The sequence below is a fragment of the Gracilimonas mengyeensis genome (assembly GCF_900182705.1).
Taxonomy (GTDB): domain Bacteria; phylum Bacteroidota; class Rhodothermia; order Balneolales; family Balneolaceae; genus Gracilimonas; species Gracilimonas mengyeensis.
Window position 1 is genome coordinate 402,681 of sequence record NZ_FXTP01000001.1, and the last position, 57,671, is coordinate 460,351.

Sequence of the window (57,671 nt, forward strand, 5' to 3'; positions counted from 1 at the left end):
TTTGCTGTTCTTGTATCGCTGGCTGCGGTGCCGTTCATCTTGCTGAGTTCAAAAAAACCGAACCTCCGCGAGTTCTGGACCATCCTGGCTGGAGTGATCAAATTCTTGCTGGTACTCACTTTGTTACCCTCGGCCCTGCAGGGTAATGTCATCGAATTGCAACTGCTTGAAATTGCCCCGGATCTGCCATTGGTACTTCGGGCTGATACCTTTGGCGTCTTCTTTGCACTGATTGCCTCAAGCTTGTGGATCTTCACCTCTTTCTATAGCATTGGCTATATGCGCGGGCATCATGAGAAAAAGCAAACCCGCTACTTTGCCAGTTTTGCCGTCTGTTTGAGTTCCACCATCGGTATCGCCTTTTCCGGTAACCTGATTACCTTCATCATCTTTTATGAGATGTTGACGCTTGCTACCTACCCGCTGGTAATTCACAGTGAAAACAAAAAAGCCATTGCAGCCGGTCGCAAGTATTTGACGTACACCCTGACCGCCGGTCTGCTCCTGATTGCTGCTGCTGGTATCACTTATTACCTCACCGGAACGCTTGAATTCCGTCCCGGTGGTATCTTCGGCGATGTAGAGCTGTCACAGCCGATGGCTATTACTATTTTCTTGTTATTCTTAGGTGGTGTGGGCGTAAAAGCAGGCATCATGCCACTGCACAGCTGGCTGCCTTCAGCTATGGCCGCACCCACCCCGGTTAGTGCCTTGTTGCACGCCGTAGCCGTAGTAAAATCCGGTGTATTTGGGGTGATAAGAGTGGTAGGCTTTATTCTTGGCCCTGACGTGATGGCTGAATTTGGGCTCAATGATATTTTGATGGTCATGGCCGGTATAACCATTATCGTGGCATCATTACTGGCTTTTGCCCAAGACAATCTAAAACGGCGACTCGCTTATTCTACCGTTGGACATCTCTCCTACATCGTACTGGGTGCCGCGTTGCTGACCGAAACCGGCCTGATTGGAAGTATCATGCATATTTCCACGCATGCTACCATGAAGATTACCCTGTTCTTCTGTGCGGGTGCTATCATGGTAAACTTGCACAAGTCGAACATCAGCAGTTTAAATGGAATTGCCAAAGTGATGCCCTGGACTATGGCGGCTTTCACCATTGGTTCTATGGGACTGGCCGGATTGCCCCCTGTAAACGGATTTGTAAGTAAGTGGTTCCTGGCTACAGGCGCGCTGGAAGGCGGCATGTTCATCCCGGTAACCGTGTATGTAATTAGTGGATTATTGAACGTAGGTTACTTCTTCCCCATCATTCACCGCGCATATTTCAAGAAAGGCGGAGAAGAGCTGGAAGGACATACTGAGGCCTCACCCTTTATGGTGGTGCCACTGTTTACCACGGCGATACTGTCGATCCTGTTCGGCGTTTATCCCGATTTATTTTTCAATTTCTTTGATATGGCTACCACTGTAGCATCAAGCATTTTTAACCCAATGTAACTATGAAAACCTGGCACTGGATAGCACTTGGCGTTGTATTCCTCATCAGTTTGGTTCTGGAATTCGGATTTATGGAAATCAAGAGTCCGCACTGGTGGAATCATATCCCGGCGTTTTACGCCATCTGGGGATTCATCGGCTGTGTGGCTATTATTTACATTTCAAAATGGTTAGGAAAACTTTTCATCTTAAGCGACGAAGATTACTATGATCGTTGAGCTGCTCACTGTACCCGCAATTATTCTGATTTTAGGAGCCCTGCTGCTCCCCCTTATACCTGAGCGTATTCGCAGCTCAGCTTTTCTACTATTTCCACTGGCAGCACTGGGCGTGCTATGGAGTTTGCCCGAAGGCAGTCTGCTGCAATTACCTTTTGCCAGTTATGAACTGCATCTGCTGCAGGTAGATCGCCTCAGCCGTATCTTCGGTACCATTTTCGTGATGATCACTTTTATTGGCGGTGTGTATGCGTTCCATATTAAGGATGTGGGCCAGCAAAGTGCCGCTATGGCTTATGCTGCCGGTGCATTGGGTGTTACTTTTGCCGGTGACTTCTTTACCCTATTTTTCTTCTGGGAGATCATGGCTGCCACTTCCACCTATTTAATCTGGGCTCGCAAGACCGAAGCTTCCGACAAAGCTGGAATGCGCTATATCCTTGTTCACGCTTTTGGCGGCGGACTCTTACTCACCGGTATTTTGCTCCATCTTTCCAGTGGTGGTTCCTTCCTTATTGAAAATATTGAAGAGACCTATACTATGGCCAGCATCTTTATGCTGACCGGTGTGGCCCTGAACTCTGCCATTCCACCACTACACGCATGGCTGGCTGACGCTTATCCCAAAGCAACTATTACGGGTGCCGTGTTTATGAGTGCTTTCACCACCAAATCCGCAGTATATGTTTTGATTCGATTGTTCCCCGGCTGGGATATCCTGGTATACTGGGGCGTGGCGATGGCCCTTTACGGTGTAGTATATGCGGTATTGGTTAATGATATCCGTGAGATTCTGGCGTATCACATTGTAAGTCAGGTTGGTTACATGGTAGCCGGTGTTGGTATTGGTACCGAAATGGCCATCAACGGAACTACCGCTCATGCCTTCAGTCACATTTTGTACAAATCTTTGCTATTCATGGGAGCCGGAGCGGTTATCCATGCTACAGGTAAAAGCAAGCTTACGGAGCTGGGAGGCTTTGCCAAGAAGATGCCAGTGATAGTCGGCTTGTATATGATTGGAGCTTTCTCCATTTCAGGATTCCCGTTTTTCAACGGTTTTATTAGTAAGTCCATGGTGGTAAGTGCAGCGGGTTATGCCCACTTTGAAACCGTGATGCTGCTACTTATTCTGGCATCCATCGGTACCTTTTTACACACCGGACTCAAGCTTCCTTACTTCACCTGGTTTGGAGAAAAGAAAAGTGAGTTTGATGTAGGCAAGGTACCCATCAACATGAAAATAGCGATGGGCTTTGGCGCTTTCTTCTGTACGCTCTTTGGTGTATATCCTGCCCTGCTCTACAATTATCTTCCATATGCGGTAGATTATCATCCATACACCATCTACCACTTTGTAGAGATGATGCAAATCCTGGTGTTCACTTTTATCGGTTTCTGGCTGCTGCGCAAAAAGCTGGAAGGTACCCCAACCATTGCCATCGATACCGACTGGTTTTACCGCAAGCCTGCAGCTGCCGTGCGTTACCTGTTGGTAGAAGTACCCAACAACCTATTTGGAGTAGCAGAAAAAGTGGCACTAAGTGCTGCAGATAAACTCTCCGGACTTTCTAAAAATCCAATGCAGTATTTGCTTCCCTCCTTTGTTCACGAAGGACGAACCGTGAAATCCGACGGATTCAGTGCCCCGATGGGTGCGGCTTTGGCTTTTATCCTGTTTGGCTTCCTGGTAGCTAGTTTGGTTGTCCTTCTGTAAGGAAACGATGTTAAGAGAAGAGGTAGCAAAAGAAATACTTGCTACCTCTTCTCTTTATTTTGCCCTCTTGTCTCTTGGGTACAACATTCTTGTCTATGTCTATATCCAATTTAAAATGAAGATTACACCCCGCCTGCGTTATTGGCAATTTACTATTGATAGTTGACTTATACCTTCGGTTACTTATGAGGAAATTACCCTTTGATTCATTATAATCAATGCGGGAAAAAATCTACGGTATTACACAGGCTTTTAAATGATAAAGAATATAGATCATTGCAAAAATTGCGGGAGCAAAAAGGTGATCAATTATTGCCCCAGGTGTGGATAAAAGGCGATCAGTAGAAGTCATTTCACTATCAAAGCTTTGGCCTTAGATTTTTTTCACCAGTTTTTTGGAGAGAATTCCCGATTAACCCGCACTTTCAAGGACTTCATCAATGCCGGGGTATATCCCAGGAACTGGCTTTCTTTAAAACATCAGCGCTATATCTCTCCTGTCAGGTTCTTTTTGATTATTAACCTGTTGTATTTTTTGTTGTTGCCACTGGGCGGTTTTGACGGTTTTACGACTCCTTTTTATTCGCAACTCAACGCTCAATACTACAGCGGTTCCATTGAAGAAATCGTCTTGAATCTTATTTCACAAAGTGGAATGAGTCAGGAGCAATTTATAGCCGCTTTCGACAGCCGGGTGACCGGCTTATCCAACTCATTGTTGATTTTAATGGCACCTATCGTGTCTTTTCTTCTGTTCGTCATCAACTTCAGGAAATCCCGAAAAGCCTATCACCATCTTGTAACTGGGCTTTCCTTTAGCAGTTACATCATATTTTTGGCGCTTGTTGTTAATTTGATACTGGTTATAACCATCCAAATGGACCAATGGTTAAATACTTCCATAGCGCATTATATTGTAGATTCTACCATTTTTCCTGCCCAGATTATTATCACCACCCTCTATGGGTATTACTTCTTTAAACGGCTTTACAATGATGGCTTTTGGATTACCCTTTCCAAGGCACTGTATGTCTCTTTTCTGATATTAATAACAGCCATATTAGCCTACCGCTTTTTGCTGCTTTGGATTACCCTGTACAGCGTAGTTTTGTTTCCCTGAGAGAATTAAAGCAAGAACTCAGAACTCAGAACTCAGAACTCAGGCTCACCAATAAATGGATTTATCTCAAATCCAACTTTGTACTTGTTCCACATGCCCTGCATGGAGAATAGCATCATTGATGAAATGAGTAGCCAATGCGCAGAACTAAGAACTAAAACCTACTCCACAAACTCACTCACCGGCGGACCCAAATAGCTGGGCTTCACTCCACCGGCATCAATCACAAATTTCTGAAAAACTACGCCCGGATCCACCATCCAAACTTTCAGGGTATGTGTTCCAGGAGGTACCGATTGATGTTGGGATTTTTTGATTTTTATATGATCAGTCACCGAGTTATTCCACCAAGCCGGGTATTCCCAGTCGGCTACTTCTTCACCTTCATGCATGTTAATGATCTGAGGTTCTTCTTCGTTAATGGCGATTCCGTATTTCAACCCTTCGTTTTTCTTGTAATTCAGGGTCGGTGATAAATAAGTATCGACTTTGATTTCCGTAGAATCAAATACAGTGAATTCATATTCCAAATAAGGAGCGTTTTCCCCCGGTATTTTTCTTTCGGCATTGGCGGGTTCAATAGTTACGGATGAGTTAGTTCTTCCCAAGTTAGGAACTGTAATCCACTCCACTCCATTCTTGCTTACGGCCTGCTGATAATCCGCCGCATTGATGGAAATCACCCCGTCATATTCCACAAAACCCTGCGGCTCTACATCCGGGTATTCAATCAGCACTTTTACCGTATGTTCTTTGATTGGACCGGAAATGACAATCTCTCCGCTGGTTTGCTCTTTGGGAGCCTTTTCCCAGTCAATGCTTACATAGACTTTTTCGTGATAGTCAATAGTTCCTTCTGTAGAGGATACTTCAATCCATTCTTGTTTTGAAGTGATGGAATAGCTTAGCGGCTCTTTGCCCCGGTTAAGAATATCGATATAATAATCTTGATCATTCACCGGGTTAAAGGCCGGCATTTCGAACTGAAACCACCAGTCTCCTTCCACGTCAATCCAGCCCCAGGGTGGCTGAGCTCCGTACTCGATCAGGAAACCCAACTCAGCTTCTTCCTGGGTTTGCACATAGGACACTGCCGGCATTTTATTCACAGGTGGATGATTCCAGTAGGTGTAGCCGATATGCGTTTGCGACATCATATGGTTCCATTTGCCGTCTTCCAGTTCTTCATGATAATACTCGGCGAGCTGAGCATCTTTCTCAAAAAGCTCTATCACCTGATCGGCGTAATAATTGGCTGCAGCAGCTCCCCGTTCTGCATAGTATTTGTTCTTGCCGGCCGCTACGTACATTTTATTGAGATTATAGGTCGACTCCACCGGAAACAAACCCAACTGATAAAAAGCAGATTGATGACTCTCGGGCAGTTTATCATAAATAGATTGTGCTTTTTCATACAGTTGCTTCCACTCTTCAAGCACCCGGTCTGCTTCCCGGTAATTTTCAATGGAGAAAGTTTCCGGGGTGATCATTTCATGGGTTCGGCGGGCGCTGTATTTGGAGTATAGTTTAACAACTTCTGCAATTTCTTCCGCATAGGTTGCTCCAAACTGCTTTTCTGCCCAATTCACGTAGTATTGGGGAAGATCAGCAGCATCGATGGCTTCAGGATTCCAGGCGAGATCCAGGAAAAAGCTGATGGGAAATTCCATCGGTTTGATGTCCCCCACATTCACAATCCAAAGATCGTCCACCTGCCATTGGTAAGTCAGGTTCATTTGCTCCCACACTTTTTCGATCTGCGTTACATTCTGCCAGCGGTAAGAAACCGGCCCACCTACATAATCAAAATGATAATACATGCCGTAGCCCCCCTTGTAGTCCCAGTCTTCTTTTTTGGGAAGATAGCGGACATTGCCCCAGTTGTCATCGCTAAAAAGGATCATAATGTCTTCATCCACACGCATGCCTTCGTCGTAATAATCCTGCACTTCTTTATACAGGGCCCAAACCTGTGGGGTCTCTACGGCCGGTTCGCCGGTTACCTCTTCAATAATTTCCCGCTGGTCGTCAATGATGGTTTGCAGCAAGTCAATGGCTGTTTCCTCAGACAAGGCTTCGTCACCATCGCCACGCATCCCTACGGTGACTACGCTCTCATACTCGCCCATGCGTTCGATGCCACCGCGCCAAAACTCCTGCAGCGTTTCTTTGTTGGTTTCGTAATTCCAGGCCCCTTCTCCATAGCGTGACCATTCGTCATGTGCCCTCATCATGGGCTCGTGGTGACTGGTAGACATCACCACTCCATACTCATCTGCCAGTTTCGGGTTCAAGGGATCATCATCGTTGAAAGCCGTGGGAATCCACATGGCGGGCCACAGGTAATTGCCCCGGTTACGTAAAATCAGCTCAAATACTTTTTCATAAAATTGATGGTTGAATCCTCCGAACTTCTCTTTCGCCCAGTTGGTTAAGGCCGGTGCTTCATCATTGATAAAAATTCCGCGGTATTTCACTTTGGGCTCACCGGAATAGTAAAAACCCGGTTCCACAAAAAGTTGATCTTTCTTATTTACCGGCACATCCATCCAATAATACCAGGGCGAAACACCAATTTGCTCCGAAAGCTCGTAGATTCCATAAATGGTTCCGCGCTTATCGCTACCGGCGATCACCAGTGCTTGCTCAACCCCATCCACAGGATTCTGAACTGCGGTAATGACAAAACTCTCCCACTTACCGGTTAGTTGGTCTGCATCCAGTTTTCCGTTGGAGATCAGCTCATCGAGTACGGCACTCTTCCCCACTGTACCAACAATAACGGCGTGCTTAACTTCAGGCTGATTGCCGGACATTTCCGGTCTGAGATCTGTTACCCGTTCAATATCAGTTTGAAGATCTCCAATGGCCCGGATGACTCCTTTATAATCTTGCTCATCATACCATAACACAGCAGCTCCTTCCTGAGAAACCAGCGGATAAGCATCTTCATTGGCGTTGGTTTCGGAAATAATAGAAGTGTTTAAACCCAGTTTTTGCTGGGCCAATACATCCACCTGCCCCATGATAAAAACCACCATTAAGCCTGCCATTATTAGCTGCCATAGTTTTGGTTTCTTGCTCGTTTTTAAGCTATTCATTTCACACTCCAACTATTGAGAATTCATTTTTTTTACAACACTAAAGAACTACATCATATCCTTACCAATAAACCACTTGAGTATTAGCGATGTAAGTATAGTAAATTTGAGAGGAGTTTGGTTAGTTTTAAGCTAGATTAATTAATCCAGAAAGCGATCTTTTTTATTCATGATCACCAATCATCAGAAAATAGAATTTGGCGAGGTCACGCTGATAGAAAAAGTTTCTATTAAGCCACCTTTTCGCTTGTCTTTTAATTTTCCGGATGAGGCTTGTTTCATTTACTTTGACAAGGGAAGCACTCAAATTAAAGCCCCATACGAACAAAAAGAAGTGCACAGCAAAGAGGCTGTTCTGTTGCGGTGCGGTACTTACTTTTCAGAGTTGTTACCAGGGCTTAATGAGGAAAGCTATACGATTCTTGTGTTCCATTTGCCCAAAAAGGTCATCCGGGAGATTTACCAGGAACACTTCCCGGTTTCAGCCCAGGCGGAGCAGGAGTCCTTTATTCGCAAAGTAGACCCCTCCAGTGTGCTGGAAGAATTCATCAATGGAATTCAATCGTATTTTCACAACCGGTCCATGCTAAGTGATGAGCTGCTGAAACTGAAAATACAGGAACTCATTTTGTTGCTCCAGAAAACGGGGAATACGACTTCACTTAGAAAATTATTCAATGAGACCTTTTCACCCGTGGAGGTAAACCTTAAGCAGGTGGTTCACAGTCATATATTTACCGATTGTACGGTGAGCGATCTCGCTGAATTATGCAATATGAGCCTGTCAACATTCAACCGGCAGTTTCGGAAGGTTTTTGATGACAGTCCTTCCAATTATCTGAAAAATAAACGACTGGATAAAGCCAAAGAGCTATTGCTTCACAGCAGCTTTTCCATCGGCGAAATAGCATTTAAGACCTGCTTCTACGATGCTGCCCATCTTTCTAATTCATTCAAAGATAAATTCGGATGCTCCCCTTCTGATTACCGAAAGAATTCCAACGAATGATATTTACAATGATTTGACGGGCTGATACAAAGGATTGCCCCTAAAATGAGCGATGTTTGTTTAAAGCAATTTGAAGAAAATTAAAACAGACATCATGGAAAAAACATACGGCCCCTGGGCACTTATAACCGGAGCTTCATCTGGAATTGGAAAAGAGTTTGCTTATCAACTGGCTTCTAAGGATATCAATTTGGTCCTTTCCTCCAGAAGAAAGCAGGTACTTGAAAAAATCGGTCGCGATGTACAGGAAAAATTTGGTATTCAATACCAGGCAATACGAGCTGATTTGTCAGAGGAAAATGCGGTGGATGAACTATTACAATCGGTTTCAGATTTGGACATTGGTCTGGTGGTATCCAATGCGGGCACGGGTAACCCGGGCGAATTCATTCATAAAAAAATGGATGACCTTTTGAGCATGATTCATACCAGCGTGCTCACTCACCTGAAAATATCCCATCACTTTGCCAATAAGTTCGTGGAACGTGGTCGAGGCGGGTTGATATTAGTCTCTGCCATGGGTGCAAAAAACGGACTTCCCTTTATGGCCAATGATGCCGGAACCAGAGCCTATATTCGCAGTTTGGGACTGGGACTTCACGAAGAATTAAGGAGATATAAGGTCAACGTAACCGTGCTGGAAACAACGCCAACCGATACCCCTATTGTGCCAGCCTTAGGCTTTGAAGCGGATAAAATGCCTCTTAACCCTATCAATACCAAACAGTGTGTGAAAGAAACACTCAGCGCTTTTCAAAAGAACCAACCGCTGGTGTTGCCGGGACGTAAATTCAGAATATTATCAGCATTAACACCTTCATCATTAATGAGAAAAATGAATGGAAAGATGTTGGCAAAAGGTAATGGTATAAACGGGTACTATTAATCAGGATGCAGATGCCAAAAACCACGGAATTTCGCTATCAATGAAAATTACGTCAGTCCGGGATAGAAATAGTCGTAGTGATACGTTTGTTGGCCTCAAAAACAATCAGCCCCCTTCCTTCGCAGGGATGGCGCAATAATAGTGAAGAGAATCAGCTGCGAATCAAATACTGCAGCTTCACAAAAAATTCCCGGTGGGTTTGATGATAGCCGCGGAAGCCATCATTGATGGTGTTTGAAAACTCGCGCTGATAGCTGGTCATGCCGATATAGAATTTGGTGAAGGCATTGGCTTTGTAATAAAACAGAGGATACACCTGTACCTCACTGTTAAAGGAATTGTACTCGGTGATGAGCCGCGCAAAAATACGCTTGCTGAAATTGTAACGGGTATTTACACGGTAAATATCACCTTTATAATAGGTTTCATTCCCTTTTTCTGCAGACAGTTTTGAGTAGTCATAATCAAACCCAAGCTGAAAACGTGGAGTGGGTTTTAAGGTGGCATTAGCAGAAATGTTGTAGCCAATTCCCAAGGTTGGATTACTACTGCTGCGGTTGATATTGCGGCCATATTCAAAACTGCCCCCAAAGGAAAAAGCATCCCAGGTATTAGAGCTAAAGCTGATGGTGCCACGATAAATATTCCGAAACATCTCTCCCCTGAAGCGCTCATCATTAACCGGTAGAAAGTTTAGGTTGATCTCATTCTGTCCTGTGAGTTTATTATTGAGTCGGACAAACATGAAGCGCTCCATAAACTGCCCATCAAAATCATATCGCCAGTTGCCGCTTACCCTGAGTGAGCCCTGTGATAACAAGTCGCCATCCGGGTAATAGGACAATCCCTGGCTGGCTTCAAATACCCGGCGATTCGTTCGATTGATGAACCCGGTTTGCGTTTGCAATGTGGGCGAATAGGCCGAATATCCCACCAAAAAATTGTAATACTTGGCCTCGCGGGCGAACTCGGTATTCACCAAGGTTCCGCCAAATTGCTGGCCATTGAAAGCTGCGTCATATTGGGTATCACCAAAACGCCGCGGATCGCTAAATACCCGCATATCATCCGGTTCCTTGGTGTTGGAGTATGCCAGCTGTCCCCTGAAATAGTAATTCGAAGCAACCAAAACATCCCAATCCACACTCCCCACATAGTTATGCCCTTCTGATTGATTTCGGGTTGTAAGCAGTCCGCCTACGTGAGATTCAGCTCTGATATTAAACTTTCCGCGTAGCACATTGTTGTAAGCCTCCATGCCGGTGCGTATAGAGCTGCTGCGATCGCGGCCCGGTATGATAAACGGCGCATTGCGATCATAGGCCGTTAAAAATGCGATGCTAAACCGATCGTTCTTTTGGGTGTACTTGGCTGCAGCCAGCGGATTATTGATGGTTCGCGAGTAATACAAATCTTCCCGGGTGTTAAACAGATCAGATCCCCTCACAAAAAAGGGTCGTTTTTCGGAGAAATACAGGGCAAAGGTTTCATTTACGCTGATTTGTGCGGCATCGGTTTCAACCTGGCTGAAATCGGGATTGATGACGGCCTCCAGCGAACTGTTGGTGGTGGGATTATAGGAGATACTCCCTCCGACTTTGGCTTCTACGGGATCGTTGTTAAAACCGGCATCCGGATCAGACAAATCATTCAGTGCTCCTCCCTGCGTAGCTGCCGCATAAGGAAGCAATTCTACTGTTTTCGCCCGCTCCATTCGCTGCATGTTGGCCAGGGTTCCGCTTTGGCATAGAAAGCAGGAATTGTCCATGCTCACGTCAGTCCAGGAAATTTGATACCGGTTATCCCGTGGATAATTGCGGATGAACTGAATGGCCCAGTCCTGTACCTCACTGTCGGGAAAATTGAAGCTTTTGAATGGAATCTTCATCACGGCGATGTAGCCCTCACCGTTTATGGAAGCTTCTGAATACCAAAGCGCATCAAAGTTGAAATCCTCGGAGGTAGCCGTGCGGGTGGCGTCCATTTGTATGCCCAGCGGGTTCACCACAAACTCATACGCTTGCTGGTTGTTGTTATAGGTGTCCAGAATGACGCCCACATAATCATCCCCATAATAACCATCCCTGTCCGTCACATTGGCCCTTATTTTGGAGGGATCAGGGTCATGACTCTCAAAACCGATGTAAAGATGATTTCGGCTGTATAATACTTTCACGTAGGTTTCAACCGGGGCGGCTTTCTCATCGTTGGGCTGACGCTGATGCTCAAGCGGTGTGGCTGCCGCCGCTTGCCAGAACGGATGACGCATGGTGCCGTCTATATCAAAATCGTTATCAATACTGAGGGGCTCGTATAGAAAAATATCTGCTCGCTGTGTGGGCTGGGCGAAGGCCTTACCAAATACCAATACCATGGGTACAATCAAGCTGAAACAAAGACTGTAAAGAGAAATCCGGCTCATAAAAACTAAAGTGACTCGCTGGGTTTAAGACTGGCAGAAAATAGCTGTTTGAGTCAGCGCCGTTTTATAAAAGTTGTATTTGTTGAGTCTGAATTGGAAATTTTGGATGTTGAATTTTGAATTGTTTTTGGGGTTGAGAGTCTCCCCTTTATTGTATCATAATGGCAGAACCAGGATTTGCAGGTGAATAGAAAATCCTGCTAATTCCTAAATCCTGAGCAATCCTGGTTCAAAAGAGAAAAGGAATCCCTAAACTGCCTGTCCCTTTCAATCGGTAGGACGGCTCTCTGCGGGATTAGATGTAAGCAAAGGTAAGTCAGCGTCAGACCGGGATACATTAAGCCCATCTCGAAACCCATCTGAGCGATAGCCGGGCTAATTGATGCTATGAAATCATTGTCTAACTCAAATCTTTCATGTATACGTTATCCGCGTTCCAGCGGAACGCCTGGTGGGCAGCATAATCTGGTGGGTAGCATAATAACGCCAGGCACAGAAAATTTTCGCCCTGATGGTTGATAGGTATGTGTGGGAAATCGAAAATTGGTCTGTAATTATTCCATTGGAAGTTATCGGTTGTAAGCTCTATCGTTATCCTCGTTACGAAGCTCTTGCTTCGTAATGCAGTCCCGGAAGCTCCAGCTTCCAGCCCACCGCAACTAAAATTTACTAAACCTTGAGTTAGGCTTGGTTGGATGTACTTCTCCAAGCTTAAATAATCATGTAGGGTAAACTTATATGCGATTAATCGATAGACCGATTTGCGATATGCGAAGCTTACCAGAGTGTAAGAGTAAGGATTAAAATAGAAAGAGAGGCTTCCCTAAAAGAAAAAACCACCAAACAAGGTATGTATGGTGGTTTGTCCTCGTTACGAAGCTCTTGCTTCGTAATGCATTCCCGGAAGCTCCAGCTTCCAGCCCACCGCAACGAAAATTTACTAAACCTTGAGTTCGGCTTGGTTGGATGTACTTCTCCAAACTTAAAAATTGATGTAGGGTAAACTGATATGCGATTAATCGATAGACCGATTTGCGATATGCGAACTTTTATCGGTTCCGTATTTTATGATTATTGTTGAAAAGGTGTAGAGATGCAGGTATTTCTCGCCGTTCCGATGCTTTCATGCATCAAATTGAAAGTGGGACAGGCTTCTCATCCGCTCCTTTTTAAATGTATGTGCATAAAAAAACCACAGAACATTGCTGAGCTGTGGTTTGAATATTAAATGGCGGAGAGGGAGGGATTCGAACCCTCGGTACCCCGTAGGGGGCACACTCGCTTTCCAGGCGAGCCCGTTCGACCGCTCTGGCACCTCTCCGTTTGTGTAAAAGTGAAGCGATTATCGAATCGAAGGGCGGCTAAGATAGAAGTTATTATAACCTATTTCAAAGTTTTTATAGCCCAATATTAAAACTATTTCTGACATAGGTTTTAACCGGCTCTCCATTATGCCGGGCCGGAGAAAAACGCCATTTGGAAGCGGCGGTCAATGTAGCCTCCATCAACCCATAGCCAATCTGGTTTACACGTTCAAAACTACCATTCTCATTCATTACCTCAATGCTTGAGATGGAGAGATCTTCTACCTTACCATCTTCACCAACTAAAAAGGTTACTTCTATGCGTGCCTTAACGTTAGCTCTTTTTGCCGCTTCCGGTACAGTGGGTTCTACAATACGAACTAAACCAGCCGGGCGGTCGGGACTGCCCACGATCTCCCCTTCTCCATCCACAGAAGAGGTACCGATTTCTCCCTGGGCATCTATATTGGTGAAGATCTCATCCATATCTGGAAAATCAATTTCTTCCTCGATAATCTCATCATTGGGAACAGGCACCGGAACTACCGGTTTAGGTGGAGACGCCGGGGCTGAACTTTGCCGGGTAATGATCGCCTCATCAATTAAAATCTCTTCGTTGCTGAAGGTATCAAATTCAGGCGGGGCTTCGGGAGCCTGGGCAGGCCAAAATGCAATCACCCCAATAACCATCAGTTCTGCACAAATCAGCGCCAGCATAAACCGGTGTTCATGCCGAAGGTCCTGATCATAAAAGGTCCAGAATGAGCGACTCAAGTAGATTGAATTTCTTTTAACTGCTGACCGATCAACTCCCGGGTATGTTCTTTCAGCTCTGTGAGCCCGTCAAAATCTGTGGGATCAATAGCGTCCAGAATCCGGAGTTTAAAATCAACATTGGGGTTAACGAGTTTGGAACCGGGCGGCATGGCTTTATAACCGCCGTCAATAGCCATAGGCTGTATCTTAAATCCGTATTCCATGGCCAATAGAAACGGACCGTTCTTAAACGGACGAAGCTTGCCATCAATTGTGCGGGTCCCTTCAGGAAAAATCATGACGGGCACCAAATCTTTTAACGGCTGTACCAGGTTAGATAATTTCTTAAGAGCCGTTTTACTGGAGCGATTGATAGTTAGATGTCCGGTGAGCCAAACCAGCCAGCCCATCACCGGAATATACGCCAAGCTTCGCTTTGACACCCATTTCATCTTCCAGGGCAAATGGTAGATCAACACCATATCCATAAAGCTCTGATGGTTTGATACAAAAATGGTAGGTTCGGAGGGATCAAACTTTTCGGTTCCTTCAAACTCCATGGTCCACTTGGGACTCGCCATCATCATGCATCGGGCCATAATTGAGAGCGTGAAATTAGGCGCTTTACGGTATTTATCGAAGGGAAAAGTAACCAGGAATACCAGCGATATAATGATAAAAAATACAAGAAAGAGAACGCAAAAGTACGTCCATAAAAAAATACTGAAGAGGGTTCGCATAACAAGAAATAAAATCTAAAACTTACTTAGAATCGATCTGTAGCAGGGCTTTTCGAACAAAACCGTTGTGTTCACTAAGAAGCTTTTTAGCATCAGAAGCGTTCAGGTTTTTTAGAGCCATAAGCAGGGCGGTTTTAACATGACCACCAGATGCCTCAAGCAACTGCCCGGCCCGCTCGTAATCGACATCCGCAAAGATAGTAATAATACGCTTGGCTCTCTCAACTAGTTTTTTGTTGGTGAGCATCAAATCCACCATCACGTTTTCATAAATCTTGCCCTGACGCACAAAAGCTCCCGTAGTAATCATATTCAGCACCATTTTTTGGGCTGTGGCACTTTTCATGCGCGTGCTGCCCATAATCACTTCCGGCCCGACAGGTACATCAATCAGGTAATCTACCTTAATATCAATTTGTTCGGCTGGAACTGTGGTTACAAAAACGGTTTTACAGCCACGTTTTTTAGCTTCATTCAGGGCGCCGTGCACGTAGGGTGTGCGTCCGCTGGCGGCCAGGCCACATACTACATCCGGTGGAGCCGTTTCAGCCTTATCTATTGCCTGTATGCCGTTTTCGGGATCATCCTCCGCTCCCTCCTGGGCCACAAACATAGCTTCTTTCCCGCCGGCGATAAATCCCTGTACCTGCTCAGGCGGTGAACCAAAAGTCGGGGGACATTCAGCAGCATCAAGAATTCCCAACCTTCCGCTGGTTCCTGCCCCGAAATACAACAAACGGCCTCCAAGTTGGAAGGCATCACTCACCAGCTCTATTACTTCTGCAATCACATCCAGGCGCTGCTCTACGCTTTCAGCCACCTTTTGATCTTCCCGGTTGATTATCTCTGCTATCTCGAGCGGCGAAGCCAAATCAATCCCCATACTTTGAGGATTTCTTTTCTCCGTAATGAGTTTCTCCAGCTTGTGATACAGTTTTTTGTTTACCTCTTGATCTGACAAAATTATCCTCTATGCCCTTCTCTTTTTCCACCACTGACTGGCTTCGCGATGATCATCCACCAACGCCTTCTGCTTTGTACCTGAAGACTCTCCACTTTGCGCATTTTTTAGCAAGGCCGCTGCGAGTGCTACATCACTTTCATCTTGCTTAGGTTGCATTTTCTCCGGCGTGAAATGATCGGGGACAAAATGGGTATCGTATTCGGCATTTATGAATGCGGGATGATTGAGGGTAAACTCACAAAATGGGATGGTGGTTTTGCATCCTGCAATTTCATATTCGTCCAATGCCCGGAGCATGCGTTTGCGGGCAATTTCCCGTGTGGGACCATGAACGCTCAACTTGGAAATCATGGGGTCGTAGTTGATGGTTATTTTTTGCCCCTCTTCCACCCCGGCATCAACCCGAACCCCGGAGCCTGTCGGAACGCGATGCTTCTTCAGCAATCCTGTGCTGGGCAGGAATTTGTCGGCAGGATCTTCCGCATAAATTCGGCATTCAATGGCGTGACCATCAATGGATAAATCGTCTTGTTCAAAAGGCAGCTCTTTGCCTTCTGCTACTAAAATTTGCAGGGCCACTAAATCTACTCCACTGATCATTTCCGTCACGGGATGCTCCACCTGCAGACGCGTATTCATTTCCAGGAAGTAGAAATCAAGGTTTTTGTCCACCATAAACTCAATGGTTCCCGCACCGATATAATCACAAGCCCGTGCCGCTTTGATGGCTGCTTCCGCCATTTTGGAACGCAGCTCAGGAGTAAGAATAGCGCAAGGTGCTTCTTCAATCACTTTTTGATGGCGTCGCTGCACCGAACATTCCCGGTCAAAAACATGGAGAATCTTGCCATGGGTATCGGCAATAATCTGGAATTCAACGTGTCGCGGTTGCTCGAGATATTTCTCTATATAGATGCGATCATCCCCAAAGGCATTGCGTGCTTCCGATTTTGCGGCTTTGATACTGGCCTCAAACTCTTCTTTCTTATGCACGATGCGCATCCCTTTTCCACCTCCACCCGCAGCAGCTTTCACCAAAATGGGATAGCCGATATCATCGGCCACACGGCGGGCTTCTTCAATATCCTTAAGCTCGCTTTTAAGTCCGGGGGGCGTGGGGATACCGGCTTGCGTAACCAACTCGCGGGCTTCGGTCTTGTCCCCCATCAAACTTATGGCTTTGGGTTTTGGCCCGATGAAGATGATGCCCTCTTTTTCACAACGCTCTGAGAAGCTGGCGTTTTCACTCAAAAATCCATAGCCGGGATGGATGGCATCGGCCCCGGTCTGTTTGGCGGCATCGATGATTTTATCAATCACCAGGTAACTTTCCGATGAAGCCGCTTCCCCAATAAAAACGGATTCATCCGCATGAAGTACGTGTGGGGAATCTGCATCGGGACGAGAGTACACCGCTACGGATTCAATGCCCAGTTCTTTACAGGTATGGATAACACGCAAGGCTATTTCGCCCCGGTTGGCCACAAGTATCTTCTTTATATCCGCCATAAAATCCCTATTTGATGATATGATATGTTCAGAAAAAAATGTACCAACCGGTATTTATGCAAGCGCTTTCAACAGGTGAGTACTTGCTCAATAATAGGGCTTTAACGATTGATTCTCCAAGTAGTTTAACAGCTTTTTAGTTAGCTGTTTTCATATCAATTAAAACACGGGGAAGAATAGAAAGCTTTTCGGTGTAATTGAGGTAGGCTCGGTTGTTAAATACACTGTAGCCATTCTCTTCAATCTTGTCCAGAATGCGGCTGTAATTATACCTGGCAAGATAAACGGGTAACTGGCTGTCGTTTGATAATAAAGGAATACCCATGTCAGCGCGATCGTAATAGTCCCGGGCACGCTGTATCTGAAATTTCATCAACTTGATGAAGTTGTCGTTTTTCTTTCGGGCAAAAAGCTCGTTTTCGGTGATATTAAATCGCTCCAGATCCTCCTGAGGTAAATAAATTCGTCCTCGTTGTAAATCTTCGCCCACATCCCGCAAAATATTGGTCAATTGCATAGCGATACCCAAATCAACGGCGTAATCCAGTGCTTCTTTATCAACATAGCCAAAAACCTCGCTGGTCATCAGCCCAACCACAGAAGCAACTTTATATGAATAGTCATAGACTTCCTCAAAAGTCTCGAACCTGTTTTTAAATAAATCCGTCTTCACCCCTTCCATCAATTCAAAGGGTAATTCCATAGAAATAGAGTATTTCTTCAGGGTATCAGCAAAGGCTTGCAGAATTGGATCATCAACTCTCCTGCCTTCATAGACATCAATCAATCTTTCCCCGAACTGAGCCAGCTTTTCATCAATTTCTTCTTCGGTGATGGCTCGGTTGTCTACAAGATCTTCCGCCTCGTCCACCAGATCATCGAGATATCGGCAGAGCCCGTATATAGCAAAAATACCGCGCTGCTTCTCATTCGGGAGAAAGCGGGTAGCCATATAAAAAGTTTTAGCGTGCTTTTTTGTGATGACCCGGCAATGGGTATAGGCCTCCTTCAAGCTGTCATCTTTCAAATCATCGATCACGGAACGATGAAAAGATGTACGCTCGTAGAGCGGTCTAAAAAGGTGATATGGAATTCGTAGAATATTTGTCATGGTAAACGCCTCTCACCTGCATAAGCCAAATGTTTAAGTAAAAAGTTCCCGCCACAAAGAGTTATTTCATTATTTTCACTATAACATTTTGAAAGGAAGATGTTTATACTTGGAGTATATCATAAATTAACATTGGATTGATATTTTCCTACAGAATATTAATTTCGGTTTTTGATTCACGCTAATTAATTGAGGCAAAATGAGTAAGAGTAAAAAAGTAACCATCTACGAAGTAGCCAAACGGGCCGAGGTTGCAATTTCCACCGTAAGTCGAGTGCTCAATGGTTCCGAAAATGTGTCTAAAGCAACGAAAGAAAAAGTTGAAAAAGCGATACAAGAGCTCAATTTCCGGCCACAGGTTAGTGCCAGAAAGTTAGCGAGTAAAGAACCCCAAATGCTCGCCATTGCGGTTCCTTCTTTTACTACTCCTTATTTTAATGAGGTGTTGAAAGGGGTGAAAGACGAAATCAAAAAGATGGATCTCGATATTATCATGTATAATACCGGTTCTAAAGATCCTGAAGAAGGCGTTCAAAACTTCTTTGACCGGGGCACGGCCGATGCTGTTATTCTTCTCTCTATCAACTTAAGCCCTAAAGTACATGAGTTGATTCAAGCTACACAGACCCCTGCGGTATTGGTGAACTCTTCCCATCCCTCCTACAATTACTTTATGCTTAATGATTACCAGGGTGGATACCTTGCCGGTGAGCATTTGGTGAAACAAGGATTTCAGCGTCTTGGAATGATCACCAGTATCCTGGAAACCAGCACGTCTAAAGAACGCATTCGTGGTTTCAAAGACGCTCTCAAAAACTATAAGATGGAAATCGACAAGGAGCTCTTTATGAGCGGCGATACCACCAAGCATGGCGGATATACCGAAGAAGCCGGCTTTGAAGCTATCTATAAGTATGAGAAGCAGGGTAAATTCCCCGATGCCATTTTCTGCTCTAACGATACCATGGCCGTGGGTGCCCTCTATGCCCTATCCAAATTAGGCATGGATGTACCGGAAGACATAGCCGTTATGGGATACGACAACATCAAACTGAGTAAATATTTGGAGCTGACCACCATTGATCAAAAGATGTACACTATTGGCGTTCAGGCTACCAAACGACTCGCAGAAATAATTACGAAACCAGACGATCAGCTGTATCAAACCACCATCAACCCGGTATTGGTACAACGCGGATCTACTGAAAACAAGAAATAAGCTCTTGGACACCGATATATCTACGCAGGAAGCCCTCTTTCATTGTATCACTGAAACACAGGTTGAAGGATTCCCCGACCCTTATAAAGGCAAAGTACGGGAAGTATACACACTGGATGGTAATACTCTCGGTATTGTAGTCAGTGACCGGATTTCGGCTTTCGATTATATCATGCGGCAGGCCATTCCTTTTAAAGGACAGATTCTGAATCAGCTTGCGGCTTTTTCTTTTGAGAAAGTGAAGGATATCGTTGCTACTCATGTCATTGATGTACCCCATCCCAATGTCACCATCGCCAAGAAATGTGAGCCTGTACCTATTGAAGTGGTTGTTCGCGGATACCTGACGGGCCACGCCTGGCGTGAATACAAAGCTGGAAAACGCAAACTTTGTGGGGTTGCTATGCCCAACGGCCTGAAAGAGCATGATCGTTTCCCTTCTCCCATTCTCACTCCGGCTACCAAAGCTGAAGAAGGCCATGATGAAGATATCTCGGAAGAAGAAATTTTGTCCCGTGGAATTGTGTCTGCAGGCCTTTGGAATGAAATCAAAGAAACAGCCTTCGCCCTATTTGAACGGGGAACGCAGGTAGCTGCTGAACAGGATTTAATCCTTGTGGATACCAAGTATGAATTTGGCACCTTTAACGGTGAGCTGACCTTAATTGATGAAGTCCATACCACGGATTCTTCCCGATATTTCTATAAGGATGGCTACGAAGAGCGTCAGGCTAAAGGAGAGCCTCAAAAACAGTTATCCAAGGAATTTCTGCGTGAATGGCTGATGGAGCATGACTTTCAAGGAAAAGAAAACCAAACCCTGCCCGATTTACCGGATGATTTTCGCATGGAGGTTTTTGAACGCTATGCAGAATTGTTTGAAATGCTAACTGGCAAAGCCTTTGAACCGTACCTGGAAAAGGATATCAATATAAAACTTAAAGATATTTTTGAAGCTGCTGTGTAATCAACAGCCCTTCCTATCACAAAGAACATCTCAGTTCATGACCGATAAAGCCAACCTGCTCGCTAAGTTCGAACAAATTCAGGAATATTGGACTCCTAAAATTATTGCCGAAACCAACGGTCAGCTGGTAAAACTCGCCAAGCTCAGAGGTGAATTTATCTGGCATAATCATGAAAATGAGGACGAACTATTTTATGTAGTAAAAGGCGAGCTTCTTTTGCGCTTCAAAGACCGGGAAATCCAACTTACTGAAGGTGATTTATATGTGGTTCCTGCCGGTGAAGATCATCTCCCCATAGCACCTGAAGAATGTTGGGTGATGCTGGTTGAGCCTGCTGCCACCAAACACACCGGTGATGTTAGCGACGAACGCACGGTTGATGTTGATGATCAAGAGTGGATTTAAGACGGGCTGCTTCCCTTCCCTGATCTTATTTCTATGAAACTACTTACTTCTTTATAGAGGCTTCATTTTTGGATGTTATAGTAAATATGCTACGCGCATTATTATTGTAACAATCATAAAATACGCCCAGCCGGATGTCACTTGCTTCTACTCTATCTCCTGCCAATGAATTACAAGAAGAACTCTCAAGGCTGAAAAAAGAATATCACCGGAACTGCATGTTCGCGAAATATCCGCCGGTGAAAACTCTCGACTTTTCCTTCAACGATGATGGGGCGTTGACAGGGAAGGCAACCTTTGGCAAAGAGCATCAAAGTTATGACCATAGGGTACATGGCGGGCTCATTGCTGCCATAGTGGATGCCGGGATGACCCAATGCCTTATGGGACATTCTATTATTGCTTATACCGTAGATTTGGCTGTTCGCTATTATGAACCGGTAGTACTCCACCGGGAAACACAATTTGAGATAAAATTAACGGACTGCAAGAGAGACCGTATTTTTTGGTTGGATTGTATCATCACACAAGATGGAATAACGAAAGCCAAAGCTACCTCACGTTTTTTTGGTCAGCCTGAGGAATTCATTTGATCACAGATTCAAGGATTACACTAATTTTTTTGCTTCAAAGAAATCTAAGCTCAACAATTTTAAAATCCTTAAACAAATTTAAGTTAATACTCCTAAGCGACTGTAAGTCAGTTGATTAAGATAATACTTAATTAGCTACTATTTCTTCTCACCCATCAATCGTTTGCGGAAAAACCAGACGAGGAACAGAGCCAGTCCCCACTGAACTATTACAGTCATAACTGAAAATGGACTCAAGGGGTTGTACCAGGTATCAGGTGCGTAGCTGGTTGCCGACAGATACATCCACCAGCCCAAGAGTGTCACCACTTCCACTGGTACTACGTATTTAATGATGATCTCCCACCATTTACCCAGCGTAGCAGATCTTTCCTCGGTATTGATAAGTTCACTGCGGAATTTTCCGATTCCGTATTTTATCACCGCATAGGAAATAAGTGCACCGGAAACCATCAACCCAACGCCCCAAACAAAATCCTGGTTGGCGAAGAAGGTGAGATTCAACGCAGATGGGATACCAAAACCAAAACCGGCCCCGCAAATTACCATGGTGGCACGCTTACGGTTAGCGCCCATATCAACAAACACTTTCACGGCCAGCTCAATCATGGAAATAAGCGAGCTGAAAGCGGCAAAGGTGAGTCCCAGGAAGAACAAAATGGCAAAGATATTACCACCGCCCATAGTTGCGAACAACTGAGGCATCCAGATAAAGGTCAGACCTGTTGAAGCAGGACCAGAGGTCTGCATAACATTCAGGATTTCAGCATTACTCATATCGGCACTTAGCGTACCAAACACTGTTGAGAAAATAATAACCGCCGCTAATAACGAGACCATATTATTACCAATACCCGTTTGAAAGGCACTGATGGTTATATCATCGGTTTTGCGCATATAGGCTGCATAGGTCAGGATTAATCCCCAGGCGGCCCCGGTATCCCAGGCATTCTGGGTAAGTGCCTCCAGCCATATTTCAGGGTTTTTGAGGGTATCCCAATCTGGGGTAAACAGATATTCGACACCAATGCCACTTCCCTCCAGCGAAAGGGCTTTAAATAACGAAATGATAAGCACAAGGAGCAACGAGGGAATCAAAACCTTGTTGACTCTTTCAATGGAAGAAATGCCTTTAATAACAATAAATCCGCCCACGCCCATCACAATGGCATGTCCAATCAGAGGCCAGTTTGATCCCTGGAACCCTTCCCAAATGGCATTGGCCTGGCTTAAATCAGCTGGTAACGCTGTTCCTATGGATGTTATCAGGTAATACAAACACCAGCTTGCCACTACACTATAATAGAACATGATGGCCGTTGCTACAAAACCGACGAAGCCTCCCAGCCATCCACTTTTCTTTCCAATCAATGCTACAAAAGAACCCACGACGCCCTTTCGACCGTTTCGTCCCATCCCATATTCGGCAATAATCAGCGGGATGGACCAAAGCAGTAAAAAACAAAGCCAGGCCACCAAGAAAGCTCCGGCACCCTCATCTCCCCCATTTTGAGCGGCTATACGGGGAAATCTCCAGATATTTCCGGTTCCGATGGCTATCCCTAAAACACTTAATATAAGTCCGAGTTTTGAGGAAAATCTTTCTTTCGTAGAATCTGGCATGCAAAAATTATTTAAAGTTTATAATAGCGTGCGGGCTTCTCCGTTTTCTTGCGGGAAGTTTCCCAATCTTATGTATCTTGCATTTTGAATAAAATCAGGCTGTGCTTATAATTGCGAGCCTATCTTAAAAGGTATTAGACGAATATCCAAGAACTTTTTTGAGCCGTTAAACAATATTACATGTTATCAGACCACAAAAAAACCAACCGGTACTTAGCACTATTTACGTTTTTTGTCTCATTAATAATCTATGCGCTTACGGTAGCCCCCACGGCCAGTTTTTGGGATGCCGGTGAGTTCATCGCCGTAGCCCATGGCTTGCAGGTGAATCACCCTCCTGGAGCCCCCTTCTACTCCCTGGTAGGACGTATTTTCTCGATGTTTATGCCCACCAGCTATGTGGCACTTAGCATCAACTTTATTAGTGTGTTAAGCTCGGCCCTAACCGTGATGTTTTTGTACCTGATTGTGGTGCGGCTGGTCCGCGAATGGAAAGGTCATCCTGATGAATTTCCTTTCGTTGAAAAGATTGGAGTATATGGTGGTGCCCTTGTCGGAGCTTTAACCTTTGCTGTCACCGATACCTTTTGGTTCAGTGCTGCTGAAGCTGAAGTTTATGCCATGTCTATGTTTTTCACTTCATTTGTGGTATGGCTGGCGCTGAAGTGGTCTGAAAATTACGATGAGCCGTACAGTGAACGCTGGCTGGTATTGATTGCCTACATGTTTGGATTGGCGATCGGTGTGCACTTGCTCAACGTGCTGGCACTTTTCTTTGTAGCCCTTATTATTTATTTCAAATTCCGTGAGTTTGAATGGAAGTCCTTCCTGTTGATGGGAGTCGGGGCTGTAATTGCCTTTCTGACTATCTATCCGTTTACCATTCAGATACTGCCATCAATCGCCAACGGTGCAGATGAAGCAACCTATGGGCTTATCAATCCGCTGGTTTTCATATTTTTCTTTATGGCTGCTGTGGCTTATGCGGTTTATTATACCCATAAAAAGAAAATGCGCCTGGCCAACATCATCGCTATTAGTTATGCCATGATTTTGATCGGTTTTTCTTCTTATTCGGTAATCATGATCCGCTCCATTGCCAATCCCCCCATTGATGAAAATGATCCAGAGACTGTTGAATCTTTCATTAGCTATCTAAAGCGCGAACAGTATGGTGCTACGCCTATCCTGAAAGGAAGCACCTACGACGACCAAACAGGTCGCATCAATCGTGACGAAGAAACCCTTTTTCCCCGGCGGTATTCACCGGATCCGCGTCATATGGATTATTATTCACGATATGAGTCTGACTGGCAGTTCTTCTGGGATTACCAAGTAAACCATATGTATGTACGCTACTTCAACTGGAACTTTATTGGACGGGAGGCTGATATACAGGATGCGGGTTGGCAATCCGGATTCACGGAAGAAGAGTACCCCAATAATTTTGCCAGTAACTATTATTTCTTTATCCCCTTCCTGCTTGGTTTATTTGGGATGATATTTCATTTCACCCAAGACTGGAAGCGGGCCTTTGCCATACTCACCTTATTCATCGTAACGGGGCTCGCTATTATCGTGTTCCTCAATCAAACCCCCTATCAGCCGCGGGAGCGGGATTATGCCTATGTAGGCTCGTTCTTCGCGTTTTCTATTTGGATAGGCTTGGGCGTGACGGCTCTGGTGGAACTTTTCAACAGCTACGTGAAGGATAATAAAGCCGTTGGTATAGCCACTGTATTACTATGTCTGGTAGCCTCACCGGTTTGGATGGGTTATCAAAACTGGGACGATCACGACCGAAGCAACCGGTACATCGCGCCTGATTATGCCCGTAACCTGCTGGAATCTACCGCTCCCAACTCCATCCTGTTTACTAATGGGGATAACGACACCTTCCCGCTTTGGTATCTGCAGGAAGTGGAAGGCGTTCGTACCGATGTACGTATTGTCTGTCTCAGCCTCTTGAATACCGATTGGTACATCAAGCAGCTTCGCGACCAATGGTCTCACGAATCTGCGCCATTGCCAATTTCTCTGTCTGATGAGGAAATAGAGCGCGTAACCTCCGGTATTTCACAATGGCAGCCTAAGAATATTGAAATCCCTGTGGACAAAGATATGCTGAAAGAGGCTTTTTCTGCCGATCCGCAGTACAAAGAAGCTATAGGGGTAAAACCTGATACTAACCTTTCCATCCTGCAACACGGTATTGATTTTGAAATGCCGGTTGATTCACTGGATGAAATGGTAAGCTGGCGCCTTAATGGCCGCCAGTACGGGCAAGACCGTCAGGGCAATATGGTGTATTACCTGCAGACTCAGGATCACCTGATTCTGGATATACTGCGCACCAACGACTGGCTGCGACCCGTTTATTTTGCCAACACGGTTTCAACACAGAGTCAGCTTAACCTGCATGATTACTTCCGCACAGAAGGTAAAGCCTACCGTGTAGTGCCCAAAAACTTTGGCGGTGGCCGTGACGGTTACATGGATCCCCAGATCTTTACCGACCGTCTGGAGAATTTCTACTTCCGTGAGTGGGGTGATCCCGATCTGTATCTGGATGAAAACATCCGTCGCATGCTCAGCAATTACCGTTTTAATTTCATGCAGCTAGCTTCGGTTTACAACGAGCAAGGGAAACCTGACAGCGCTGCTTACTGGTTGAAATGGGGCGAGGAACGGGTCCCCTTCCGTAAGGATGAAGAGAATCAATCCGTTCGTCTGCTGTATGCCGTGCGATATGCTCAAGTTGGTCTCGAGGAAGACGGAGCCCGCCTTGCAAACGATGCAATTGACGAGCTTTATGAAGAGCTTGAGTCCAGATCTACTCGATTTAGTGAGCTTCAGGAAGAATACATGCAGCTTGGGCAGGAATTCCAAAATGCACGAAATTCTGGTGATGTTCGCGCACAACGTAACATACGTACTGAGCTGAACACCCTATCCAGTCGTGCCCAAAATGCGGGTCGGAACGTAGCCAGTGCACGTCAAAATCTGGTACTGGTACAATATGTATATTATCAGGCCGGTGAAACAGAAAAAGCCGATTCAATCGCCACCAGAGTAAATGAGATCGTTTCTGCTGAGTTTCCTCCGATGCCATCATCCAAAGAAGCCAGCGAACAGGAAATCATGAGATACGGCATTAATTAATATTCGTTTAAAATGAATGTTGCTTGCCGTATATTCATCCAACACTAATTACGCATTATGATTCATCAGTTTACCAAAGAAAATATTGACGCCATAGGAAAGGTACTCGGAAGCACTCCAAAACCACTTGGAAACGATGTATTTCGTTTTGAAGTAAAAGGAGAAGAAGGCGCTCGGAAGCTGGCCCTTGAAATTCACCTGGGTCTTGAGGTAAATGACGAACAGATGAACATGGTTTCGGTATATGCCTACAATACATTTTTACAACTGCACAACTGCACGGCTTTCATAGCCAGTGAAATGTTGCAGCAGGTTACATTTTTCGGCAAGTCCGGGGATAAAACTTCCGGTCTCATTGTTGAAAAGGCAGCTGGTTGCAGCCTCTACGCCAATGTAGATAATGCTATCATTTCCGGCGACTTCACCCAACTTCCCGAAGACCTGATGATGTGTGGTATTGCCCTGTCGCTTACCGAGTCCATGGACGACGATTTCTCATTCTAACTTCTTGCGCATTTGAGCACTCAAACTCCCGTCATTCAGCTTTTTAATGAGAGCAATGAGGAGATCCCTGTTACCCTGAAACAGGCACATGGTGTCCTCAATCAAATTGCTGACCACGAAGAAGTAGGTTTTGCCATGGTTGAGTTGGTGTATGTGGATGAAGAAGAAATTGTTCGCATCAACAAGGAGCACCTGGAGCGTGATTATGTCACTGATATCATCACTTTTCGGTATGATGAAGGAGAAGAGACCGGTGATGATACCGCCATTGAAGGTACGATGTTCTGCTGTGCCCCGCGCATCAAGGAGCAAGCGGGCGAATTTAACGAACCTTTGGAGCGAGAGTTTCTGCGCATCATCATCCACGGCCTTCTCCATCTTGCCGGTTATGATGATCAAAGCGAAAAAGAAAAAACCCATATGACCACCTTAGAAAACAAGTACCTGGAGCTGGCCGGCAACAACAAATAATAAAAAGCTGCGTAGACCATCGGCAAAAAAAGACGGATGGATAAAGAAGACACTAAACATATTATTAAAGAACGCAGCAAGGCTTACGCCACCCAACTCTGGGAACTTATCCGGGATCAGGTTAATAAACACCCCGCCGAAACATCTGCCAAAAACAGGCCTGTCCCCCCTCGAAAAACTGCTGAATATAAATGGCTGCTCAATCTTTTAGTTGCTGCTCCCTATGTACTGGTAGTAACCTTCACCCTTTCTTTCTTTTGGGATTTTGACGGGCTTTCAGCCACTTTTTTTGAATATAGTTTTAATTTTGAAGGACTCCTGAGGATTTTAAGCATTAGCGGCTTGATTGGATTTTTAACCAACTGGCTGGCTATCACCATGCTGTTCCGCCCTACCCACCGGCGTCCACTTTTGGGGCAAGGATTGGTTCCCTCACAAAAAGACCGCATAGCATACCGCCTGGCGCTGGCTGTTTCCGAAGACCTCATCAACCCGGAAATCATCAAACAAAAAATACATGAATCCCAGGCTATAGCCCGGTACCGAAAAAAAGCCACGGTGTATGTGAAGAACATCATTGATGACCCGGAATTCAGGGACGGACTTAAGAAATTGGTGGTAGGCTATGTGGACGAAATGATTGCCGATCCGGAAGTAAGGTCCTCCATTGCCAAGTCGTTGATTGAACAAATTGACGATGCCATTGAAGAAAACTCATTCGAGAAAGTAGCCCTAAGAGCATATAGCTTTCTAAAAGGCCGGGAAATGCAGGATTTGGTGGAAAATGCCCTTCAAAAACTCCCTACCGGTATCGAAAAAGGCCTCAACCGCATGGATCATTTTTTGGATGAGCTCCCTGAAAAGCTGGACGAGCATGGTTCGGTAATTGAAGACCTGGTAACATCATTACTCTATAAATTGATTAATCAACTGGATGTACAAGCGTTGGTTGAAGACAATCTCCGGGCTTACGATGAACGTAAACTTGAACAACTCATTAAAAACGCCAGTAACGATCAGCTCAAATATATTCAGTACCTTGGGGCGGTACTTGGAACCTTTGGCGGATTCATCATTTGGGAACCCATGGCCAGCATCATTGTTTTAAGCGTTATCATTGGCTCGGTAATTTTAGCCGATATGCTCATTTTCAGCCTTAAGAAAAAGAATCAGCCCTGAAAAAGAATTCGTTTTTTGATTTTATTTCACTCCACTTAATTGTCATACTTTAACTCTCATTTTTGCCATTCATGAACAACTTTTTAAAACTGGCATCCTTTTCTGCCTTGATGTTAATCTTGTCAAGCTGTGCCGGCTCCAAAACTATTACAGATACTGAAACCGAAACCAATAAAGGTGCTGAAAGCAATGCCGAAGCAGAAGCAGTCACTGCAACCGAAACCTGGCACCTCGCTCCTGCCAACGCCTCTCCATATTTAGGCACGGGGGTTGAAAAAGCTTATAACAAGATTCTTGCCGACAAATCACCCCAAAAGAAAGTGGTGGTTGCCATTATTGATTCGGGAACTGACATCCACCATGAGGATCTCCAGGGTAAAATCTGGGTGAATGACGACGAGATACCGGGAAACAATGTGGATGACGACAACAACGGCTATGTTGATGACATCTATGGCTGGAATTTTATTGGCGGGCCGGATAGCACGCACGTTAACAAGGATACCTATGAAGTGACTCGCCTCTATGCAAAACTCAGCGAACGTTTTGAAGGCGTTCCGGTTGATTCCGTTGCCCCCGAGAATCAAGAGGATTATGAGTACTATCTTCAGATTAAAGAAGACTTCAATAAGCGGGTGGACAAGAATAACATGGAAATGATGCAGATTTCCCAGTTCAGACAGGCCATCGCTTCTGCAAAGCAGACTTTAGGTGTTTCAAGCATTGATTCACTTTCTATGAAAGAGTTGCAAATGACAGAAAATGATTCCCCGCAAGAACAACAGGCCAAACAGATTATCGGGGCCATTAAAAGTCAGGGTGCTTCGGAGAAAGATATTCAGGATGTGGAGGATTATTACGAACACGTATCCGGTCTGGCCGAATATGGACTGAACCCAGAGTTTGATCCAAGGCATATTGTGGGTGATGATTATGACGATTTAAGCGACCGCTATTATGGTAATAACGATGTGGTTGGTCCTACTGCCGACCACGGTACTCACGTAGCTGGAATTGTGGGCGCCATTCGAAATAACGATCTGGGTGCACAAGGTATAGCTGGCAATGTAGAATTGATGATTCTGCGCACGGTACCTGATGGTGACGAACGCGATAAAGACGTGGCCAATGCCATCCGGTATGCAGCTGAAAATGGTGCCGATATTATGAACATGAGCTTTGGCAAAGGCTACTCTCCCCAAAAAGAATATGTAGATGCCGCCATGCAATATGCCGACAGTGTTGGCGTATTGATGGTCTCAGGATCGGGAAATGGCAGCGAAAATACCGACAGCACCGATACCTATCCCACCCGCTACTACGAAAATGGTGGCAAAGCCAATAACTACCTGAGTGTGGGGGCTTCATCCTGGCACTCCGACTCTACCCTGGCAGCGAATTTCAGTAATTACGGTAAAGAGAATGTAGATCTTTTTGCCCCAGGTGTGGATGTGTACTCTACCTTTCCCAACAACAGCTACGAGCCAAACAGCGGTACCAGTATGGCCTCTCCGGTAGTGGCGGGTGTTGCAGCCTTGATTATGTCGTACTACCCGGAATTGACTGCCACCCAGGTAAAAGAGATCATTCTTGAAACAGTGACGGAAGTAGATCAAGTAGTGTACAAACCCGGCAATGGAGAAGCGGTGCCTTTTTCTCAGCTTTCCTCCTCCGGGGGCATCATCAATGCTTATGATGCCATTCAGCGGGCCGAAGAACTAACCAACTAAAAATCAATTGTCTGAAGCCTCAAGCACATATGATGCGGTAGTAGTAGGCTCTGGTCCCAACGGTCTATCAGCGGCCATTCGTTTAGCGCAGGAAGGATTACAAGTGCTGGTGCTTGAGGCCAAAGCTACACCCGGCGGTGGTACCCGAACGCAGGAGCTTACCGAACCCGTTTTTTTGCATGATGTCTGTTCTGCCGTACACCCGACGGCTGCAGGTTCTCCTTTTTTGAGTACGCTTCCCCTCCAGCAACACGGACTGGAGTGGGTACATCCCACCTATCCTTTCGCTCATCCATTGGATGACGGTGATGCCGCTGTTGCCGAGCGCTCGGTAGAAGCAACGGCCAAATCATTAGGTATAGACCGCAGTTCGTATCAGCAACTTTTCCAGCAGTTATCAGCCCACTGGACCAGTCTTTCTTCTGATGTGCTGGGACGGCTCCGAATCCCAAAGCATCCTTTAATAACTGCCCGATTCGGCTTTTACGGGATGTTTTCAGCTGATCAACTCAGTACTATGAAATTCAGCCAAGCCAAGACACGCGCCCTTTTTGCCGGATGTGCCGCTCACAGCATTCTACCGCTGGAAAAAGCCTTCTCGGCTTCGTTTGGATTGGTGTTGGCGGCCTCGGCCCATGCAGTAGGCTGGCCTTTTGCCAAGGGAGGATCGGCAAGTATCACCAAAGCGATGATTTCATACCTGGAATCGTTGGGAGGAACTGTAGAATGTAAGCAGGAAGTAAGAACATTGAAGGATATCCCTTCATCCAGAGCTGTTTTATTTGATTTGACCCCGCGGCAGATTGCCCGAATTGCATCCAATAAGCTTCCTTCCGGTTATAAGGATAAACTGCAAGATTATACCTACGGCCCCGGGGTGTTTAAAATCGATTGGGCTTTATCCGAACCGGTTCCCTGGAAGAATAAAGCATGTCGGAAAGCCGGTACCTTGCACCTAGGTGGTAGTTTTGAAGAAATAGCCTCTGGCGAAAAAGCTGCATGGGACGGCAAACATTCCGAAACCCCGTATGTGTTAGCCGCACAGCCCAGTGTGTTTGATGATGGCCGTGCGCCTGAAGGCAAACATACTTTTTGGGCGTACTGCCACGTACCTTCTGGTTCCACCAAAGACATGACGGACATCATTGAAAAACAGATTGAACGATTTGCTCCCGGTTTTCGTGATACCATCATTAGTAAGCACAGCATGAATACGAAGGCTTTTGAACAGTACAATCCGAATTACATTGGCGGAGATATCAATGGAGGCGCACAATTTTTCAAACAATTATTTGGGCGGCCGGTTATGAAGTGGAATCCCTATAAAATTCCTGCAGAAGGTTTGTATATCTGTTCATCCTCAACCCCACCCGGTGGCGGCGTACACGGGATGTGTGGACTTCATGCAGCCGAAACAGTCCTTAAAAATGAATTTGGCAAAGCCTGACATTTTAACTCTTTAGACCCTTATCTTACCGTATGCTTAAAGCTTTGCATACAACCATTCAAAACCTGAGATCGGACAACAACGGTATTCGCCAAAAATCCCCCAGATGGACTTTTTTCAGTCTGGGCATAGCCGTCCTGATTTCGATACCTATTTTCACCGTCATTTTTGCCATCTTCACTCCTTCGGGAGAAATATGGAGCCACCTGGCCGAGACAGTTCTGGATGATTATATCATTAACTCCCTCCTCCTCATTTCTGGTGTTTCTGTTGGGGTGATTGCCATTGGGGTTTCATCTGCCTGGCTGATCACTATGACTGAATTCCCCGGTCGACGCATGTTTGAATGGGCCTCCATCCTGCCTTTTGCGATTCCGGCCTACCTGATGGCCTACATCTATACTGATTTTCTGGATATTGCCGGTCCGCTGCAAACGACGATCCGTAATGTTTTTGGTTTAGGGATAGATGGCTATTGGTTTCCGAATATTCGCTCAGTTGAAGGTGCCATCATCATCATGTCGCTCTCTTTCTATCCGTATGTGTATATGCTGGCTCGTTCTTCTTTTTTGGAACAGTCTACCAGCCTTCTGGAAGCCAGCCGGATTATGGGGTATTCCACCTGGCAAAGCTTTTTGAAAGTAGCGCTGCCTGTTGCACGCCCCGGCATTGCCGCCGGACTTGCCCTGGCCCTGATGGAAACCCTCAACGATTTTGGGACCGTTCAATATTTCGGTGTGCAAACGTTTACCACCGGTATTTACCGTACGTGGTTTGGCTTGGGAGAACGTCCAGCCGCCGCCCAGCTTGCTGCTTTTTTGCTGGCTTTTATTGTAGTGTTATTGATTTTAGAGCGATGGTCCCGAAGCCGCATCAGCAATGAGAAAGCCAACAGTACCCGGTTTAAACGCCTCAACCGTTTTAAGTTAAAAGGTTTTCGCTCCGGACTGGCCTTTGTAACCTGCTTCATTCCGGTATTATTTGGCTTCATTCTGCCGGTAATTTTACTGCTGAATATGTTTTTCACTAATCTGGATACCCTGGATTTCCAGTTTATTGAATTGTCGCTGAATTCATTTACGGTATCAGCTGTCACGGGACTTCTGGCGGTAGGCATTGCATTGGTGATGGCCTACTCGGCCCGACTCAATCCCTCCTCTTACGTCAAGTTTTTTAACCGTGTTAGTTCGCTAGGTTATGCCATTCCCGGTTCCGTAATTGCCGTTGGGGTGCTCATTCCCTTTGGCTTTTTTGATAACACACTGGATGCTTTCTTCAGAGAGCACCTTGGTTTTTCCAGCGGTTTGCTGCTTAGCGGAACCATCTTTGCCATGGTATTTGCCTATTTAGTACGCTTTCTCTCAGTTTCCTATGGAGGTGTGGAAGCCAGCATGGAAAAAATCACCCCAAATATGGATGAAGCCGCAAGAGGATTGGGCTATTCCTTCAGCAAGGTGTTGCGCAAAATTCATATTCCCATGATGTCGGGCGGGCTACTAACGGCAGGCTTGCTGGTTTTTGTAGATGTGATGAAAGAGTTGCCTGCTACCCTCATTGTACGGCCTTTTAATTTTGATACGCTGGCCGTACAGGTTTACAGGTATGCTTCAGATGAGCGGCTGGCGGAATCGGCCGGAGCCGCTTTGATGATTGTGTTGGTTGGCATCATCCCCGTAATCATTATAAGTCGCACGATAGCTAAGTCAAGAAAATCGGAAACCAAGTGATTTAGCTATCACAAATCACCTAGGTTTCCTCATCTCATCCTTCCGCACCATGATTTCACGGAAGTTTTAAAATGGACTCTATTCCATCACCAGGAATATTCCAGACGACGAAATAGAGCAAAAGTCGATTCTCGACTTTTCAGGGTTTCTTAGAGCCCATTTCGGGCATTAATTTCTTATATGTAATTGGGGGTATGAGTTCAGAAATACGGCCGTGACCTTCCTAATCATTACCACGGCCGTATCATATGAAAATGAATCTCCAAATCGATTCTATCTGAACTATTACTCCTTAATTAATTCAGCATAAAGCTGAAACCTAACTGAGTGTAATCCCGCTTGTCAGCCAATGATTCACTCAAAATTTTCTGCTGTTAATATTCAAAGAAGAGCGGAGAAATCACTTATAAAATAATCTCAAGTCTTGTGATATTTGTATCAAAAACACCCTTTTAGAGGCTATTTGGGTATTTACCGGTGTATTAGATTTGCAAATTCAGGAATCTCTTGCGGTTATTAATTAACGTCAGTTCTATATAAAAACGTCATTGCTTTAAATGTTAGATAATTCGGTGACAATTTTCTGGTCGTCCCCGAATGGGGACAAACATCAATAGCCCAGGGTAAATCCATGCAAGTGGATGCAACCCTGGGTTGGCTATCACACAAAAAAGAACCCGAGGCTTGTTTTACTTTGAGGTAGGAACATCTAACGAGGGTTGGGCAACTGCGTGCTATGGGGAGGCAAAGCCAAAGCTTCGTAAGGCAAGATTATCCCACCTGTCAACGGGGCGAAGCTTGGGCTCTTTTTTTTATTCACCCCAGGTTGCGCCTGTTTGCTCCCCGCAAGCGGGTAAGCCTAAACAGGCTTACCCGGGGCTATTGATGTATGACCCCATTCGGGGTCTTCTTAAGTAAGTTTTGTCACCGAATTATCTATCTAACATCTACAATTGCGAGTCCCTAATTTTGCCAAAATCGGGGCAACACTATTGAAAAAATGACCAGAACTTGTGATGGGTAGCAATCTCCCGGATAATGCCACAGACTGTGCTTCCTCTTGTCACAGCAACCTCCGCAAGGAGAAGGCCTTCTATAATACTTCAAATTCAATGTATTACAATTAGCATTGTAGTAAATGAGGTCTCCCAAGAAAATCAGCGTAATCCCAAAATCCTTAAAATCTACGATCAAAAGAAAGCCTCTATTACCGCTACAGGCCGGGGGTGCCTGAAGCGGAACAGAGTAGCTCACACGGTCACTGTGCGACCGGCCTTCCAGGGGGTATGGGTATTCCCGCTTTTGGGGAATCGTCTGTGAAAATCAATATAGCAGCTGAGCTAATTACGGCAGCGCCAATGCCTCCCAAAATCCAGTATTTCTTCTCTCTTACAAAGGTACCGAACTTGTTCTCACGCTCATCAGAGGTAGGTTCAGGGGCAAAGGCTTCCATTTCACGGGGATTTAGCTGAATAGAAATAGTCGCATCTTCGCCCCTGTTTAAACTTACCACCTGCTCGGCATCCTGATATCCTTGTTTGCTAAATGTGAAATGGTATGTCCCCTCGATCAACTCTATGGAACTGATTGCTTCTTCTGCAAGAAACTGATGCAGGGGTTGTCCGTCCATCGTCTTAACAATAACATCAATGCTGTCGGTATTGGCCTCAATGGTCAGATTCGAGCTCAGAGAGATAAATTGCTGATCATCCTCATAATTTTTGCCCCCCGTCTTTATTCTGAATGTATTGACCCGCATCAGGTACAAAGGAACTTCCATATCAGCGTTCTCTAATCCAGGCTGTTCCTGAATGGAAATGGTGCTCATGGCTACCTGGGTAAAAGCATCGGATTCATGTACAAAGGAAATAGATATAACCGAGTCCTCAGTCATAGTAATATCATCGGTGCTGACGGTAATTCCCTTAAATATCAGAGTCTCCTCTTCCAACCACTGCTGAATGAGTTCTGAAGAGACTTCGTATTGATTGTCAGGAACTACCAGTTGAATGATTCCCTCATTGATACGAAGTCCTTCGGTAGGTTTAACATCGACCTGCTCAAAGTGGAAGGACGTATCCGTTTCAGGACTTTGTGCAAAAACACTGATTCCCAGCAGGTAACAACCGAAAATTAAGCTTATGGTTCTTATTTGGTTTGATAATTTTGTTCTCATAGTTCTGTCGATAAAATGATTCATAATCTTCATGCACCTCTGCTTTATTTGATGAGGGTCAATTTCTTCGTTTGAACATGTTTCCCAGCCTGCAGGCGATAGAAGTAGATACCACTGGCCAGATGAGATGCATTCCAGTCATACACATACCAGCCCGCCGATTGCTTGCTATTCACCAGGGTTTGCACCTTACGCCCTAACAGATCATAGATCTCGAGACGTACATCCGTGAGTTCAGGAACCGAATAGCGAATGTTGGTAGTAGGGTTAAACGGGTTCGGGTAATTCTGTGCAAGCGTAAACTCCGTTGGCAACATGGACTGCTGTAATTCTTCCAGCTCCATCTGGTTACCCACATATACCTCATATCGGGAAATGGGCTCGGTCATCTTGATTTTCTCTTCGCTGAAGGCTGGAATCAAGTATGACTTGTTGGTAGCCACGTTTAACAGCAACACCGATGTGGTTCCCGGCAGGTCAATGGCTTCGGGACGCCAGACCGTGCTGGATCCAACTCTTGCCCGCACCTCAACAAAGTAAGGTTCATCCGTATTCTTGGTACTCATCAGGCGATTGTAGCGCATGTGATTTTCCTTGTGATCGGTAATCACCATCCCGGATTTTGCGAATCGTAAATCAGGATGTTCACGGTTAAATCTTCTGCCCTTCTCTTTTTCAACTTGCTTTGGCTCCTCCACAAGCTGAACTGCGGTACGACTGCTGTCCGGGTAAAAAATCTCAATATTCAAGTGAGCTTTGCCATCCAGACTTTTGTCACTAAGCTTGGTTTGCTCAGTTCCCCGCTGCTCAAAACCGGTATAAGGGATAAATAGCGTTTCCCTGTTCAGGTTTGGATCATTATAGAAATAATATCCCTTGAAAGGTTTCAGGGTATCGGCCAGTCCGAACTGCTGTTCGTAGCCATAGATGGAACCACTGAAGTTGTTAAACTCTTCCACCAGAGACCATTCTACTGCAGACTGATAAGGATTTGAGATGATATTCCAGCCGGAATGAACAGATATTGGATAGCTATCATTTTCATTGGTCTGAACCGCCGTAAACATCCGGTTTCCGGTTACAATTTCAGTACTTAGCACCCAAAAGCCGAGTCCGGGACTAAACACAAAGCGATCATCATCCGGCGTATATTCATCATAAAACTCCAGGTCATCGCCGGTCTCAATGAATGCACGCCAGCTCTCACGATATGGTCCTGTGAAGAAATCATCCACACGAATGCGGTCAGAACCCGGCAAGCCAACCATTCGGTAATCGGTTTGCTGTGGTGTAACAGCCTCCTCATTGGGCTCTTCTGAAGTCCCTGAGGTAGTACCAAATTCAATCAATACATCTACCGGGTCAGACTCTGTCACGATAGGATCAGGACGTGTGGTGAAGCTAAACATCGAAGTCCATTCACTGCCGGTTGGAATACCTGCGAGGGTATCCGCAACACGTACTTGCCAGAAGTAATTAGTTTCAGCAGAAAGCCCTTCAAGCTGCAATTCATCTACGGTCAGTGTAGTATCAATAAGCATCGGCTCTAACTGATCGTTTGCAGCCAGTTGTATTTCAAAAGTAGCGCCTTCAGGAATGTTAGTCCATCGTAACAAGGGCGCCGTACTGATGTCGGTAGCTTCATTAGCCGGGAAACTTATAGATGGAATTTCAGCCTCGGTCGCAAAAGTAAAGGCTTCCGACCAGGGTCCTTCGCTGTTTTCATTGATACCGCGCACTCTCCACCAGTATGGAGTGAACAATAAAAGCGGCTCTTCCGGGCTAAAGCTTAGTTCATCAACACCAATGGCTTCGGCGGTGATGGACTCAAAATTCTCATCTGAAGCAATTTGGATTTCGTAGCTATTCGCTCTCTCTGCAGCATTCCAGCTAAAGGAGCTGCCGGTGAACACGGAACCCAAACTGTCAGCAGGACTTGCCAGTGTGACCTCTCCAGGCATCTGAACAATTGTAGTGAAGCTCCAGCTAAATTCATCATTCACCAAATCATCGCTGTTTCTAACTGCACCAAATGGGATCACGACGGTGTACATGGTCAAATACTCCAATTCTTCGGGGATGATCACCAGAGAAGAATCAATTACTTGCACGTCTACTGATTCTATAGCAACGCCGTTCGATGTCAATTGAACGCCTGAAAGATCCCCTGCACTTACCGGTTGGTCGAACTGTACTTCAATCGGCGTCTCTACATCTACATCTTCAGCATCAGCCAACGGAGTTTGCTGAATAATGACTGGCACTGTTTTTATCGATGTGAAACTTAACGTGAAGGGTGCATTGCTAATGCTGTCCGCATTTACAATCGCTCCCTCCTCCATGCTTAGGGTGTAAACCATCGCATTATCAAAGCCAGCGTGAGTAATTTGCAGTAGAGAATCCGCCGCCGTGAACGAAGTAATTTCTACTTCCTGCTCCGTACTGTCTACTATGGAGAAAGCATCTTGAGCATCAACATTGATATCTTGTGAAAAGCGCAATTCTATGCTTTGATCCAGGGCTATGCCTGTGGCCTCATCAACCGGATTGGAAACTTCCACAACCGGAGGTGCCATAATGGTTGTAAATGAGAAGCTGAACGCTCCGTTAGGCTGTTCATCCGAATTTTGTACTGCTCCGGCCGGAATGATTACGGTATAACTGGTTTCATTACTAAATAATGCATGGCTTAACAGCAGATTTTCACCGCTTATGCTGGCATTGACCTGTTCAACAGCCGAACCTGCTTCATCTTCAATACGAATTCCTGAGAAGTCGACTTCAGTGATATTTTCGTTGAATTGAATTTCAACTTCGGCATCAAGAGCCACCTTTCTGGCAGTATCAGATGGAGTGGTAGCTATCACCGATAGTGCAGATATTATTTCTATTGTTACGGATTGCGATGCCTCGTTTTCACCATCACTTACCTGAACAGTGAAAGTAATGGAATTAACCAATTCAGGATCGAAATCATCAGCATCTGAGACGGTAACGAACCCACTTGTAGCATCTATAGCAAGACCCGGTTCTCCATCTTCATCGGCATCGAAATTATCCTGAAGGGAAAATTCAAGACTGGCCTGTATATCTTCATCATCAGCGATTGCCCGACCCAGGGTATCTCCTGTAGCAGGCATCTCACTAAGAGTCAATGGCGTGGGGAAACTCAGGGTTGGACTAAATTCATTGACATCGGTAACGGTGATCACGAATGACTGACTGGTACTTCTGAGCCCGTCACTTACTATCACTGAAACCTCATAACGGTTGTCTGAATTTTGATCGTCCGGGTTTTCAGCATCGGGCGCTTCTGTAAAAAGCAGCACACCAGAATTTTCATCAATTGTGAATAGCGATTGATCTACTCCGCCATTCAGAGAATATGATATACTGTTGAGGTCACTTGCTGTTACCGTGAAGGCTGTCCTTTGGTTTTCTTCCGCAAAAATGGCACCATCCGGATTGCTTGTAATCACAGGTGGCTGGTTATCCACGGTGATGGCCGGCACATCCATTTGAGAAGAAGTATTGCCGGCTAAATCCACGGCTTGCACTACAAAGTTATTCACCATGTTTTCTTGTAATTCAACCTGAAAACTCCAGGCACCTGACTGTATTATGGCCGAATCCAAAGGCGTGGAATTATCCGCAGTACCATTGGCATCATCATCAGCAAACAGAAGCACTGACACGCCATTCTCGGCGTGTGTACCAGAGATTGTATAGTCTGTAACCTCTACAAGAATGTCTTCGGATGGCTGAGTCACCACCGGATTTTCCGGGGAAGTAATATCAATTTGCACTTCCAGTGATTCAGCAGGACTGATATTTCCAGCCAGATCGGTGACCAAAGCGGCGATAGAATGCGTACCTTCAGGAAGGCTGGTTCCGGTATAATCAAACGTCCAGTTCCCTGATTCATCAGAATTTGTTTTACCAATACTATTACCATCCATGAATAGCTCAACACTGGCACTCATTTCTGCAAGCCCGGTTACGGCTATGGTTTGATCATTGGTGATTCCATCCGATGAGGAACTTCCTGAATCTGTAGTAATTCCAGTGAAAGTAGCGGCTTCAGGTGCAGTAATATCAACTTCAACAGATAAAGCATATGAAGCAGCAGACGTATTTCCGGCCATATCGGTAGCTTGTGCCGTTAGCTCGTATACGCCTTCCGCCAAACTATTGCTGGTATTATCGAGACTCCACTCTCCTGCCCCGTCTGTAGTGGTGTTTCCAACGCTCTCACCGTCAATAAATAATTCGATAGTGCTATTCGCTTCTGCCGTACCATTGATCACAATGTTTTGGTTTCTGGTGATTTGGTCATTGATGGAATTTCCAGAATCTGTTTCTATACCAGCTAGGATCGGGGTCTCAGGGGCTGTGAGGTCAACATCCACTACCAAAGCCGTGGATATTGCCGAAGTATTTCCGGCCGCATCCGTAGCATTTGCTGTGATTTCATATATGCCCTCAGCCAGGTCAGTTCCTGTATGGTCAAAACTCCAATCTCCGGCTCCATCAGCGGTGGTAATTCCAAGTCTGTTGCCATCCAATAATACTTCTACCGTACTTAGCGCCTCAGCCGTTCCTGTTATTTTCAGGCTTTGGTCATTGGTAATCTGGTCTGTCATCAACTTGCCTGTATCGTCTTCAATGGCAGCCACAACCGGAGCTTCAGGTGGCGTTCCATCATAAGTGATACTAAACTGAGACGCCGCTGAGTTTTGATTACCGGCCTTATCTGTAGCTACGGAAGAGGCCACATCCACCGTAACAGTTCCATCTGTTGTTGGGGTAATGCTTGCAGTGTAGACAGTAGCACTGGTCGAAGTAAAATTGCTCACACTTGCATTTCCAGTTGTAATGTCTTCACTGCTAAACCCGGTGACATCCTCGGAGAAAGTGAAAGTTACTGGAAAAGTGTTGTTTGTAGGATCCAGTTCGTCACTGGTAATGGCCACGGTGGGCGGCGTACCGTCATAGGTGATACTAAACTGGCTGGCGGCTGTATTTTGATTACCAACCTGGTCAGTTACTACTCCGGCGGCTACATCAACCGTCATTGTACCATCAGCATTAGGAATTAAGGCAACACTAAACGTGGTGCTGTCAGCCGTTTCAACTTTGCTGATGCTGCCATTCCCAACCGTGATGTCCGAATCGGAAAAACCATTCACATCTTCACTAAAGCTCACTTTCAAAGCAAGCGGGTTCGCATTGGTTGGACCCGTTTCCTCACTTGTGATAGTGACAGAAGGCGGAGTGGCATCATAAATAATACTAAACTGCTCGGCCGCTTTATTATCGTTGCCGGCATTATCGGTAGCTACGGAGCCTGCCACATCCACTGTTATCACTCCATCAGCTGTCGGAGTGAAATTTGCAGTAAATGAGGTGCTATCATTCGTGGATAAATTGCTTAGAGAACCATTTTGTATAGTGACGTCACTTGCAGCAAATCCATTCACTTCCTCTTTAAAGGTAAAAGTTATGGGAATTGGATTTGTGTTGGTAGGATTCTGAACCTGGGTACTTATGGTTAAAGCTGGAGAAGTTGCATCAAAGGTTCGCGTAAATTGAGTGGCAGCCAAGTTGTTGTTACCGGCAGCATCGGTTGCTACTGAACCAGCCACATCTACCGTCACTATCCCATCATGAGTTGGTGTAATAGTGGCGCTGTACTCAGAAGCACTGGATGCACTGAAGTTACTTACACTTGCATTGCCAGCTGTAATATCGTTGATGGTAAAGCCGGTTACGTCTTCCGAGAAGCTCACCAGAATCGTAATGGCGCTATTCGTCGGATCGCTTTCATCACTGCTAATAGATACCGTAGGTGCGGTAGCGTCGTAGCCAATACTAAACTGCGAAGCCGCCGTGTTGTCGTTACCGGCGGCATCCATGGCCACTGAAGCTGCCACATCCAGGGTGACCGTTCCATCAGCCGTTGGAGTGACCGTAGCCGAATAGACTTTTGCACTCGTTGCGCTGAAATTGCTCAGGCTTGCATTTCCTGCAGTAATATCATCGCTAACAAAACCCGTGACATCTTCTGAGAAGGTGAATGTGGCTGTAAAAGCCCCGTTGGTCGGGTCGGTTTCGCTGGTACTGATGGATACTGTTGGGGCAGTTGCATCATAAGTAATACTGTATTGCGTGGCCGCGGTATTATTGTTGCCTGCATTATCCATAGCTACTGAAGCTGGTATATCTACCGTAACTATGCCATCAGTCGTTGGACTCAGATCCGCAGTAAATGAAGTGCTGTCACTGGTAGCAACATTGCTGACTGATCCATTACTTACGGTGATATCATTGGCGGAAAAGCCGTTTACTTCTTCACTGAATGTGATATTCAGAGGAACTGAGCCCGTATTTGTTGGGCTCGTAGTCTGGCTGTTAATGGTTACTGATGGAGGAACCTCATCCACATCCGTAACTTTTACCTGGAATACCCGGGAGTCTGAGTCATTTAAAGGTGCCGAACGGTTAGCTGTAACTTCGAGCTCATAAGTATTGTCTGAGTTGCCGTCACCTGGATTTTCATAATCCGGTGCTGATTTAAAGCTGAGCTCACCGGTTGTACTATTAACCGTGAATTTATCTTGGTCTACCCCACCAGATATACTATAGGAAACACCGTTTTCAATATTGTCGACATCTCCGCCAAAGGCATCAACATTCCCAGCTAATGAATTATTTTCTACAATACTTATCGTTTCATTGGAAAGGAAAATTGTATTTGCTTTACCTGGTGTTGGCATGCCATACATAAACTCACTTCCATCGGTTCGATCACGATCAAAGTAGGGATACCGTTGTAAAGAAAGTTCACCCTCTCCAAGTGAGAGCCCGGATATCCTATAACTCGGGAAATTTGCTCTCAAATTGTTATTAGCAAAGGAAAAGTTCACTTCATAGCTATTAATATTTGTGGTATCCGGATCATCGATACCACGATAAACAAGCTTATACTCCAAATCTTTACCATCTATGGTAAAATACCCCTCACTATCCGTTGTAATGGTATTATCCGGATAGGTATTATCCCCCATATTGAAATAGATATCCTGGAACTTATTTGGATATGAGGTAGGATCAATAACTCCAAGGTTAAGATAAATCCCGCCTTTTTGCTTTGCTTGACCGAGTGTTCCCCCGCCAATAGTAATATTTCCAATTCCGCCATCATAAAGTTCAATGTAGCTAATTGAATCAGGTGACTCTTCCGAGAAACCAATTTCGTTGACCATCAGAGGAGGCAAAGGGTATCTAAGCCGGGACCAAGCTCCCTCATTAATTGCAGCAACAATACCCGCACTTGCTAAGTTAAGTTTAAAACTGAGCAAGATGGTATTTATGTTTCCAAGCTCAGAACTAACTGCTGTTATTGAGCCAATATTTAGGGAGCTCATTGAATAACTAAGCTCTTCCAGACCGTCAACTACATTAAAGCTACCAACCATTGTCAGCACTCCTTCAAACAAAGCAACCTGCCTGAACTCTTCCTCTCCGGTTGGTAGTACCAACAGTTTTAAAGTAAAGTCGCTATCCTTCCACACCAAATTTTCATTACCATCATAAAACGTATGATTGATACCAAGGCTATCAATACTCAACTCCAGCTTAACAGGATTGGAATTCGGGTATATTTGGGGGATTTGAGGTATTAAAACACCAAGTGATTGAGTGTTTAACTGGAATGGACTGGAGGCAGGAATATCTTCGCCTTCCCATATTAAATTCAGCTTTCCGCTCGTCTGCTCTTCGGTAAGATTTGTGGTAAACTCCGGTATGCCCGATTCATTGTAAGGCTCTAAAGCATTTCCAGCCAGGTCCTGTATGTTACTTAACGTTTCGTTCAGGGAAAGTTTTAACACACTCTCATGACTTCCATACAGATTACCAAAAATTGTTGCTCTCACCAATACCTGTGAGCTATCCGTATCATACTCCACCTGAGTAATCAATCCTTCGGCAAAACCTGAAATCAAATCAATTTCAAAATCTTCCATATTCACACTATCCACCGGTTCGGAGAATCTAACCCGATAAGTAATTTCCTGAGCATTGTTTGCAGGATTACCTTCCAGATTTACCGAGGTAATATGTGGAGGGGTTGTATCCGGTAATTCAATCGGTCCCTGCAGCGGACTTTCCACTGCATTTCCGGCATCAGTGCCATCATTGGGAGTTACTTCAAAACTGATGTACTTGGCTTCATCAGCTGAAGCGAGCGTGTAGGACTTATTCGTAGCGCCGTCTATATCCTTTTTACCTGTACCCTGTGCATCATCCGAACGGTACCATTGATAAGAGCTGCCGCTTTCAGGGTTGTTTTCAGTATCGCTGTAATCGTAGGTTCCGGTAAGTTCTTCTCCTACTTCAAGTGTCCCACTAAAAGCTACATTGGTAGCAGTAGGCGGATAGTTGCTTACTCTGGGTTTGGTAATGATAGCTACATCATCCACCATCCAGAAATAGGATTCCCCTTCAAAGCTAAACCGGAGTCTTATCTGCGACATATTTACTATTCCCATGGTTACCTCAGGAAATAATACAAGCGCATCGCCTACGTACTCATCTCCATTCGATAGCTCTGGCTTAAATTCTTTTTTGGTCCAGGTAGCTCCGTTATCGTTAGAGAACGAGACATATACTTTGGAATCTAAGGAACGGTAATGAGTGAAAAAGGAAACCGCCATTAACGTATCGGTGTACCCGGTAAGGTCAATCGTCGGGCTAATCAATTCCCCATGGTGTGGACTGGGTGAAGTCCCTCCCCCATTATTGTCTAAATACTCGGAATCAAAAATGGCTACCCCATTAAGCTGCGTGGGTGACGGTAGTGGTTCCCGGCTGCCCCAGCTTGCGCCTTGTGATACACCGGTATTATTACGTATCCAATAGGCACTGCCCGGAGAGGTATTTCCGTCATCCTCACTTACAGAAACTGCATTCCAGAACTGATCATTAAGATTATCAGCCGTGGCTGATACAATATCATCCTGAAATTCACCCAATGAAGTTCCATAATCATAGCGGGAACCGTGTCCCCATATAGGAGTCCGGTTATACTGGTAGGTCTCCACGCTGCCGTAGCTGGTGCCTTCAGAGTTGGTGGCGTACGCACGCACGAAATATTTCACCGTACCATACAGCCCGGTTACATCATCAGTAAAACTTCCATCGCCTATTCCCATTTGAGCCTTTACAACTCCGTCTTCACCAATTTCAGGATCCTCATCGATGTAGGAGTAAACTACCCCGCGCTCGGTGATGGTAGCATTGCCGTCGTCGGTTATATCCCCGCCCCAAGTAGCCGATGAACTGGTTACTCTAATCGGAGTGCTGGTGGTTAGCGTGGGTACGCTCAGCGGTACATCCTCGTCAGTCGTGGTTACCGTGACTGTTTGATCAGAAACACTGTCAAAGTCATCGTCGCTGGTTCCATCATTAATTGAAAGAGTAATGGTCGTGATCTGGCTACCATCCACAAGGTCATCATCTACCCCGGTTACTGTTACGGTTTGGGGGGTATCCCAGGTATCAGGGTTAAAGACCAGGCTGTTATCGCTTACCGTCGCTTCCCCGGTATCATCGCTGCTGATGGTCACAAACACTGCACTGGCTGGTTTAGCATCCAATACCACGGTAAAGCTGTCCGTTGTTCCTGTCTCGGAAACCTCGGTGCCACCGTCCGTTTCGGTAACCGTAAAGCCGGCTACATCGTCATCACTGTTGCTTACACTCAGGGTTTTGTCGCTCAACAAGTCAAAATCGTCATCGCTGGCGGCATCATTTACCGACAGGGTGATATTGTAACTCTGGGTTCCATCTATAATCTCATCATCTACCCCGGTTACTGTCACCGTTTGTGGAGTATCCCAGTTGGCGGGGGTGAATGTTAGGGAAGAAACATCTACGGTGCCCTCACCGGTATCCCCGCTTGTTACATCGATTGCTACGTTGCTGGATGGCTCGGTATCTAATACTACCGTAAACGTATCTGTTGAACCTGATTCGGCAGTGCTGGTGGAACCACTGCTCTCGGTTACGGTGAAGCCTGCATTTACAAAGGTCGTAAAATTCAAGGTCGTGTTATCCGAAATCCCTTCAAACGTATTTCCAGCCTGATCTTCGATAGCTGAAGCACCTATTTGAATGGCGTATTCATTTCCTTCTTGCAGTGCATTTGGAGGACTTAAATACAAGGTGTTGCCTATAATACCATACGTTCCTGCTTTGGGATTGCTCTCTCCGCCTTCGCTGTCCCCATTCACATCAAATACATGGAAATTGGAACTGCCCGTGACATCGTAAATGGTAATGCTGCCACTGCCATCGGTAATATCCTCACTGAAGCTAATTGAAAGTACACCAGAGGTAGATACGTCTGTGGCGTCGTCTGCCGGTGAGGAAGAAACAATAGTCGGGGCTACATCATCTACCTCATTTACATTCACTGTAATGGTTTGCTGAGAAGAAATATCGGTTCCGTCACTAACAGTTAGCGTCAAGGTGTAACTGGTGGTTGTTTCGTAATCAAGGTTGGAATTATCCGCTATGGTAAGCTGCCCGTTATCTGAGTTAATCGAAAAGATGCCATCGGTGTTTCCACCCGTAATTGTCCAGTTGCTTAATGGATTATTGTCTGCATCGGTGGCAGCTACCGTCCCCAGAACGGTAGCATTGGCAGCATCTTCGTGTACACTGAAGGTTTGATTAGCTGTGATAACCGGGGCTGAATTTGGAAGACCTTCTGTAGTGAAAGTCCAGCTGAAGGACTCATTGTCTACATCATCACTATTAGAAACTGTACCAGGCGCAAAGGTGACCGTGTAGCTTGTAGAATAGTTAAAATCCAGATGCGGAATGCGCACTTTTGTACTCTCTGGATTGGCAAGAGTTGGTTCACCTATTCTTATATTATCCGTACCATCACTGATGGTTATTCCAAAAAAGTCATCCAGACTAACAGGCTGATCAAAAGTTACATACAATACAGAATCGACAGCTATCTCAGTGCTTGAAGAATCCGGTTCTACATTTATGGCCACCGGTGATGAAACAGCTACATCATCATTGGTAATAGTAACCGTGGCCTCATCGCTGATGTCTATGCCAGGAATGGTTCCCGAAAAGTTGTCCATACTGATGTTTATCGTCTCATCGGATTCCACATCGCTATCTGATGTGGGCGTAACGGTGAAAGTCTTAGTCTCACCGGCAGTTCCGGTAAAAGTCAGGGTTTCTGAGGTTACAGGCGTGTAGTCGATACCTGCCGTAGCTGTTCCTCCTCCAGTAGATACATCCACACTAAAGCCACCTTTAACGGCATTATCGAGCGTAGCAGTCAAAGTAATTGAACCGTCGTCTTCATTGCCGCTTGCATCGGCGATGGTCACGGTGGCATCGTCATCATCGGTAATGGTTAGCGTTACTTCTTGCGTGCCGGACTCACTCCCGTTTTTAACCGAGGTGATTCCAAATATGGCGGTTTCATCGCCTTCCAAAACATCATCCCCAATGGCTGGAATTGCTAAAGTACCGGTGGTGCCGGAAGAGATATTTATTTGCGTGCCAGTAAGATTATAATCAGAAAGGCCCGTCGCCGTTCCGCTAAAAGACAATACAATCTCTACTGTTTTTGGAAATACATGTGATAGCGTGGCCGTAAGTGTGGCGCTTCCACCCGTTTCGCTGATAGAGGTTTCATCCAGGGATAAGCTAACGGTAGGCTCTCCAATAACATCCAATGTTGCAGTGTAAGTGGATGAACTGTAATCCGTACCGTCATTCACATCAAAAGAAAAACTGTCGTCTGAAGTACCGGTGGTGATGTATTGCAGGTTACCTGCATCAAGATCAGCTTTGGCTATCTGATCTCCGTTAGAAATTTGAGTGTCGGTGCCGGTATCGTAGGTATCGTTGTTGTTAGTATCTACATACAGCGTACCATTGCCGGTGGTGGCTGTTACCCGAAGGTGATCCAGAGGATCGGAATCGTCATCGGTGTAGCCAAAATCGGAGGTAGAAAAAGTATAGGCAATATTCTGGTAGGGTCCGGTAGTGGTAGAAAAATCGGAGGCGTTTGGGGTGGTATTGGAAGCCGCTGGACCAATTTCCACATTAAACATCAGGTCTAATGAATTTTGCGCCCCACCATTAAAGTAAAGTTTACCACCTGAATAATTATCGCCATTATTATAATATAAGTTTTGATTACCGGATGTATTAATGGTGTAAACCTGATCTTTTGTTAAAGAAATATTCTCACTTGAAAGATCGATCGATTTATAATCTGAGGTCAGGTTTGTGGATGTAGATGAAAAATCAAAATCTACTGAACCAAGATTTTTTCCTGATGTTCCCTCACCCTCATATACTGTTAATGTATGTCCGGCAGTCACGGTTCGTACGAAAAAACCAATGCTATTCAATACTCCATCACAAGGAGCCAGAAAGCTCTGTCCGAATGAGCCACTAGTTTGATTACCAGTTCCATTATTAGTGATCGAACATCCTCCCCCCTCACTTACATCATTCACCGTAATCGTAATATCTTGCGTTGCGGTATTATTACTTCTCTCCCCGTCATCGGCTGTGACTGTTAGCTGGTAATTATTATCACTATTCGCGTCAGCGGGATTTTCATAATCGGGGGAGTTTTTAAAGCTGATTTCTCCGCTGTTCGTATCAATGTTGAAGTCATCGGCATCATCTCCCGTAAGGCTGTAGGTTATATTGGCGTCATTGCCTCCGCCGTTGCCGTCATCAGCATTGACATCTAATACAACGGTGCTGGTGGGGGTGTTTTCGTCAATGGAGGCGGTTGCGGAGGAGTTGAAGCTTGGAGCTGCGTTAGAGGCTACCGCCGCGGCAATAAAAATATCATCGAGCCTGGTAGTGGCCGCATTTGGGGAACCATAGGTTACACGAATTTCATCCACATTATCAAAACCTGTATTGGAACTCACATCAATAGTGTTCCATGTATTGTTTGTTAAAACGCCTTTTGATGCGGACACTATTTCTGAGCCATCCCGGAAACCTTTAATAGTAACTTCAGCACTTCCCGAAGAACTGTAATACAGTTTAAAAGTCTCTAACTGAAACTCAGAACCATCACTGCTTGCAAAGGAAACAAATTCCGTATTCAATCCCCTGCCGGGACTCAACTGAATAAAATCATCGTCAATTGTAGCTGCATCATCCCCCTGGTCATTAATTCCTTGCACTACAGCAGTGCTGGTTCCATCCAGGTTATCGATGGTAATATTCCACCCGGTACTTAGAACATCTGAAGCAATTGCCGAACCTGTTCCTGTATCAAAATTAGTGGTATTGCTAATTAACCCATCGAAGGTGGTAGTGCCGACCGAGGGCTGAGCTATCGCCAGTACAGAACTTATACATAGTATATGCAGGAAAACCACTAAATAGCTTCCTATTTTGGCAAACAACCCTTTAGTAAATCTGATTTTTGAAAACAGATGTAGCAATGATATTTGACGAAACATAATGTTCAACCCTATACAGGGTGGCTCCTTAAATGATTTTACTTTTATTTAGATATTTGATTTTATTCATAAGCACCTGAAACCCCTCAAGTGCAAGTACCAGCAATTTTTAATACTGAGTCTTATAAACGATCAGGCCATAACCCATTCACGCAAATGATATAGTTGAGACATAGAAATGGAGAGATGTTTTGGTGACTTTGATTTCCCCCTGTTTTTTCAACATCTGTCGAATACTTAACATCTTCTATATCCACTGATACTTTTCCATTGGTTACTATAGCACTGGGATTTAAATAATCTCCGGTACCTACAGACGAATAGTTGCCTGCGTAACTATTATCAACACCCAAATAGTTACCTCTTGGGTCAACTTCTTGGCCATCGTTGTTGTTAACATTCATCATTGCTTTGGCACTACCCGTTATTTGTCCAGAAGCGTTCAACTCTTGTGTTACGGATGCAGAATGGGTGTGCTCTGTCATCTCTTGATACTGGAGGGTAACCTCTTCACTTCCGCCCTGGCTACCAAGTTTGCGTTCACTTAATCCCGGCCCGATACCCATTCCAATACAACACCTACCTCTTAAATCAGGTAAGTTGAAATTTACATCGGGCTTGCCCCCGTAAATATTTCCTATCAGCGAGTATAGCTGCATGTTATCAAACACACTTAATAATTGCCCGTTGCAAAACTTCCAGTTGACAGGTTCATAATTACCTGCAAAAACTCGAATTTCCCCCAAGTAAATCGGAGGCTGGCTTACACTTACATTTTTGTCCATATTTCCCTTATTCATTGCAAACTAAATGATGTACCTAATTATGAAGGCCTTTGTGGAAATTCACCGTCCACACAAATAATCCAATTCAATACCGTAAAGGGCGACATATTTTCATGCCCTTGAGATAACCCACTATCTTTTACTACCATGGCACTTCCACTATCAATGAATTCTACATTCCCTTCGATGGCCATAGAAATAGCATTTTCATTTAGCGTAGAACTACCATCCTTCGTATTTGAATAATTACCGGAAGCACTGTTATCCTTTCCTAAATAATTGCCTGAAGGAGTGATTTGGGACCCATCTGCATCATTAACTAACACTGTAGACTGGAGGTTGGCAGATGCAACAGCCTGAATACTTGAGACCCCAACAGCTGCAGCATGCGTATGTTGGGGTAACTGATTTTTTGTTAACCAAACCTTTTCAGCACCTCCTTTTTCACCTAATGTCCTGGGGGCTAAATCATTTCCATTACCAGTACCCAATATCGTACGGCCTCTTACATCCGGAAGGTTAAAATAGGTTGTTCCATCCCCACCATACCTTGTTGCAATGATTGCATATAATTTCTCAAAACCTTTGATCGGTAATCTGCTGCCATCACAAAACTTCCAATTGGCTGGGGCATAATCCCCCGCAAAACTCTTCACAACACCTACGTATCCATCCATTTTCTAATGAGTTATTTGATTATTGGTCTGATTGATGTTCAAGATCTCGCAGGGTAATAGGGTGGCTCAACACATATAATCCAGTTCAGCGCAATAAAAGGAACCATATTGTCGTGAGCCTCATCATTGCCGGTTAGACCAAGTACCACTTTTGGTTGCTTATTTATGTCTATTGCGTCTACCTGCAGGTCTATTGAGTCAATACTAATTGCGTTCTCGTTTAGTGCAGTCCGATCCGTATTTGGTGAATAATTGCCAGAGAAACTGTTATCTGCTGCCAAATAATTACCGCTGGGCCCAGATTCATTACCGGAAGCATTGTTTACCTCCATCAATGAGTTTATGGCTACCTGTCGCTCCACGGTATATACAGTGCCGATATAGAAAGTGGCATCATGTGCATGCTCTGGTATTTGGGAAATATCCAGTAGAACACTCTCCTCCCCTCCAAGCTCTCCAAGTTGCCTGTTGGAAAGCTTATCTCCTGTGCCAGCTGACATTATCATTCTACCGGATAAATCCGGAAGTTTAAACGCATTTATACCATCACCACCATAGGTAGTACCCAATATTGAATACAAAGCGGGAAAATCCCTGATTAGCAACTCTTTGCCATTACAATAAAGCCACCCTTCAGGTGCAAAGTCTCCTGCAAAGCACCTTATCTCACCTACATACCCATCATCCATACTTACCGTATTTATGTTATCTGTTTACAAAACCGATTTTATACCTATGCCTTAATTTTATGGCATGGCCAATTTGGTAAGTGGACATAAAGGCCCATAACCCATACCCAAACCGGTTGTCTTTTTCTTTACCTAATCTTGTATTAAATCAATACCCAGTTACTAGTAAGCTTTACCTCAGTTTTTTTATAAGATAGAAACTTAATCTTCGCCTCTAATATTTGTAAAAAAGACCAGATAGTACTTATCAAATAGTCTCATTATTTGTGATAATTGTATCAAAAAAGCTACCAACGAGCTCTTAAGAGACTATTTGGACTATTTGATAGTCTATCTGTAACTGCGAATTCTATTGTTCTTTTGGTTGTCCTAGTTTTTCTTTATTGGAGTTGTACTCATTCACTTTTAAGAAAAGAGTATCCAGCACGGACAGCCCCGTTTCCAGTTTCTTGATGATAGCAATGGGATCAATAATCTTAAACCAAGTATTATTATTTTCACTATCCTCAAAGATAATTTCTTTATAAGCCGAGATATGTTGGTTGGCAAGATGCACTAGAAAAGTACAGAAATACTGTAAGTACGGTGTCAACTCCATAACTTTACTGTTTTCCTTATTCAAGCCCGCAATTTGAAAAAGAGCATCTCTGACATTTTTGTTAGCCGGTAAGCTAAGGTGGGCTTGAATTACACCGTTAAAGGCTCCTATTTCAACAGTAACTTTATCACCAAAATCAGAAAGCTCCCCTTCTACTATTAACTCATCTTTCCAACGCTTGTAAATGTGATTATTAGATTTTGCGTGCTCTGAAAACCCAAGCAACATCTGAACCGTTGCTTCTACAATGCGCTTATCTTCCTCCTTATTAGCCGTCAAAACACTACTATAAAGCGATGAGATATTTTCGATGGTGAAACCATTCAGAGTTTCGTCAACAAGTTGCCATGCATGCGGCACTACATCATTCCTGTTTACCGTGGAGTGGACTTCTATTTTTCGTTCCGCCTTTTCATAAACGTAATTCAGAAAAGTATCATCTCCAGGAGTGGGGCCTGCAAAAGGATAGGTCTTGATGGTTAAGTTATCTAAGTTTGCTCCATCTAAATCCCAATCTCCGACATGATCAGCAATAGCCTGAGCCATCGCAGGAGAAATTGCTCCGCCTAAACTATGCCCTGTTACATAAAGGGTTAGCGGTTCACTTAGTTTAGATTTTAGCAATGTTTGCAGGTACTCCATGGGAGTCTCAGAAGGATCTCCCTTCTTTTCATCAGAGTTATTATCATCGCCAATAGCTTGGGTCCATGAGATGCTTAATGCCCTTGCAGTACCTTTTGATACATAGCCATTTTCCCCTGATCCTGTATTCTTATCTCCAAAATTTACAATGTCTTTATTCCATGGGATGAGCGTTGAAACCTCCAGGTCTTCTACAAACCAATCGAAATGGCTGGTAAAATTTGTTCCTGCAACGGCAATCACAATTTCATTTTCTTCCTGATGTTCAAAGAAGGCCGTTAAATTTTGTTCCAAATCATTGTATATGGTTAGCCAGGGCTCATGATTACAATCCCAGTTGCCTATCAAGTCCTTAGTCTCCTTCTCTTGCAAACTCTTTTTGTATGACTCTAAAATCTTTTCTTGTATCTCAGTTCTTCCGCCATCAAGATTTTTGGCTTCTTCTGTATCCGCCATCATTGAAAAGGCAAGCATTGCTTTGCGTGTTTTACTGTACCCCATAATTACCTCTTTTTTTATTACTGATTTGGTTGGTCTCTTTTTAAAAATTCTTTCTTCCTTATGACTCCAGGAAGTTTATAGTTAATTATTTAGTCTGGACTGCTCGAAAATTTCTTCGCAAAATTTTGATATATGCCTAACTAACTACGCATGAATTTTTTAATCATGCCTCACCTAATACTGCATAATCCGTGAATAAAAAGCTTATCAGATAGTCTCATAATTCAAAACTATCGTCTCATTTTAACCCAAATCGTCTGTTGCACACATTCTCATACTAATTTATTATGATTGGCAAACCACCCTCCTTACCTATTAATTTTTTTTAATATGGCAGTAAACTATTGGGAATGATTATTTAAATATCCTGAAAATTTATATCGTTACGGGTCTTAAAAGATGAGATTAGTCTATAGAAAATGGACGAGGAAGGAGATTTTAAACAGGTATATTTTGAGAGTTATCAGGCTTAGTCATTGCTTTTTGTTCATACTTTTGATGGCAAACAAAGCAGTTTGCCAACAAGTAGAGTATGATTGGCTGCAGAATCGGCAAATAATCACTCAAGTTTACAATCAGGAAGACGGCTTACCGGTTGTTTCCATGACTGATATGGTACTTGGGGCTGATGATCATTTATACATTGCCTCATCAGCCGGGGTAAGCAGGTTTAATGGCAGTGATTTTGAATTGATATCCACTGAACAGTTTCCACAATTAAATTCGAATCGCTTTTTAAAGCTTTACGCTACTCCCGATTCCTCCATTTGGATGGAAGATGAGCAAGGATTCATAAGTCAGTGGAAAAATGGGGCCGTCCAAACTTTTGATTCGTTATATAAAGATCAGGCATTTCCTGAATGGGCGCTAAGAGTTTCACATTCAGGCCATCCATGGATTTCTAACGGAAAAGATTTTCTGTCTTTCAACTTTCAGAAACAGAAGTTTGAAAAGCGTATTCAATTACTGGATAAAGAATATTTCAATTATACAGCCCTGTCCGATTCTGTACTTTTAATACTCACCCGGGAAGGTTTATATAAATATTCCGATGAACATCTCTCTTTTGAAATTCCCTCCAAAGAACTGCCTTTTAATCCCAAATCTCAGGAAACCTTTTATCATGAAACACTCTTCTATCCCCTCTCCAATCATCGGGTAGCTATTGCTGACTCGGGCGGCTTATCCGTATATGATAATGAACAAGAAAGTTATTCAATGTATCCTTACGGTGATGAAATTGACGCAACCCCACCAACGGTTTTAGAGGTAAATGATAGTACGTTGTTGGTACATGCACTTGGAGGGCATTTTAATTTAGACCTTAAGGATGGCTCCTATTCTCAATTTCAGGGAACCATGGGGGAAGGCATTTGGTGGACGAGTTATAACCCAATATGGAATGATAAACGGTTATATATAAGTGAAAGTAGTGTGCATTACGATGGACAAACTATTTATGCCACCAGTAATGAAAAACGCATCGCTCAGGCCGTACATGATAAAGAAGGGAATTTATGGCTCACAGTAGCAGGCCAGGGATTGGTTCGCATTACCTTACATCCTTTTCATGTTCTAAATGCTGAAAAGGGCCTCCAAAGTGACAATACCTATTCTATTATAGAGGATAAAGAACAAAATATTTGGCTGGCCAGCTTCGAGTTTGGCATTCATCGCATCACACCCGATAGTATTTCATATTGGTCGGAGCGAGACAGTACCCTGGCAAATAACCTGGTATGGTCATTGTATGAAAGGCAAAATGGCCAAATAATTGTAGGATTATGGGATAGCGGTCTTTATCAGTTTGATGGAAAGCAGTGGAAACCATTTCTTTTAAACGGAAATATCCAATTGCGACAAGTTGAATCTTTTTACGAAGACGATGACGGGACTTTTTGGATAGGTTCACGGCTTGGGCTTTACAAAAAAGCTTCTCAGTCTGACACCTTTACTCAAGTATTTGACCATAATGGCAACCCTTTATTGCGTGTCCAGATAATTAAACCAGGCCCAGACGGAAACATCTGGCTGGGCACTCATGGACAGGGCCTGCAGATTTATGATGGTCAACATGTGCAACCGGTTGAATTGGAAGGCCTCTCCCAACAGCCCAAAATCAGGGATATATATTTTCAAAGCAGCGATACCCTTCTTATTGCCAGTGAAGCCCATGGCTTAATACGGGTAGTTACAGGCTACAACAATGCCATTCAATCCTTTGATATCATCGACAAAAGTGATGGCTTACCGGATATTGGAGTGCACCGTATATTGCCGGATACCCACGGTTTTCTTTGGCTCCCCTCAAACCAGGGAATCAGTCGGATCAACCAAAAAGCCTTACACAATTATTTAGATAACAAATCTCCATCTCTTTGGATAGAAAATTTCACTGAAAATGACGGCCTTCCCATACGGGAAACCAATGGGGGTACCCAGTCTAACGGTATGATAGCTTCAGACAGCACCATCTGGATTCCCACTCAAAAAGGCGTCATCTTTTTTGATCCGTCTGATTTTATTGATCAAAACCCATACAAGCATACACAAATTGAAATCGTTTCTATTGGGTCTGAAAGCAGCCTTTATAAATTTTATGGCGATAAAAAAGTCGCGCTGGAGCAAGGCGAGAGATCTCTGATCATCAACTTTTCTCTGATTCACTACACCAATCCAAGTAATATTTCTTTGGAATATCGCATTCCCGAAATAAGTCCTTCCTGGAACTTGTTATCCGACGATCGTCAGTTATCCGTGACCAATATCCCACCCGGCTCACACACTATTGAAGTAAGACTGGCCGGTATCCCTGCTGCACTTCACCAGGGTAATCAATTTCAGGTAACTATCCCCTATTACTTCTATGAGCAATTTTGGTTCAAAATATTGGTCTTTAGCGGGGCAGTATTTTTCATAGGATGGTTGTTTTATGCCAACAACAAATCCGCTAAGAAACGTGAGGAAGTATTAAACCAACGGGTTATGGAAAGAACCGATCTGTTGAATCAGCAAAAAAATGAAACGGAGAAGGCTTTATCGACCATTCAGCAACAGGCATGGGAGCTTGAACGACTCAACCAGGTTAAAACCGATTTCTTCATCAATATAACGCACGAGCTGCGCACCCCGCTTTCTCTCATTAAAGGTCCGCTTTCGTTGCTTAAAGAAGCTTCCAATAAGAAACAAATTGACCGCGAAGAGCAACTGGATTTAATTGAACGAAATAGTGAAAACCTTAATAATTTGGTAGACCATCTCCTGGATCTGCTGCGGATGGAAACCCTCGATTTCGAGAAGCAGGGGCAGCACATCAATTTTAGTTCTTTTATCCGTAATCGTGCGGCACAATTTCAGTCTTCTGAAGGATTATCGAAAAAAGCATTTTCTGTTGATGCACCATCTTCCCAGAAAATCGTAGTGATGGCAGATCCCAATTCCCTCACCTTAATCATCAACAATCTGATATCCAATGCCATCAAGTTTACCGATGATGGAGACCGCATTGAGATCCGGGTTTCTCAGAAGGATAATCAGGCCATTTTAGAAATAGAAGATTCCGGTATCGGTATTCACGAAAAGGATTTACAGCATATCTTTGACCCGTTTTTTAGATCTGAAAACGCCTCTGCCCAACAAGGTTCAGGCGTGGGCTTGAGCATTGTAAAACGGTATATGGAACGCCTGGGTGGAAAAGCAGAGATCGAGTCCAAGATCAATGCCGGCACCACCGTTCGCCTGATATTCCCTTCCGTCAGCAAAGAGGTTCGAAAAGAAGATTTGGTAGAATATGCAGAAACGGACCAAATGTTTACGGATCATTCTGCGAAGAAAATACCGCAAGCTGATGCCGAGACGGCTCATAATGAAACCACATCCCCTGCCGAGAAAGCAGATATCCTGGTGGTGGAAGACAACAAAGACCTGCGGCTTTTCTTCCTTCGTTTGCTTGAGGATTCCTACAACGTACAACTTGCCAAAAATGGATCTGAAGCACTGGTTACTCTTGAATCAAACACTGCAGATTTGATTATATCAGATGTGATGATGCCGGAAATGGGCGGAATTGAATTTGTGCAAAATATCCGCTCAAATAAAAAGCTTCAGAACATTCCCGTCATCTTGCTTAGTGCAAAGAAGACGAATAAAAGTATCTCTGAGGGATTACAGGCAGGAGCAGAAGTCTATCTGACCAAACCCATAGATAACCGGATTCTGTTTGCCCAAATTGATGCCCTGATTTCAAGAGAAGACAGGCTCAGGGAACTGAAATCAAAGAAAAACACCAAGAACCCGACCCAGCAAGCATTCATCAATGAAGTAAACGAAATTATACTTCGCCATCTCTCCGATCCCAACCTAACCAGCGAAGCGATTGCCGAGACCATGCATATGAGTCGCCCCACACTCTATCGTAAATGGAAAAAGGTATCGGAGGATAGTTTAAATGAATACGTCCAAAAAACACGTCTTGAGGAAGCCATAAGTCATATCAGGGAGAAAGGCTGTACCTTTTCAGAGGCCTCTATTGTTTGTGGCTTTTCCAATCCCGGACACTTCACCAAGGTGTTTAAAAAGCACTATGGGGAAACACCTTCCGAATACTTTAAGGCATAAAAAAACATCCAACAAAGAGCATTCGATCGTTCTTCGTTGGATGTTGGATATTCGCTGTAAGCTGTCTTCCCTACTGCCAGCCGGCCCGGTCCATAATCTGTATAG

Annotated in this window: 33 protein-coding genes and 1 tRNA gene (2 of these 34 cut by a window edge); 18 read left to right on the forward strand and 16 right to left on the reverse strand. The window is 44.6% G+C overall.

Annotated elements, in window-relative coordinates; genetic code table 11:
* The 4 genes from FN815_RS01700 to FN815_RS01715 form a co-directional block, all read left to right on the forward strand.
* Positions 1 to 1,461 carry the 3' portion of a monovalent cation/H+ antiporter subunit D family protein gene (locus FN815_RS01700; protein ID WP_142452862.1) on the forward strand. The gene continues 24 nt to the left of window position 1, outside the view, so 1,461 of the gene's 1,485 nt are visible here — the last part of the coding sequence; its start codon lies beyond the left edge, outside the window; the stop codon is at positions 1,459 to 1,461.
* Positions 1,462 to 1,463: 2 nt separating this feature from the next.
* Complete coding sequence (locus FN815_RS01705; RefSeq protein WP_142452863.1) at positions 1,464 to 1,679, forward strand: hypothetical protein; 216 nt, start codon at positions 1,464 to 1,466, stop codon at positions 1,677 to 1,679.
* Positions 1,669 to 3,396, forward strand: coding sequence for a Na(+)/H(+) antiporter subunit D (locus FN815_RS01710; protein WP_142452864.1), 1,728 nt, complete (start codon positions 1,669 to 1,671; stop codon positions 3,394 to 3,396). Before FN815_RS01705 ends, FN815_RS01710 begins: the two co-directional genes overlap by 11 nt.
* Before the next feature lie 367 nt (positions 3,397 to 3,763).
* Positions 3,764 to 4,516: a DUF3667 domain-containing protein gene (locus FN815_RS01715; RefSeq protein WP_142452865.1), complete on the forward strand. Its 753-nt coding sequence runs from the start codon at positions 3,764 to 3,766 to the stop codon at positions 4,514 to 4,516.
* 161 nt (positions 4,517 to 4,677) lie between these two features.
* Here the strand turns inward: FN815_RS01715 and FN815_RS01720 are convergent, their stop codons facing one another.
* On the reverse strand, positions 4,678 to 7,617 hold the full coding sequence (locus FN815_RS01720; RefSeq protein WP_221930205.1) for a glycosyl hydrolase 115 family protein: 2,940 nt from the start codon (positions 7,615 to 7,617) through the stop codon (positions 4,678 to 4,680).
* A 169-nt stretch (positions 7,618 to 7,786) separates the two neighbouring features.
* Between FN815_RS01720 and FN815_RS01725 the strand changes: the two genes are divergently transcribed.
* Positions 7,787 to 8,626 (forward strand): helix-turn-helix domain-containing protein, encoded by an 840-nt coding sequence (locus FN815_RS01725; protein ID WP_142452866.1) that lies wholly within the window; start codon positions 7,787 to 7,789, stop codon positions 8,624 to 8,626.
* A 94-nt stretch (positions 8,627 to 8,720) separates the two neighbouring features.
* Positions 8,721 to 9,512 (forward strand): SDR family NAD(P)-dependent oxidoreductase, encoded by a 792-nt coding sequence (locus FN815_RS01730; RefSeq protein WP_142452867.1) that lies wholly within the window; start codon positions 8,721 to 8,723, stop codon positions 9,510 to 9,512.
* 151 nt (positions 9,513 to 9,663) lie between these two features.
* On the opposite strand, the gene FN815_RS01735 is transcribed toward FN815_RS01730, so the two are convergent.
* The 7 genes from FN815_RS01735 to FN815_RS01765 form a co-directional block, all read right to left on the reverse strand.
* Entirely contained in the window at positions 9,664 to 11,934 is a 2,271-nt protein-coding gene (locus FN815_RS01735; protein WP_142452868.1) for a carbohydrate binding family 9 domain-containing protein, read from the reverse strand.
* 1,229 nt (positions 11,935 to 13,163) lie between these two features.
* A tRNA-Ser gene (locus FN815_RS01740) sits at positions 13,164 to 13,255 on the reverse strand.
* A 76-nt stretch (positions 13,256 to 13,331) separates the two neighbouring features.
* Positions 13,332 to 14,012 carry an energy transducer TonB gene (locus FN815_RS01745; protein ID WP_142452869.1) on the reverse strand — a complete coding sequence of 227 codons (681 nt, stop codon included), beginning with the start codon at positions 14,010 to 14,012 and terminating at the stop codon, positions 13,332 to 13,334.
* Complete coding sequence (locus FN815_RS01750; protein ID WP_246075100.1) at positions 14,009 to 14,593, reverse strand: lysophospholipid acyltransferase family protein; 585 nt, start codon at positions 14,591 to 14,593, stop codon at positions 14,009 to 14,011. The genes FN815_RS01745 and FN815_RS01750 overlap by 4 nt, the downstream gene beginning before the upstream one ends.
* Positions 14,594 to 14,756: 163 nt before the next feature.
* Positions 14,757 to 15,698 (reverse strand): N-acetylmuramic acid 6-phosphate etherase, encoded by a 942-nt coding sequence (murQ, locus tag FN815_RS01755; protein ID WP_221930219.1) that lies wholly within the window; start codon positions 15,696 to 15,698, stop codon positions 14,757 to 14,759.
* A 6-nt stretch (positions 15,699 to 15,704) separates the two neighbouring features.
* Positions 15,705 to 17,207: an acetyl-CoA carboxylase biotin carboxylase subunit gene (locus FN815_RS01760; RefSeq protein WP_142452872.1), complete on the reverse strand. Its 1,503-nt coding sequence runs from the start codon at positions 17,205 to 17,207 to the stop codon at positions 15,705 to 15,707.
* Between the two features lie 136 nt (positions 17,208 to 17,343).
* Positions 17,344 to 18,318, reverse strand: a complete 975-nt coding sequence (locus FN815_RS01765; protein ID WP_142452873.1) for a phytoene/squalene synthase family protein — start codon at positions 18,316 to 18,318, stop codon at positions 17,344 to 17,346.
* Positions 18,319 to 18,517: 199 nt separating this feature from the next.
* Here FN815_RS01765 and FN815_RS01770 point away from each other — a divergent pair, with 199 nt between their 5' ends.
* From FN815_RS01770 to FN815_RS01785, 4 genes are all read left to right on the forward strand, one after another.
* Complete coding sequence (locus FN815_RS01770) at positions 18,518 to 19,537, forward strand: LacI family DNA-binding transcriptional regulator (protein WP_142452874.1); 1,020 nt, start codon at positions 18,518 to 18,520, stop codon at positions 19,535 to 19,537.
* A 4-nt stretch (positions 19,538 to 19,541) separates the two neighbouring features.
* Entirely contained in the window at positions 19,542 to 20,504 is a 963-nt protein-coding gene (locus FN815_RS01775; protein ID WP_142452875.1) for a phosphoribosylaminoimidazolesuccinocarboxamide synthase, read from the forward strand.
* A 37-nt stretch (positions 20,505 to 20,541) separates the two neighbouring features.
* Positions 20,542 to 20,910 carry a cupin domain-containing protein gene (locus FN815_RS01780; RefSeq protein WP_142452876.1) on the forward strand — a complete coding sequence of 123 codons (369 nt, stop codon included), beginning with the start codon at positions 20,542 to 20,544 and terminating at the stop codon, positions 20,908 to 20,910.
* A gap of 134 nt (positions 20,911 to 21,044) precedes the next feature.
* Positions 21,045 to 21,503: a PaaI family thioesterase gene (locus FN815_RS01785; RefSeq protein ID WP_142452877.1), complete on the forward strand. Its 459-nt coding sequence runs from the start codon at positions 21,045 to 21,047 to the stop codon at positions 21,501 to 21,503.
* A 138-nt stretch (positions 21,504 to 21,641) separates the two neighbouring features.
* On the opposite strand, the gene FN815_RS01790 is transcribed toward FN815_RS01785, so the two are convergent.
* Positions 21,642 to 23,126 (reverse strand): sodium-dependent transporter, encoded by a 1,485-nt coding sequence (locus tag FN815_RS01790; RefSeq protein WP_142452878.1) that lies wholly within the window; start codon positions 23,124 to 23,126, stop codon positions 21,642 to 21,644.
* A gap of 180 nt (positions 23,127 to 23,306) precedes the next feature.
* On the opposite strand from FN815_RS01790, the gene FN815_RS01795 reads away from it, so the two are divergent.
* The 7 genes from FN815_RS01795 to FN815_RS01825 all read left to right on the forward strand — a co-directional run bounded on the left by FN815_RS01795 (position 23,307) and on the right by FN815_RS01825 (position 33,346).
* Positions 23,307 to 26,288 (forward strand): protein O-mannosyl-transferase family, encoded by a 2,982-nt coding sequence (locus tag FN815_RS01795; RefSeq protein WP_142452879.1) that lies wholly within the window; start codon positions 23,307 to 23,309, stop codon positions 26,286 to 26,288.
* Positions 26,289 to 26,345: 57 nt separating this feature from the next.
* On the forward strand, positions 26,346 to 26,792 hold the full coding sequence (locus FN815_RS01800) for a hypothetical protein (RefSeq protein WP_142452880.1): 447 nt from the start codon (positions 26,346 to 26,348) through the stop codon (positions 26,790 to 26,792).
* Between the two features lie 12 nt (positions 26,793 to 26,804).
* Positions 26,805 to 27,263, forward strand: coding sequence for an rRNA maturation RNase YbeY (gene ybeY, locus FN815_RS01805; protein ID WP_246075102.1), 459 nt, complete (start codon positions 26,805 to 26,807; stop codon positions 27,261 to 27,263).
* Between the two features lie 36 nt (positions 27,264 to 27,299).
* Positions 27,300 to 28,442, forward strand: coding sequence for a DUF445 domain-containing protein (locus FN815_RS01810; protein WP_142452881.1), 1,143 nt, complete (start codon positions 27,300 to 27,302; stop codon positions 28,440 to 28,442).
* Positions 28,443 to 28,513: 71 nt separating this feature from the next.
* Positions 28,514 to 30,172: a S8 family peptidase gene (locus FN815_RS01815; protein WP_142452882.1), complete on the forward strand. Its 1,659-nt coding sequence runs from the start codon at positions 28,514 to 28,516 to the stop codon at positions 30,170 to 30,172.
* Between the two features lie 7 nt (positions 30,173 to 30,179).
* Positions 30,180 to 31,619, forward strand: coding sequence for a phytoene desaturase family protein (locus FN815_RS01820; RefSeq protein ID WP_142452883.1), 1,440 nt, complete (start codon positions 30,180 to 30,182; stop codon positions 31,617 to 31,619).
* 32 nt (positions 31,620 to 31,651) lie between these two features.
* Positions 31,652 to 33,346, forward strand: coding sequence for an ABC transporter permease (locus FN815_RS01825; protein WP_185957132.1), 1,695 nt, complete (start codon positions 31,652 to 31,654; stop codon positions 33,344 to 33,346).
* A gap of 1,258 nt (positions 33,347 to 34,604) precedes the next feature.
* On the opposite strand, the gene FN815_RS01830 is transcribed toward FN815_RS01825, so the two are convergent.
* From FN815_RS01830 to FN815_RS01855, 6 genes are all read right to left on the reverse strand, one after another.
* Entirely contained in the window at positions 34,605 to 35,522 is a 918-nt protein-coding gene (locus tag FN815_RS01830; RefSeq protein WP_142452884.1) for a hypothetical protein, read from the reverse strand.
* A 44-nt stretch (positions 35,523 to 35,566) separates the two neighbouring features.
* On the reverse strand, positions 35,567 to 49,057 hold the full coding sequence (locus tag FN815_RS01835) for an Ig-like domain-containing protein (RefSeq protein WP_142452885.1): 13,491 nt from the start codon (positions 49,055 to 49,057) through the stop codon (positions 35,567 to 35,569).
* A gap of 122 nt (positions 49,058 to 49,179) precedes the next feature.
* On the reverse strand, positions 49,180 to 49,857 hold the full coding sequence (locus FN815_RS01840; protein WP_221930206.1) for a phage tail protein: 678 nt from the start codon (positions 49,855 to 49,857) through the stop codon (positions 49,180 to 49,182).
* A gap of 23 nt (positions 49,858 to 49,880) precedes the next feature.
* Entirely contained in the window at positions 49,881 to 50,519 is a 639-nt protein-coding gene (locus FN815_RS01845; RefSeq protein ID WP_142452886.1) for a phage tail protein, read from the reverse strand.
* A gap of 38 nt (positions 50,520 to 50,557) precedes the next feature.
* The gene (locus tag FN815_RS01850; protein WP_142452887.1) at positions 50,558 to 51,208 is read right to left on the reverse strand and encodes a phage tail protein; all 651 of its coding nucleotides are present in this window, start codon (positions 51,206 to 51,208) and stop codon (positions 50,558 to 50,560) included.
* Between the two features lie 349 nt (positions 51,209 to 51,557).
* Positions 51,558 to 52,949 (reverse strand): lipase family protein, encoded by a 1,392-nt coding sequence (locus FN815_RS01855; protein ID WP_142452888.1) that lies wholly within the window; start codon positions 52,947 to 52,949, stop codon positions 51,558 to 51,560.
* A 498-nt stretch (positions 52,950 to 53,447) separates the two neighbouring features.
* On the opposite strand from FN815_RS01855, the gene FN815_RS01860 reads away from it, so the two are divergent.
* Positions 53,448 to 57,566, forward strand: coding sequence for a hybrid sensor histidine kinase/response regulator transcription factor (locus tag FN815_RS01860; RefSeq protein WP_185957134.1), 4,119 nt, complete (start codon positions 53,448 to 53,450; stop codon positions 57,564 to 57,566).
* 70 nt (positions 57,567 to 57,636) lie between these two features.
* Here the strand turns inward: FN815_RS01860 and FN815_RS01865 are convergent, their stop codons facing one another.
* On the reverse strand, positions 57,637 to 57,671 hold the 3' portion of the coding sequence (locus FN815_RS01865; protein WP_142452890.1) for a Fe(3+) ABC transporter substrate-binding protein. Its footprint extends 985 nt past the window's final position; the window shows 35 of its 1,020 coding nt (coding positions 986-1,020); its start codon lies beyond the right edge, outside the window; its stop codon occupies positions 57,637 to 57,639.

What these genes read in the sequence shown, in the direction of transcription:
- FN815_RS01705 (WP_142452863.1), top strand. Translation starts at nt 1,464, where the DNA reads ATGAAAACCTGGCACTGGATAGCACTTGGCGTTGTATTCCTCATCAGT.
- FN815_RS01710 (WP_142452864.1), top strand. Translation starts at nt 1,669, where the DNA reads ATGATCGTTGAGCTGCTCACTGTACCCGCAATTATTCTGATTTTAGGA.
- FN815_RS01720 (WP_221930205.1), bottom strand. Translation starts at nt 7,617, where the DNA reads ATGAATAGCTTAAAAACGAGCAAGAAACCAAAACTATGGCAGCTAATA.
- FN815_RS01725 (WP_142452866.1), top strand. Translation starts at nt 7,787, where the DNA reads ATGATCACCAATCATCAGAAAATAGAATTTGGCGAGGTCACGCTGATA.
- FN815_RS01730 (WP_142452867.1), top strand. Translation starts at nt 8,721, where the DNA reads ATGGAAAAAACATACGGCCCCTGGGCACTTATAACCGGAGCTTCATCT.
- FN815_RS01735 (WP_142452868.1), bottom strand. Translation starts at nt 11,934, where the DNA reads ATGAGCCGGATTTCTCTTTACAGTCTTTGTTTCAGCTTGATTGTACCC.
- FN815_RS01750 (WP_246075100.1), bottom strand. Translation starts at nt 14,593, where the DNA reads ATGGCCCGATGCATGATGATGGCGAGTCCCAAGTGGACCATGGAGTTT.
- FN815_RS01760 (WP_142452872.1), bottom strand. Translation starts at nt 17,207, where the DNA reads ATGGCGGATATAAAGAAGATACTTGTGGCCAACCGGGGCGAAATAGCC.
- FN815_RS01765 (WP_142452873.1), bottom strand. Translation starts at nt 18,318, where the DNA reads ATGACAAATATTCTACGAATTCCATATCACCTTTTTAGACCGCTCTAC.
- FN815_RS01770 (WP_142452874.1), top strand. Translation starts at nt 18,518, where the DNA reads ATGAGTAAGAGTAAAAAAGTAACCATCTACGAAGTAGCCAAACGGGCC.
- FN815_RS01780 (WP_142452876.1), top strand. Translation starts at nt 20,542, where the DNA reads ATGACCGATAAAGCCAACCTGCTCGCTAAGTTCGAACAAATTCAGGAA.
- FN815_RS01785 (WP_142452877.1), top strand. Translation starts at nt 21,045, where the DNA reads ATGTCACTTGCTTCTACTCTATCTCCTGCCAATGAATTACAAGAAGAA.
- FN815_RS01790 (WP_142452878.1), bottom strand. Translation starts at nt 23,126, where the DNA reads ATGCCAGATTCTACGAAAGAAAGATTTTCCTCAAAACTCGGACTTATA.
- FN815_RS01795 (WP_142452879.1), top strand. Translation starts at nt 23,307, where the DNA reads ATGTTATCAGACCACAAAAAAACCAACCGGTACTTAGCACTATTTACG.
- FN815_RS01800 (WP_142452880.1), top strand. Translation starts at nt 26,346, where the DNA reads ATGATTCATCAGTTTACCAAAGAAAATATTGACGCCATAGGAAAGGTA.
- FN815_RS01810 (WP_142452881.1), top strand. Translation starts at nt 27,300, where the DNA reads ATGGATAAAGAAGACACTAAACATATTATTAAAGAACGCAGCAAGGCT.
- FN815_RS01815 (WP_142452882.1), top strand. Translation starts at nt 28,514, where the DNA reads ATGAACAACTTTTTAAAACTGGCATCCTTTTCTGCCTTGATGTTAATC.
- FN815_RS01825 (WP_185957132.1), top strand. Translation starts at nt 31,652, where the DNA reads ATGCTTAAAGCTTTGCATACAACCATTCAAAACCTGAGATCGGACAAC.
- FN815_RS01830 (WP_142452884.1), bottom strand. Translation starts at nt 35,522, where the DNA reads ATGAGAACAAAATTATCAAACCAAATAAGAACCATAAGCTTAATTTTC.
- FN815_RS01835 (WP_142452885.1), bottom strand. Translation starts at nt 49,057, where the DNA reads ATGTTTCGTCAAATATCATTGCTACATCTGTTTTCAAAAATCAGATTT.
- FN815_RS01840 (WP_221930206.1), bottom strand. Translation starts at nt 49,857, where the DNA reads ATGAATAAGGGAAATATGGACAAAAATGTAAGTGTAAGCCAGCCTCCG.
- FN815_RS01845 (WP_142452886.1), bottom strand. Translation starts at nt 50,519, where the DNA reads ATGGATGGATACGTAGGTGTTGTGAAGAGTTTTGCGGGGGATTATGCC.
- FN815_RS01850 (WP_142452887.1), bottom strand. Translation starts at nt 51,208, where the DNA reads ATGGATGATGGGTATGTAGGTGAGATAAGGTGCTTTGCAGGAGACTTT.
- FN815_RS01855 (WP_142452888.1), bottom strand. Translation starts at nt 52,949, where the DNA reads ATGGGGTACAGTAAAACACGCAAAGCAATGCTTGCCTTTTCAATGATG.
- FN815_RS01860 (WP_185957134.1), top strand. Translation starts at nt 53,448, where the DNA reads ATGGCAAACAAAGCAGTTTGCCAACAAGTAGAGTATGATTGGCTGCAG.